Source organism: Vibrio nigripulchritudo ATCC 27043 (genome assembly GCF_000222685.1).
Classification (GTDB): Bacteria; Pseudomonadota; Gammaproteobacteria; order Enterobacterales; family Vibrionaceae; genus Vibrio; species Vibrio nigripulchritudo.
The window spans coordinates 1-57,671 of the sequence record NZ_AFWJ01000068.1 but is presented as its reverse complement, the minus strand read 5'-3'; the positions used below and the strand labels follow the sequence as shown (position 1 = coordinate 57,671).

The 57,671-nt window shown below is 46.9% G+C and carries 54 protein-coding genes and 1 riboswitch (1 of these 55 running past the window's edge); of the genes, 33 read left to right on the top strand and 21 right to left on the bottom strand.

Annotation, left to right across the window (positions count from 1 at the left end):
• The 11 genes from holA to RH89_RS07750 all read left to right on the top strand — a co-directional run.
• Positions 1-641, top strand: partial view of a DNA polymerase III subunit delta gene (gene holA, locus RH89_RS07800; protein ID WP_004400848.1) — the 3' portion only. 382 nt of this gene lie to the left of the window's left edge; only the last 641 of its 1,023 coding nucleotides appear in the window; its start codon lies beyond the left edge, outside the window; its stop codon occupies positions 639-641.
• A gap of 397 nt (positions 642-1,038) precedes the next feature.
• On the top strand, positions 1,039-1,356 hold the full coding sequence (rsfS, locus tag RH89_RS07795) for a ribosome silencing factor (RefSeq protein WP_004400843.1): 318 nt from the start codon (positions 1,039-1,041) through the stop codon (positions 1,354-1,356).
• Positions 1,357-1,359: 3 nt separating this feature from the next.
• Positions 1,360-1,830, top strand: coding sequence for a 23S rRNA (pseudouridine(1915)-N(3))-methyltransferase RlmH (rlmH, locus tag RH89_RS07790; RefSeq protein ID WP_004400840.1), 471 nt, complete (start codon positions 1,360-1,362; stop codon positions 1,828-1,830).
• Between the two features lie 6 nt (positions 1,831-1,836).
• Complete coding sequence (mrdA, locus tag RH89_RS07785; RefSeq protein WP_004400839.1) at positions 1,837-3,717, top strand: penicillin-binding protein 2; 1,881 nt, start codon at positions 1,837-1,839, stop codon at positions 3,715-3,717.
• Positions 3,718-3,722: 5 nt separating this feature from the next.
• Positions 3,723-4,844 (top strand): rod shape-determining protein RodA, encoded by a 1,122-nt coding sequence (rodA, locus tag RH89_RS07780; protein ID WP_004400838.1) that lies wholly within the window; start codon positions 3,723-3,725, stop codon positions 4,842-4,844.
• Positions 4,844-5,638, top strand: a complete 795-nt coding sequence (locus tag RH89_RS07775; RefSeq protein WP_004400837.1) for a septal ring lytic transglycosylase RlpA family protein — start codon at positions 4,844-4,846, stop codon at positions 5,636-5,638. The genes rodA and RH89_RS07775 overlap by 1 nt, the downstream gene beginning before the upstream one ends.
• Before the next feature lie 108 nt (positions 5,639-5,746).
• Entirely contained in the window at positions 5,747-6,931 is a 1,185-nt protein-coding gene (locus tag RH89_RS07770; protein WP_022551421.1) for a serine hydrolase, read from the top strand.
• Positions 6,932-7,105: 174 nt separating this feature from the next.
• The gene (gene ybeD / locus RH89_RS07765; RefSeq protein ID WP_004400833.1) at positions 7,106-7,384 is read left to right on the top strand and encodes a DUF493 family protein YbeD; all 279 of its coding nucleotides are present in this window, start codon (positions 7,106-7,108) and stop codon (positions 7,382-7,384) included.
• A 192-nt stretch (positions 7,385-7,576) separates the two neighbouring features.
• Entirely contained in the window at positions 7,577-8,236 is a 660-nt protein-coding gene (gene lipB, locus RH89_RS07760; RefSeq protein WP_004400831.1) for a lipoyl(octanoyl) transferase LipB, read from the top strand.
• On the top strand, positions 8,233-9,198 hold the full coding sequence (gene lipA, locus RH89_RS07755) for a lipoyl synthase (RefSeq protein ID WP_004400829.1): 966 nt from the start codon (positions 8,233-8,235) through the stop codon (positions 9,196-9,198). Before lipB ends, lipA begins: the two co-directional genes overlap by 4 nt.
• Before the next feature lie 227 nt (positions 9,199-9,425).
• Positions 9,426-9,752, top strand: a complete 327-nt coding sequence (locus RH89_RS07750; RefSeq protein WP_004400827.1) for a hypothetical protein — start codon at positions 9,426-9,428, stop codon at positions 9,750-9,752.
• A gap of 67 nt (positions 9,753-9,819) precedes the next feature.
• Here RH89_RS07750 and dnaJ read toward each other — a convergent pair whose 3' ends face one another.
• From dnaJ to glyA, 4 genes are all read right to left on the bottom strand, one after another.
• Positions 9,820-10,965 (bottom strand): molecular chaperone DnaJ, encoded by a 1,146-nt coding sequence (gene dnaJ / locus RH89_RS07745; RefSeq protein ID WP_004400825.1) that lies wholly within the window; start codon positions 10,963-10,965, stop codon positions 9,820-9,822.
• 281 nt (positions 10,966-11,246) lie between these two features.
• Positions 11,247-13,160 (bottom strand): molecular chaperone DnaK, encoded by a 1,914-nt coding sequence (gene dnaK / locus RH89_RS07740; protein WP_004400822.1) that lies wholly within the window; start codon positions 13,158-13,160, stop codon positions 11,247-11,249.
• 264 nt (positions 13,161-13,424) lie between these two features.
• Positions 13,425-14,690 carry a dicarboxylate/amino acid:cation symporter gene (locus RH89_RS07735; protein ID WP_004400821.1) on the bottom strand — a complete coding sequence of 422 codons (1,266 nt, stop codon included), beginning with the start codon at positions 14,688-14,690 and terminating at the stop codon, positions 13,425-13,427.
• Positions 14,691-15,137: 447 nt separating this feature from the next.
• Positions 15,138-16,388, bottom strand: a complete 1,251-nt coding sequence (gene glyA, locus RH89_RS07730; RefSeq protein ID WP_004400820.1) for a serine hydroxymethyltransferase — start codon at positions 16,386-16,388, stop codon at positions 15,138-15,140.
• A gap of 348 nt (positions 16,389-16,736) precedes the next feature.
• Here glyA and RH89_RS07725 point away from each other — a divergent pair, with 348 nt between their 5' ends.
• Positions 16,737-17,348, top strand: a complete 612-nt coding sequence (locus RH89_RS07725) for a YitT family protein (protein WP_004400819.1) — start codon at positions 16,737-16,739, stop codon at positions 17,346-17,348.
• Positions 17,349-17,400: 52 nt separating this feature from the next.
• Here the strand turns inward: RH89_RS07725 and treC are convergent, their stop codons facing one another.
• From treC to gmhB, 5 genes are all read right to left on the bottom strand, one after another.
• Positions 17,401-19,071 carry an alpha,alpha-phosphotrehalase gene (treC, locus tag RH89_RS07720; protein ID WP_004400817.1) on the bottom strand — a complete coding sequence of 557 codons (1,671 nt, stop codon included), beginning with the start codon at positions 19,069-19,071 and terminating at the stop codon, positions 17,401-17,403.
• A gap of 66 nt (positions 19,072-19,137) precedes the next feature.
• Positions 19,138-20,562: a PTS trehalose transporter subunit IIBC gene (gene treB / locus RH89_RS07715; protein WP_004400815.1), complete on the bottom strand. Its 1,425-nt coding sequence runs from the start codon at positions 20,560-20,562 to the stop codon at positions 19,138-19,140.
• Between the two features lie 196 nt (positions 20,563-20,758).
• Entirely contained in the window at positions 20,759-21,709 is a 951-nt protein-coding gene (treR, locus tag RH89_RS07710; RefSeq protein ID WP_004400814.1) for a trehalose operon repressor TreR, read from the bottom strand.
• A 93-nt stretch (positions 21,710-21,802) separates the two neighbouring features.
• Complete coding sequence (locus tag RH89_RS07705) at positions 21,803-22,141, bottom strand: MliC family protein (RefSeq protein ID WP_004400813.1); 339 nt, start codon at positions 22,139-22,141, stop codon at positions 21,803-21,805.
• A gap of 3 nt (positions 22,142-22,144) precedes the next feature.
• Positions 22,145-22,699: a D-glycero-beta-D-manno-heptose 1,7-bisphosphate 7-phosphatase gene (gene gmhB / locus RH89_RS07700; protein ID WP_004400812.1), complete on the bottom strand. Its 555-nt coding sequence runs from the start codon at positions 22,697-22,699 to the stop codon at positions 22,145-22,147.
• A gap of 336 nt (positions 22,700-23,035) precedes the next feature.
• Here gmhB and metN point away from each other — a divergent pair, with 336 nt between their 5' ends.
• The 4 genes from metN (at position 23,036) to RH89_RS07680 (ending at position 26,179) form a co-directional block, all read left to right on the top strand.
• On the top strand, positions 23,036-24,070 hold the full coding sequence (gene metN, locus RH89_RS07695) for a methionine ABC transporter ATP-binding protein MetN (RefSeq protein WP_004400810.1): 1,035 nt from the start codon (positions 23,036-23,038) through the stop codon (positions 24,068-24,070).
• Positions 24,060-24,737 (top strand): methionine ABC transporter permease, encoded by a 678-nt coding sequence (locus RH89_RS07690; RefSeq protein ID WP_004400809.1) that lies wholly within the window; start codon positions 24,060-24,062, stop codon positions 24,735-24,737. The genes metN and RH89_RS07690 overlap by 11 nt, the downstream gene beginning before the upstream one ends.
• A gap of 63 nt (positions 24,738-24,800) precedes the next feature.
• Positions 24,801-25,610, top strand: a complete 810-nt coding sequence (metQ, locus tag RH89_RS07685; RefSeq protein WP_004400808.1) for a methionine ABC transporter substrate-binding lipoprotein MetQ — start codon at positions 24,801-24,803, stop codon at positions 25,608-25,610.
• 149 nt (positions 25,611-25,759) lie between these two features.
• Entirely contained in the window at positions 25,760-26,179 is a 420-nt protein-coding gene (locus RH89_RS07680; protein ID WP_004400807.1) for a DUF1801 domain-containing protein, read from the top strand.
• Between the two features lies 1 nt (position 26,180).
• Here RH89_RS07680 and RH89_RS07675 read toward each other — a convergent pair whose 3' ends face one another.
• The 6 genes from RH89_RS07675 to RH89_RS07650 form a co-directional block, all read right to left on the bottom strand.
• A complete protein-coding gene (locus tag RH89_RS07675; protein WP_004400806.1) occupies positions 26,181-27,014 on the bottom strand; it encodes a MurR/RpiR family transcriptional regulator in 834 nt (277 codons plus the stop codon).
• 74 nt (positions 27,015-27,088) lie between these two features.
• Entirely contained in the window at positions 27,089-27,961 is an 873-nt protein-coding gene (locus tag RH89_RS07670; protein WP_244410405.1) for an N-acetylneuraminate lyase, read from the bottom strand.
• A 7-nt stretch (positions 27,962-27,968) separates the two neighbouring features.
• The gene (locus tag RH89_RS07665) at positions 27,969-28,871 is read right to left on the bottom strand and encodes a dihydrodipicolinate synthase family protein (RefSeq protein WP_004400804.1); all 903 of its coding nucleotides are present in this window, start codon (positions 28,869-28,871) and stop codon (positions 27,969-27,971) included.
• Between the two features lie 15 nt (positions 28,872-28,886).
• Positions 28,887-30,170 carry a TRAP transporter large permease gene (locus tag RH89_RS07660; RefSeq protein WP_004400798.1) on the bottom strand — a complete coding sequence of 428 codons (1,284 nt, stop codon included), beginning with the start codon at positions 30,168-30,170 and terminating at the stop codon, positions 28,887-28,889.
• A 9-nt stretch (positions 30,171-30,179) separates the two neighbouring features.
• Positions 30,180-30,683: a TRAP transporter small permease gene (locus tag RH89_RS07655; RefSeq protein ID WP_004400797.1), complete on the bottom strand. Its 504-nt coding sequence runs from the start codon at positions 30,681-30,683 to the stop codon at positions 30,180-30,182.
• Between the two features lie 61 nt (positions 30,684-30,744).
• Positions 30,745-31,710: a sialic acid TRAP transporter substrate-binding protein SiaP gene (locus tag RH89_RS07650; RefSeq protein WP_004400796.1), complete on the bottom strand. Its 966-nt coding sequence runs from the start codon at positions 31,708-31,710 to the stop codon at positions 30,745-30,747.
• A gap of 263 nt (positions 31,711-31,973) precedes the next feature.
• On the opposite strand from RH89_RS07650, the gene RH89_RS07645 reads away from it, so the two are divergent.
• The 4 genes from RH89_RS07645 (at position 31,974) to ribB (ending at position 35,776) form a co-directional block, all read left to right on the top strand.
• Positions 31,974-32,654 carry a putative N-acetylmannosamine-6-phosphate 2-epimerase gene (locus tag RH89_RS07645; RefSeq protein WP_004400795.1) on the top strand — a complete coding sequence of 227 codons (681 nt, stop codon included), beginning with the start codon at positions 31,974-31,976 and terminating at the stop codon, positions 32,652-32,654.
• The gene (locus RH89_RS07640) at positions 32,651-33,520 is read left to right on the top strand and encodes an N-acetylmannosamine kinase (RefSeq protein WP_004400794.1); all 870 of its coding nucleotides are present in this window, start codon (positions 32,651-32,653) and stop codon (positions 33,518-33,520) included. The genes RH89_RS07645 and RH89_RS07640 overlap by 4 nt, the downstream gene beginning before the upstream one ends.
• Positions 33,521-33,528: 8 nt before the next feature.
• Positions 33,529-34,665 (top strand): N-acetylglucosamine-6-phosphate deacetylase, encoded by a 1,137-nt coding sequence (gene nagA, locus RH89_RS07635; RefSeq protein WP_004400793.1) that lies wholly within the window; start codon positions 33,529-33,531, stop codon positions 34,663-34,665.
• Positions 34,666-34,815: 150 nt separating this feature from the next.
• Positions 34,816-34,966, top strand: a riboswitch (FMN riboswitch).
• Between the two features lie 147 nt (positions 34,967-35,113).
• A complete protein-coding gene (ribB, locus tag RH89_RS07630) occupies positions 35,114-35,776 on the top strand; it encodes a 3,4-dihydroxy-2-butanone-4-phosphate synthase (protein ID WP_004400792.1) in 663 nt (220 codons plus the stop codon).
• Between the two features lie 67 nt (positions 35,777-35,843).
• On the opposite strand, the gene RH89_RS07625 is transcribed toward ribB, so the two are convergent.
• Entirely contained in the window at positions 35,844-36,254 is a 411-nt protein-coding gene (locus tag RH89_RS07625; protein ID WP_004400791.1) for a hypothetical protein, read from the bottom strand.
• Between the two features lie 324 nt (positions 36,255-36,578).
• On the opposite strand from RH89_RS07625, the gene RH89_RS07620 reads away from it, so the two are divergent.
• The 9 genes from RH89_RS07620 to RH89_RS07580 all read left to right on the top strand — a co-directional run bounded on the left by RH89_RS07620 (position 36,579) and on the right by RH89_RS07580 (position 46,137).
• On the top strand, positions 36,579-37,601 hold the full coding sequence (locus RH89_RS07620; protein WP_004400790.1) for a 4-hydroxythreonine-4-phosphate dehydrogenase PdxA: 1,023 nt from the start codon (positions 36,579-36,581) through the stop codon (positions 37,599-37,601).
• A 14-nt stretch (positions 37,602-37,615) separates the two neighbouring features.
• A complete protein-coding gene (locus tag RH89_RS07615) occupies positions 37,616-38,788 on the top strand; it encodes an L-rhamnonate dehydratase (RefSeq protein ID WP_004400789.1) in 1,173 nt (390 codons plus the stop codon).
• A gap of 8 nt (positions 38,789-38,796) precedes the next feature.
• The gene (gene araD1, locus RH89_RS07610; RefSeq protein WP_004400788.1) at positions 38,797-39,783 is read left to right on the top strand and encodes an AraD1 family protein; all 987 of its coding nucleotides are present in this window, start codon (positions 38,797-38,799) and stop codon (positions 39,781-39,783) included.
• An 11-nt stretch (positions 39,784-39,794) separates the two neighbouring features.
• On the top strand, positions 39,795-41,372 hold the full coding sequence (locus RH89_RS07605) for an aldehyde dehydrogenase (NADP(+)) (RefSeq protein WP_004400787.1): 1,578 nt from the start codon (positions 39,795-39,797) through the stop codon (positions 41,370-41,372).
• A 21-nt stretch (positions 41,373-41,393) separates the two neighbouring features.
• Positions 41,394-42,128: a FadR/GntR family transcriptional regulator gene (locus RH89_RS07600; protein ID WP_004400783.1), complete on the top strand. Its 735-nt coding sequence runs from the start codon at positions 41,394-41,396 to the stop codon at positions 42,126-42,128.
• Positions 42,129-42,257: 129 nt separating this feature from the next.
• On the top strand, positions 42,258-43,253 hold the full coding sequence (locus RH89_RS07595) for a TRAP transporter substrate-binding protein (protein WP_004400782.1): 996 nt from the start codon (positions 42,258-42,260) through the stop codon (positions 43,251-43,253).
• A 49-nt stretch (positions 43,254-43,302) separates the two neighbouring features.
• Positions 43,303-43,896 carry a TRAP transporter small permease gene (locus RH89_RS07590; protein WP_004400781.1) on the top strand — a complete coding sequence of 198 codons (594 nt, stop codon included), beginning with the start codon at positions 43,303-43,305 and terminating at the stop codon, positions 43,894-43,896.
• Positions 43,893-45,176 carry a TRAP transporter large permease gene (locus RH89_RS07585; RefSeq protein ID WP_004400780.1) on the top strand — a complete coding sequence of 428 codons (1,284 nt, stop codon included), beginning with the start codon at positions 43,893-43,895 and terminating at the stop codon, positions 45,174-45,176. Before RH89_RS07590 ends, RH89_RS07585 begins: the two co-directional genes overlap by 4 nt.
• A gap of 232 nt (positions 45,177-45,408) precedes the next feature.
• Positions 45,409-46,137, top strand: a complete 729-nt coding sequence (locus tag RH89_RS07580) for a FadR/GntR family transcriptional regulator (RefSeq protein ID WP_004400778.1) — start codon at positions 45,409-45,411, stop codon at positions 46,135-46,137.
• Here the strand turns inward: RH89_RS07580 and RH89_RS07575 are convergent.
• Positions 46,104-49,115 (bottom strand): 7TM diverse intracellular signaling domain-containing protein, encoded by a 3,012-nt coding sequence (locus tag RH89_RS07575; RefSeq protein ID WP_038145267.1) that lies wholly within the window; start codon positions 49,113-49,115, stop codon positions 46,104-46,106. The genes RH89_RS07580 and RH89_RS07575 overlap by 34 nt on opposite strands.
• A gap of 229 nt (positions 49,116-49,344) precedes the next feature.
• Here RH89_RS07575 and RH89_RS07570 point away from each other — a divergent pair, with 229 nt between their 5' ends.
• Entirely contained in the window at positions 49,345-50,055 is a 711-nt protein-coding gene (locus RH89_RS07570) for a response regulator transcription factor (protein ID WP_004400774.1), read from the top strand.
• 6 nt (positions 50,056-50,061) lie between these two features.
• On the opposite strand, the gene RH89_RS07565 is transcribed toward RH89_RS07570, so the two are convergent.
• Entirely contained in the window at positions 50,062-50,991 is a 930-nt protein-coding gene (locus RH89_RS07565) for an SRPBCC family protein (protein ID WP_004400771.1), read from the bottom strand.
• Positions 50,992-51,358: 367 nt separating this feature from the next.
• On the opposite strand from RH89_RS07565, the gene RH89_RS07560 reads away from it, so the two are divergent.
• Positions 51,359-52,552 (top strand): EAL domain-containing response regulator, encoded by a 1,194-nt coding sequence (locus tag RH89_RS07560; protein ID WP_004400768.1) that lies wholly within the window; start codon positions 51,359-51,361, stop codon positions 52,550-52,552.
• Between the two features lie 6 nt (positions 52,553-52,558).
• On the opposite strand, the gene RH89_RS07555 is transcribed toward RH89_RS07560, so the two are convergent.
• The 3 genes from RH89_RS07555 to RH89_RS07545 form a co-directional block, all read right to left on the bottom strand.
• On the bottom strand, positions 52,559-53,053 hold the full coding sequence (locus RH89_RS07555) for a GNAT family N-acetyltransferase (RefSeq protein WP_004400766.1): 495 nt from the start codon (positions 53,051-53,053) through the stop codon (positions 52,559-52,561).
• Between the two features lie 76 nt (positions 53,054-53,129).
• A complete protein-coding gene (locus tag RH89_RS07550; RefSeq protein ID WP_004400764.1) occupies positions 53,130-54,107 on the bottom strand; it encodes an ion channel in 978 nt (325 codons plus the stop codon).
• A gap of 115 nt (positions 54,108-54,222) precedes the next feature.
• On the bottom strand, positions 54,223-55,122 hold the full coding sequence (locus RH89_RS07545; protein WP_004400763.1) for a LysR family transcriptional regulator: 900 nt from the start codon (positions 55,120-55,122) through the stop codon (positions 54,223-54,225).
• A 133-nt stretch (positions 55,123-55,255) separates the two neighbouring features.
• Here RH89_RS07545 and RH89_RS07540 point away from each other — a divergent pair, with 133 nt between their 5' ends.
• Positions 55,256-56,512 (top strand): D-amino acid dehydrogenase, encoded by a 1,257-nt coding sequence (locus tag RH89_RS07540; RefSeq protein ID WP_004400761.1) that lies wholly within the window; start codon positions 55,256-55,258, stop codon positions 56,510-56,512.
• A 278-nt stretch (positions 56,513-56,790) separates the two neighbouring features.
• A partial coding sequence (locus tag RH89_RS07535; RefSeq protein WP_004400759.1) for an alanine/glycine:cation symporter family protein occupies positions 56,791-57,671 on the top strand: 881 nt, incomplete at its 3' end.

The following is a 57,671-nucleotide window of genomic DNA, read 5'->3' as shown; positions in this document are numbered from 1 at the left end:
CCTTAGCCGCTAACGGTTGTGTCGTAAACTGTTTAACGCCTGACACTCAAAGGCTACCGCAATTTGTTCAGCAACGCTGTCGCAAGCTCAACCTGATGCCAGATACTCAGGCAGTCCAACTTCTCGCCCAATGGCACGAAGGCAACTTACTGGCACTGTCGCAGAGCCTGGAAAAGCTCACTCTGCTTTACCCTGATGGTCAACTCACTCTGCCCCGTGTAGAAGAGGCTCTGAGCCGCCATAACCATTTCACACCATTTCAATGGATGGATGCTCTCTTAGCTGGTAAAGGCAAACGAGCCCAAAGAATTCTCCGTCAGTTAGAAGCAGAAGGCACTGAAGCCATCATCTTGCTAAGAACGGTTCAAAAAGAGTTGTTACTGCTGCTGGAAATGCAAAAAGAGTGTGCCACCCAACCTGTAGGAAGAGTCTTCGATACCCGCCGTGTGTGGCAAAACAAGCGCCCGCTATACTCTGCTGCACTTCAGAGGCTTCAGGCACAAGACATAAACAAACTTTTGTCTTTGACTGCCCAGACAGAGCGCGATGCAAAAACCAGTTATGACAAACCTGTCTGGCTTTCAATGGTACAAATTTCGCTTCAATTTTGTGAGCCAAAAGCGGCGTTTGGAACCGCCTAATACTCATTCTTTCAGACCAGATGCTCCTTTACTAGCCAAAGCGTCACAAGGTGACGAACTAATTCGTGCAGAAGCGAGCATCTTGAATTAACTTGGTTATATACTCAAGCTGCCCCAAGATATTTGTTTCAGAGCTCTATCTTCTTTTTCAGTTCAAGGAAAAGAATGCAGTGGAATGACAAGTCCTTTCCAAGTTCTTTGACGATGAAATGGAACAGAAGATAAGCTCCCTTGGGCGAGTTTGCTTGGCTTTTATACTGCGTTATCACTTTTTGATTTAGAGCCACTAGATCTTCAAAGCGATGCCTTGCCTAAAAGCCAAGCAATTCTCGCTGAACCTAGTATCTTGAGGTAGCTTGAGTATAATACTTTTTAAATTTTTTCGAGGTAAATAACATTGCAAGTTCAAGATCTACGTGATTTTTTAGCCGATAAGGCAGACGACATGAAAGCAGAAGACATCGTAACTCTCGATGTTCAAGGCAAATCCAGCGTTACCGATTACATGGTCATCTGCACGGGTAATTCCAAGCGTCACGTAGCGTCCATCGCCGACCACGTTGCCAGCGAAGCCAAGAAAGCAGGGCTGGAGCCTTTAGGAGTGGATGGCGAACAGGAAGGCGAATGGGTTGTCGTTGATATGGGTTCTACCATGGTTCATGTCATGCAGGAAGAACAGCGCGAACTCTATCAACTTGAAAAACTCTGGAGCTAACTGTTGAAGATTCAGCTGATCGCCGTAGGCACTAAAATGCCGAAATGGGTTGAAGAAGGCTTCCAAGAGTACAAGCGTCGTTTCCCTCATGATATGCCACTGGAGCTGGTGGAAATTCCAGCAGGTAAACGCGGTAAAAATGCAGACATTGCAAGAATTCTGCAAAAAGAAGGCGAAGCCATGCTGGCTGCCGTGCCAAAAGGTAATCGAATTGTTACTCTCGATATTCCGGGTAAACGTTGGGACACCGAACAATTGGCCGGTCAGCTTGAAGCGTGGAAGCTAGATGCGCGTGATGTGTCAATACTGATTGGAGGTCCTGAAGGCTTAGCTCCTGCCTGTAAAGCGGCGGCTGACCAAAGCTGGTCGCTTTCGCCACTTACGCTTCCTCACCCATTGGTTCGGGTTGTTATGGCTGAAAGCCTATACCGAGCCTGGAGTATTACGGCAAACCACCCTTATCATCGAGAATAACGCTAGATGAGACGTCAGCGCACCCAAATCAGAGATTACACCGCCGAGTCCGCCTTATTTTCCCGTCGCGCACTGGTTGCATTTGCAGGCATCGTGATTTTAATGGGTGTGCTACTGGCTAACCTCTACAATATTCAGGTTAACCAGTTTCAGGATTACAAAACCCGCTCCAATGACAATCGCATCAAGGTAGTCCCTATCGCCCCAAACCGTGGGCTTATATACGATAGGAACGGAATTTTGCTGGCTGAAAACCGCCCTATTTTCAGCCTGGAGATCACGCCTGAAAAGATCAAAAACATTGATGAAACAATAGTCCAGTTGCGTACCTTTCTGGATATCAGTGACGAGCGTGTAGAACGCTTCCACAAGGAGCGAAAACGCACCCGACGCTTTAAATCCGTCCCTTTACTGAACCAGCTAACCGAAGAACAGGTCGCACTCTTCTCAGTGAATCAGCATCGTTTTCCCGGCGTTGAAGTAAATGCCACTCTGAAGCGATTCTACCCATATGGAAAAGTATTAACTCATGTGCTTGGCTACGTTTCTCGAATTAACGATCGAGATTTACTGCGCTTAGAACGTGAGGATAAAGCCGCTAACTACCAGGCGACTCGTGATATTGGCAAGCTTGGTATTGAACGCTTTTACGAAGATGTTCTGCACGGTACTGCCGGCTATCAGGAAGTCGAAGTAAACAGCCGTGGACGCATAATCCGAACGCTAAAATACGTGCCGCCTATCCCAGGTAAAGATATCGTTTTAAACCTGGATATCAGACTTCAGCAGTACCTGTACAAACTGCTTGATGGTCGTCGTGGCTCTGCAATTTTGCTCGATCCTAGTGATAATGGGGTTCTGGCAATGTTATCCAGCCCAAGCTACGATCCAAACGCATTTGTGCACGGTATTTCTGGCAAAGATTATCGGGCGCTGCTTAACGACAAAGACCGCCCGCTGGTCAACCGCGCAACGTTGGGGATCTACCCTCCTGCCTCGACGGTTAAGCCTTTTATATCTGTAGCCGCACTGCAAGAAAAAGTCATTACCACCAAAACCACGCGTAATGACCCGGGTTATTGGCGCATTCCTAATTCCAAAACTCGTCCGTTTCGTGACTGGCTGAGATGGGGGCACGGTCGGGTAGACATTCTCAAATCCATTGAAGAATCGGTAGATACCTTCTTCTACCAAATTGCGTATGACATGGGCATCGACCGCATTTCAACCTGGATGATGCTGTTTGGTTTTGGTGACTTTACGGGCATTGATATCCACGAAGAAAGTAAAGCCAACATGCCAACCCGGGAATGGAAAATGGCGAGACACCGCCAACCTTGGTATCAGGGTGACACCATCCCAGTGGGTATTGGTCAGGGCTACTGGACCGCAACACCAATGCAGATTGCTAAAGCCACATCCGTATTAATTAACCGAGGTGAGGTAATTGCCCCTCATTTGCTACGAGCGACCATTGATAAGTCACAAGAACCTCACGTGACAACAGCAGCGCCTATTGAGACGTACCCTCCTATTCAAGGGGTATCTAAACGCTACTGGGATGTAGCACTTGAAGGAATGAGACTCGCGAACCATGGTAAAAAAGGCACCGCAAGGCGTGCATTCACCACAGCGAAATACGTGACGGGTGGCAAGTCAGGAACAGCGCAGGTATTCGGTCTGAAAGAAGACGAAGAATACAACGCAGAGGAACTGGCAGAGCATTTGCGAGATCACGCTCTATATACCGGCTTCGCTCCATTTGAAAATCCAGAAGTGATATTAACCATTGTGCTAGAAAACGCAGGTGGTGGTTCTACACACGGTGCGCCTGTTGCGCGACGCATATTCGATCACGTTTTAATTAAAAGTAAAGAGGGGAACTAAGACCGATGCGATTTGACCCTTCTACTGGTAGGAACCGCTCTTTTTTCGATAAGTTGCACATCGACCTGCCAATGCTTCTTGGTTTGTTGCTGTTGATGTGTTTTGGCTTAGTGGTCATGTACAGCGCCAGCGGTCAAAGCATGGCGATGATGGACAGGCAGGCAATGCGTATGGGCTTGTCTTTGGTGGTCATGCTTTTGCTCGCTCAGATCCCACCAAGAACCTACGAGACCGCCGCACCACTGCTGTTCGTCGTCGGAATATTTTTGCTTTTAGGTGTTCTCTTTTTTGGGGAAGCCTCTAAAGGCGCGCAACGCTGGCTAAACTTAGGTTTTGTACGCTTTCAGCCCTCTGAACTGCTCAAGCTCGCAGTACCTTTGATGGTTGCGAGATACATAGGTAAGCGCTCACTTCCTCCAACATTTAAAACCCTGATTGCCTCGCTTCTGATGGTGTTCATTCCCACCATTCTGATCGCCAAACAGCCCGATTTGGGCACCTCTATTCTTATCGCAGCATCTGGGATATTTGTTATTTTCCTTGCTGGAATCAGTTGGAAAATCATCACGGGTGCTGCGGTCGCACTAGGTGCCTTTATTCCCGTATTGTGGTTTTTCCTGATGCGCGAATACCAGAAGGTGCGAGTGAGAACCCTATTCGATCCTGAATCCGATCCACTAGGCGCGGGCTACCATATTATCCAAAGTAAGATTGCGATTGGCTCTGGAGGCTTATCAGGAAAAGGCTGGCTTCAGGGGACCCAATCTCAGTTGGAATTCTTACCTGAGCGTCATACCGACTTTATCTTTGCCGTCGTTGCCGAAGAATGGGGCATGCTGGGTGTTATTGCCCTACTCAGTATTTACTTATTTATTATCGGTAGAGGCTTGTACCTTGCCAGTCAGGCACAAACGGCGTTTGGTCGTATGATGGCAGGCAGTGTTGTTTTAAGCTTCTTCGTTTACGTATTTGTGAACATCGGGATGGTGAGTGGTATCTTGCCAGTTGTTGGCGTACCTTTACCTCTGATCAGCTATGGTGGGACGTCCATGGTGACACTTATGGCAGGTTTTGGCATCTTAATGTCTATTCACACACACCGGAAAATGCTTTCTAAGGCGACCTAATGGCAGTTCGAATTTACGCACTTATACTAGTACTCATGCTTGGTCTGACGGGGTGTACGACACCAGATCAAGGTCGCTACAGTATTGATGATGACATCGCACCTGAAAAACCACTTTCAGTCGAACATATTGAAGATGCTCACCCTGTTTATGAACCCATAAGTCTGGGTGGGAATCGTGATTATGAGCTGCGAGGAGGCTCCTACAGAATCATCAAAGAGCCCGATGGTTTTACGCAGGAAGGCATTGCATCCTGGTATGGCAAGAAATTTCACGGACACCTCACGTCCAATGGTGAAATTTATGACATGTACTCCATGTCGGCGGCTCATAAAACCCTTCCGCTTCCAAGTTACGTTCGGGTCTTGAACAAAGACAACGGAAGAACGGCAGTGGTACGTGTGAATGACCGTGGACCTTTCCATGAAGGTCGTATTATTGACCTGAGCTACGCCGCAGCCTACAAACTCGGCGTGGTGAATACCGGAACCGCGAACGTTAAGATTGAATACATCACGGTCGACCGAGATGCCACCTCTCCGGTAGCCAATAAAAAGCTCCCCAAGTTTGTGATTCAGGTTGCCGCATCAAAAGACGAAGATAAAGCGAGAACTTTGGCGCAATCTTTAGGTCAAAGCTTATCAGTACGCAGTTACACTGAAGGTACTAAAAAGATTCATCGCATCTTCTTAGGTCCGTTTACTGACCAGGAATTAACGCAAAAAACACTGGCTCAAGTACACTCGCAAGGTTATCCCACAGCATTCATTAAACAAGTGAAACAGAATCCTTAAGGACAAATGGGTTAATTTGTGCAACAGTAAGCTTCTGACTTATCAGATTGATTCTGCTAAGATACGAACGTTTAAGCATTAAAACATTCAGACTAACAACTAATACCAATGAAAAAATCAGTGAAATCTATAAAATCTTTGTTTGTCACTTCTGCTATCGTGTCAGCATCATTCGCTTCTCCAGCATTCTCTGCTCCAATTGTTGTTCCTGACGCTCCTGAAATCGCCGCCAAAGGTTTTGTGCTGATGGATTACCATTCAGGTAAGGTTCTGGCAGAAAAAGAGATGCACACTCAGTTATCACCAGCCAGTCTGACAAAAATGATGACCAGCTATGTCATCGGTCAAGAGCTTGAGCGCGGTAACATTTCGTTGTCTGACAAAGTTGTTATCAGCAAAAATGCCTGGGCGAAAAACTTCCCTGATTCATCAAAAATGTTCATTGAAGTGGGTACTACCGTAACCGTTGATGACCTTAACCGAGGTATCATCATCCAGTCAGGTAATGACGCCTGTGTTGCTATGGCAGAGCATGTTGCAGGTTCTGAAGACGCATTTGTAGACCTTATGAATGCATGGGCGAAGTCGATTGGCATGGACAATACCAACTTTGCCAACGTACACGGTCTGGACAATCCGAACCTTTACTCAACGCCTTACGATATGGCGCTATTGGGTCAGGCTCTTATTCGTGACGTACCAGACGAATACCGCATCTACGCGGAAAAGCAATTTACTTATAACGGCATTACCCAGTACAACCGTAACGGTCTGTTGTGGGACAAGAGCATGAACGTGGACGGCATCAAAACCGGGCATACCAGCAAAGCGGGCTACAGCCTGGTGAGTTCTGCGACCGAAGGTAAGATGCGCTTGGTGGCAGTGGTGATGGGCACCAAAAATGCCAACACTCGTAAAGCAGAAAGCAAAAAACTGTTGAACTACGGATTCCGCTTCTTTGAGACAGTTTCTCCACACAAAGCAGGTGAAACATTCGTAAGTGAGAAGATCTGGATGGGCGACAAAGATGCCGTTGCTCTGGGTGTTGCCGAAGACACCTACGTTACCCTTCCTCGTGGTCAGGCGAAAAACATGACTGCCAACTTTGTTCTGGAAAAGGAACTGCAGGCTCCTATTCGCAAAGGTGATGTCGTAGGTCGTTTGTTCTACCAGATCGAAAACGAAGACATTGCAGAGTACCCACTTCTGGCATTAGAAGATGTTGAAGAAGGTAGTCTGTTCAGCCGTCTGATTGATTACATTGTGCTACTGTTCAAAAGCTGGTTCAGCTAAACCTTTACACATCACTTGATACCTAAAATGCCGCTGTCTTCAGCGGCATTTTTTGTTTCGCCGCCTGACATAAGTTCATACAATTAATGTACGCTTCTATGTGACTTGAGTTCCATCACATTTATCAGTACTATTTCGCACCGCTATATCGAATATAAAAACGGAGTCCTAGCAATGTTGACTATCAACTCAGATGCAAAACTAAAAGACCTGCTGGAGTTCCCTTGTCAGTTTACTTACAAGGTAATGGGCTACGCAAAGCCAGAACTGCCAGAGCTTGTGCTAGAGGTGATTCAGCGTCACGCTCCAGGCGACTACAGCCCATCAGTTAAGCCAAGTGGCAAAGGCACTTATAACTCTGTATCGGTTACCATTACTGCCACTTCTATCGAGCAGGTTGAAACCCTGTACAAAGAGCTGGGCGAAATCGACATCGTACGCATGGTACTTTGATCCACGCGATACCCGATAAAACAAGCAGCGACGTCATGTCGCTGTTTTTGTTAATGACAATGCCTCACCTCGAATCTCAGCACATTATTCTGGCTCAGATGTAAAATCCATGTCGCTTATGTGTAGTTAGATTGGTTAAAGACGTTTATAATCCGTTTACTAAATCGCTCGTACTCCAAAGGAATTCTTACATTGCTCGATGTCCAGGACCAGTTAGTTGTTAAAAAACTAGGTCGACAAGATTACCTACCCGTTTGGCAAGCCATGCATGATTTTACCGACAACCGTGATGAAGATACGGTTGACGAAGTCTGGCTGGTTGAGCACAACCCGGTATTCACTCAAGGACAGGCAGGTAAAACCGAACACCTTTTGAATACAGGCGATATTCCAGTCGTTCAAAGCGATCGCGGAGGGCAAGTGACCTATCATGGTCCGGGTCAAGTCGTGGCGTATTTCCTTTTGAACCTGAGAAGGCGTAAACTGGGTGTACGAGATCTGGTCACTCATATTGAAAATTTAGTTATCAATACGCTTTCCCGTTATGGAATCGACTCCTCAGCCAAGCCGGATGCTCCGGGCGTTTACGTAGAAGACAGGAAAATTTGCTCGTTAGGGCTTAGAATCCGCAAAGGGTGCTCTTTTCATGGGCTAGCCTTAAACGTAAACATGGACCTTACCCCATTTCTTCGTATTAACCCATGTGGTTATCAGGGAATGGAGATGGTGCAGTTAAACGATTTTAATAGAAACACTGAAGTAAGCAGCGTCGAAGATACGCTGGTCGAAGAGCTTGTCACGCTTCTGGGCTACAAGCACGTAGAAATAATTACAGAAAGCAAATCATCATGAGCAAACCAATCCAGATGGAAAAAGGCGTTAAGTATCGCGACGCCGACAAAATGGCACTGATTCCGGTCAAGAATATGCCCGTGGAACAGAAGGAAGTGTTGCGCAAGCCGGAATGGATGAAAATCAAACTGCCTGCTGATAGCCAACGTATTCAGGACATCAAGGCAGCAATGCGTAAGAACAATCTTCACTCGGTATGTGAAGAAGCGTCTTGTCCAAACCTGGCAGAGTGTTTTAACCACGGTACAGCAACCTTCATGATTCTGGGTGCTATCTGTACTCGCCGTTGTCCTTTCTGTGACGTAGCCCATGGTCGTCCTGTTACTCCGGATGCGAATGAACCTCAGCATCTTGCGCAAACGATTAAGGACATGAAACTGAAATACGTGGTTATCACGTCAGTAGACCGAGATGATCTTCGTGATGGTGGTGCTCAGCACTTTGCAGACTGTAACCGCGAGATTCGCGCAATGAATCCGCACATCCGAATTGAGACGCTGGTTCCAGACTTCCGTGGTCGTATGGATACCGCTCTAGAATTGCTAAAAGACAACCCACCAGACGTGTTCAACCACAACCTAGAAACTGCACCTCGCCTGTATCGTAAGGTACGTCCGGGGGCGAACTACAAGTGGTCTTTGGATCTGCTTCGCAAATTTAAAGAACAGCATCCTGATGTACCAACCAAATCCGGTTTGATGATGGGTCTTGGCGAAACCAAAGAAGAGATTGTCGAAGTATTGAAAGATCTTCGCGCTCATGGCGTCACCATGCTGACACTTGGTCAGTACCTAGCTCCAAGCCGTCACCACCTAGCGGTAGAGCGCTACGTTCCGCCTTCTGAGTTTGATGAACTGAAAGATATCGCTCTGGAACTTGGGTTTACGCATGCCGCTTGTGGGCCGTTTGTTCGTTCTTCCTACCATGCAGATCTTCAGGCAAAAGGTGTGGAAGTAAAATAGAGCTTAAGCTTCTATTATTACTACTGTTTTTATAATGCGCCCCGGTTTAATAAAACCGGGGCGTTTTTTATACCAGAATTTTACTCACCTTAGGCTTTGCGCTAAGATGCGTACATACTTAATTTCTGCTGAGTATTGACGAAACACGTAAAGGGATCTTTTTACATTACAATGCTTTCGACTTATAGTTCAGCATCAAACTTACATCAACCAGTTGGAAACTACAGATGAAATTATTTGCAGCAGCAGGTCTAATGGCACTTACGCTGGTAGGTTGTGGTTCAGCACCTACTCAACAAGATAACTACATGGATGCGTCTTTCGAACTATGTAATACCGAAGTTAAAGTCTACTCTGTGAGTGACGACGGTCGTGTTCGTATCGTATGTGCTGATGGCTCTAAATTCGCTCTTCGTTCAGAAGCTACATTAGAGACCATGCGTAATATCAATGCTGACTACTGTAGTGGTGAAGGTCTGTCGAAATTTAACGAAAGCCAGCGTTACTACCAATTCCGTTGTAAGTCTGGTGAAACCATCAGCATCAACAAATAAGTCACTGGCCTATTTCAGATACAAAAAAACGACAGCCAAGGCTGTCGTTTTTTCATTCTATTAATTCTTAACTGGTCAGGTCATCAAAGAACTTCTTAACACCGTTGAAGAAACCTTCAGATTTCGGCTTATGCTTATTTGCCGCTTCTCCACCACAGGTTTCTTCAAATTCACGCAATAGCTCTTTCTGGCGAGAACTTAGCTTAACCGGTGTTTCTACAACCAGCTTAACAATCAAGTCACCGATACCGCCACCGCGAACCCCTTTCACACCTTTACCACGCATACGGAACATACGACCCGTTTGTGTCTCTTCTGGCACTTTCAGGTTTACACGACCGTCAAGAGTTGGAACTTCAACTTCACCACCCAGTGCAGCCATTGCAAAGCTAACTGGCACCTCACAGTAAAGGTTGTTGCCATCACGCTCAAAGATGTTGTGCTCGCGAACGTGTACCTGTACGTACAAGTCACCAGCTGGAGCCCCCATTTCACCCGCTTCACCTTCACCGGAGAGACGAATGCGATCGCCAGTATCTACACCAGCAGGGATCTTAACATTGAGTGTTTTCGTTTTTTGCTTGCGACCTTGTCCATGACATTCAACACAAGGGTCTTTAATGATTTTGCCAGTTCCATGACAGGTTGGACACGTTTGCTGAACCGCAAAGAAACCCTGACGCATCTGAACTTGACCGTGACCATGACAGGTTCCACATGTCTGAGGCTTAGTCCCTCGCTTAGCACCAGAGCCGTCACACGTGTCACACTCAACCAGTGTCGGAACTTCGATTTCTTTTTCAACACCGCGAACCGCTTCTTCTAGCGACAGCTCCATGTTGTAGCGTAAATCCGCACCACGCTGCGCTCGTGCCTGACCGCCACCACGGCGACCGCCGCCAAAGATATCACCAAATACATCACCGAAAATGTCACCAAAATCAGCGCCGCCTCCACCGAAGCCACCGCCTCCGCCCATACCGCCTTGTTCAAAGGCTGCATGACCGTACTGGTCGTATGCGGCTTTCTTTTGAGGATCGAGCAGAATTTCGTACGCTTCTTTTACTTCTTTAAACTTTTCGGCAGCAGATTCATCACCCTGGTTACGGTCTGGGTGAAACTTCATTGCAAGGCGCTTATACGCCTTCTTAATATCACGTTCTGATGCATCACGACCGACGCCTAATACTTCGTAAAAATCACGTTTTGACATGTTCTTCGTCACCAATTTATTACTGCAAACGGAGAGTTCCGCTTGGTGTTTGTATCAATCTAGATAAGAAGGCTGAACCAAAGGTTATGAGAAAAGCATATGTATGAATAGCACAACTGGCTAGTCTTGCGGGACACCTAGGTTTACAGTCTCTTTATCTGGATTGATTCCTTGTTTACAAATTTGCGGGCGTAAGAGATACCTCGAACGCCCGCAGCATAGAAGATTTTCAATACTGAGTCACTGATTATCTGTTGAGCTCAGCGACTCAGGCAGAGAAATTATTTCTTCTCGTCTTTAACTTCTTCGAACTCAGCGTCTACAACATCGTCGTCTTGCTGAGGTTGTTCGCCTGCTTCAGCACCGCCTTGTGCAGCTTGTGCTTTCTGCTGTGCGATTTCCATCAGCTTTTGAGATGCTGCCATCAGAGCCTGAACTTTCGCGTCGATGGCTTCTTTGTCTTCGCCTTTCTTCGCTTCTTCCAGCTCTTTGATTGCTGCTTCGATTTTCTCTTTCTCGTCAGCTGGTAGTGCATCACCTGCTTCTTCTACCTGCTTCTGAGTACCGTGAATCATTTGGTCAGCTTGGTTACGTGCAGATGCTAACTCTTCGAACTTCTTGTCCGCTTCTTTGTTTGCTTCTGCTTCTTGTACCATTTTCTCGATTTCGTCGTCGCTCAGACCGCCAGATGCCTGGATAGTGATCTTCTGCTCTTTACCCGTCGACTTGTCTTTCGCAGATACGTGAAGAATACCATCCGCATCAAGGTCGAAAGTTACTTCGATTTGTGGCATGCCACGCGGTGCAGGCTGGATGCCTTCTAGGTTGAATTGACCTAGAGATTTGTTGTGCATCGCTTGCTTACGTTCACCTTGAAGAACATGGATAGTTACTGCGTTCTGGTTGTCTTCTGCTGTAGAGAATACTTGGTTCGCTTTTGTTGGAACCGTTGTGTTCTTCTCAACTAGAGCAGTCATTACGCCGCCCATTGTTTCGATACCAAGAGACAGAGGTGTAACGTCCAGAAGCAGTACGTCTTTCACGTCACCCGCTAGTACACCACCTTGAACCGCAGCACCCATTGCTACTGCTTCATCAGGGTTTACGTCTTTACGAGCTTCTTTACCGAAGAATTCAGCCACTTTAGCCTGAACCATTGGCATACGAGTCTGACCACCAACAAGAATTACGTCTGTAATTTCGCTTACTGATAGATCTGAGTCTGCAAGAGCAACTTTTAGAGGCTCTAGAGAACGTTGTACTAGGTCTTCAACCAGTGCTTCCAGCTTCGCACGCGTTACTTTAACGTTCATGTGCTTAGGACCAGTTGCGTCAGCTGTTACGTAAGGTAGGTTTACGTCAGTTTGCTGTGCAGAAGACAGTTCGATTTTCGCTTTCTCTGCAGCTTCTTTAACACGCTGCATTGCAAGAGGGTCAGTTTTAAGATCGATGCCCTGCTCTTTCTTGAACTCGTCAACCAAGTAGTTGATTAGACGGTTATCAAAGTCTTCACCACCTAGGTGAGTATCACCGTTAGTCGCTAATACTTCGAAAGTCTGCTCGCCATCAACATTGTCGATTTCGATGATAGAGATATCGAATGTACCACCACCAAGGTCGTATACAGCGATTGTGCGGTCGCCTTCTTGCTTGTCCAGACCGTAAGCCAGAGCAGCAGCAGTTGGTTCGTTGATGATACGCTTAACATCAAGACCAGCGATACGACCAGCATCTTTAGTTGCCTGACGCTGTGCGTCGTTGAAGTATGCAGGAACAGTAACAACAGCACCTGTTACTTCTTCACCCAGGAAGTCTTCTGCAGTCTTCTTCATCTTTTTAAGAACTTCAGCAGAAACCTGAGGAGCAGCCATTTTTTGACCTTTCGCTTCTACCCAAGCATCGCCGTTGTCAGCCTTAACGATTTTGTAAGGCATAATTTCGATGTCGCGCTGAACTTCTTCGTCTTCAAAACGACGACCGATCAAACGCTTGATTGCAAATAGCGTATTTTCAGGGTTTGTAACTGCTTGACGTTTTGCAGGTTGACCTACCAGCGTTTCACCGTCTGTGTATGCGATTACCGATGCTGTTGTACGCTCACCTTCAGCATTTTCAATAACACGTGGCTTGTCGCCGTCCAGTACAGAAACACAAGAGTTAGTAGTACCTAAGTCAATACCAATGATTTTACCCATCAGGCTATCTCCGATTAAATCAATTATCTTTTTGCTATATCCCCTTTAAGTGGGGATGAGGAATGGGGATTCAACCCCTACTCACAAAATATGTGTGCAAATCACTTTGCTTGTCTATGCCCAATAGATAAGGGCATGGAATACCTTTTCAAGGGGACTCGATAAAAAAAGTTACGTTTTTTTTCGATTCAAGCTGAACCCTTGTTATTGCTAACAAAAACGGAGCCCTGAGGCTCCGCTAATTCTATGAGATTTCCGTCGTATTTAGCTCACCTGAGCGGGCTCCGGTTTCTCTTCTACACCAATTTCATTTTCTGACTTGGCGACAATCGTATTTACAGCGGTATCGCCCACTACGTTTGAAGACGTACAGAACATATCATTGATACGGTCAACAGCAGCAATAATAGCCAAACCTTCAGGTGGAAGACCCAGTTGGTGAAGCAACACGCCTACCATTACCACACCGCCACCAGGAACACCACCAGCGCCAATAGAAAGAAGAAGGATTGTCAGACCGAGAGTAAAGATATCGGCTGAATTGATTGGCTGACCGAAAGCGTTCGCCACAAAGATAGTAGCCAGCGCAATATAAATAGACACACCAGACATGTTCATGGTTGCGCCCAGCGGAACACCAAAGCCAGCAACCGATTTGGATACATCCAGCTTTTCAGTCAGGGTACGCATAGTGACAGGAATCGTCGCGTTCGAGCTTGCTGTCGATAGTGAGAACAGAACCTGCTCGCGTGTCGCACGCATGAACTGTTTTGGAGAAATACCTGTCGCCAGACCCACCACAGTTGGGTAGAAGAAAAAGATCCAGAACACCAGCATTGCGACAACCAGCGCAACATAACCCGCCACAGAGGCAAGAGTATTGGCATCCAGTGTTGCACCAAGCTGAATCATAAGAGCAAATACACCATATGGCGCCAGGCTCATCACCAGCCCTACCAGCTTCATCATGATTTCATTCGCCATCTTGAAGGTACGAATCGCAGGACCACCACGTGAATCCAGAGCCTGAATCGCCAGACCTGTCAAAATCGCCATAAAGATGATTTGTAGCATGTCGCCATTCGCAAACGCCTGAACAGGGTTACTTGGGACAATATTTACGACCAGAGAGAAAATGTCTGGGGTATCGGTTGTGGTCAGAGCGATGGTTTCTGACACTGTACCCGCGAGGTTTGCACCAGCACCAGGCTGAACAATCATACCAATGGTAAGCGCCGCAGTAATCGCGATGATGGTATTGAAAATGTATAGGGCAAAAGTTTTACCACCAAGACGACCAAATGCGGTGATGTCTTTCAGTTCTACGATACCGCAAACAATCGATACGTATACCAATGGCACAACCAATAACTTGATCAGTGAAACGAACATTCCACCAGCGCCTTCTGCAGCACCGAGAACGTAGGTATCCATGATGGCAATGCCATTAAACAGGTACTGAATTGCAGTACCAATCATCAGACCAGCAAAGAGGCCTATAAAAATTTTTGTTGAAAGCGATTTATTCATCGTTTCACTCCAGTTGTTTATGCTTGCATATAATGTTTTGATAGTTATTTACTGCATCAATTGAGGCAGAGGGCAGGAATAATACACACTGAATTTACAAATAAAAGGCACTATTAACAAAAATATCACAATGAACTTCACAAAATTTAATCCAATATTTTCCACCTTCCTTGAAACAAAAATCTAAAAACAAATAGGGTCAGTAAGTTAAGTCATTTACTGCTCAGGAAACAAACATCCTAGTTTTCATTAAAAATAAAGTTATTTAGCCTTACAAATTGCATGCTTTAAAGATGAAATTCTAAAAAGCAAAAAAGAGGAATCTGCTTCTGTAGACACAAAAAAACGCAGCCATCAAAGCTGCGTTTTTATATTCTACTGTTACCGCATGAGGAAGCGCCAAAGGTGCGCTTCAATAAGTATACAGTCTAGTGAGTAGTGAAGAAATTAAGCGTAAACAGGTAGACGCTTACAGATCTCAAGCACTTTTGCTTTCGTTGCTTCGATCACTGCTTCATCACCCATGTTGTCAAGGATGTCACACATCCAGCCAGCCAGGTTCTTCGCATCTTCTTCAGTGAAGCCACGACGAGTGATAGAAGGCGTACCTACACGGATACCAGATGTAACAAACGGGCTGCGAGGATCGTTTGGTACAGAGTTCTTGTTTACCGTGATGTTAGCGGCACCCAGTGCTGCATCTGCGTCTTTACCTGTGATGTCTTTGTCGATGAGATCAACTAGGAACAGGTGGTTTTCTGTAGAGCCAGAAACGATGTTGTAACCACGCTCCAGGAATTCCGCAACCATTGCTTTTGCGTTAGCAACAACACGTTGTTGGTATTCTTTGAACTCAGGTTCCAGAGCTTCTTTGAATGCTACCGCTTTACCAGCGATAACGTGCATCAGAGGACCACCCTGACCGCCTGGGAATACTGCTGAGTTTAGCTTCTTGTAGAAATCTTCGCCCGCACTAGACAGGATCAGACCACCACGTGGACCAGCCAGAGTTTTGTGCGTTGTTGTCGTTACGATGTGTGCGTGTGGCACAGGGTTCGGGTATACACCAGCCGCAATCAGACCAGCAACGTGCGCCATATCTACGAAGAAGTAAGCACCTACTTTGTCCGCGATTTCACGCATGCGCGCCCAATCACAAACCTGAGAGTAAGCAGAGAAACCACCGATGATCATCTTAGGCTTGTGCTCTACAGCCAAAGCTTCCATTTCGTCGTAGTTGATCTGACCCGCTTCGTCGATACCGTAAGGAATAACGTTGTAGTGCTTACCAGAGAAGTTTACAGGAGAACCGTGAGTCAGGTGACCACCGTGTGCAAGGCTCATACCCAGAACTGTGTCGCCTGGATTTAGAAGCGCCATGTATACTGCGCTGTTTGCCTGAGAACCAGAGTGTGGCTGAACGTTCGCGTATTCTGCGCCGAACAACTCACAAGCGCGGTCAATGGCCAAAGCTTCTACTTTGTCTACGTACTCACAACCGCCGTAGTAACGCTTGCCTGGGTAGCCTTCAGCGTACTTGTTTGTAAGCTGAGAACCTTGAGCTTCCATTACACGTGGGCTGGTGTAGTTTTCTGAAGCGATAAGCTCAATGTGCTCTTCCTGGCGAAGAGTTTCTTCTTGGATAGCTGCGAACAAGTCCGCATCGTAATCAGCGATATTCATATCACGCTTTAGCATCTGTATCTCCTGACTCAGATTGACTGAAAGTTTCAAAAAAACCACACAACGACCAAAAGCAAACGTTTTCGTCACCGTATTTGATGGGGTGCATTCTACATAATTTGATCTGCGTCATAAAGTGACTTTTGCAACTTTCTTTATGTAGATTCTTCATGATCCATGTGAGCCCGCATCATAGTGGTGGCACATATGATTGAGCTTTACGATATTACTGTCAACTTAAAGGTTTACACCATGTAAATCTAAGGTTACATAAGTTACATACCAAATTAGTAACCAAGCTATCGAAAACAACAGTTTTTCACTAGTATTCGCATCAATTTCGGTAAGTTAACATTCAAATTGATGGAAAAACACACACGCAAAGAAGATTGGATAGCCATTCTCACGGGCACATTTTTGGTCGCTCAGGGCGTATTCTTCTTACAAAACGCAGCCTTACTGACAGGTGGAACCACTGGACTGGCATTGTTAGTCAGCCAATTAGTGCCTGTTAGCTTCGGTATGTTGTATTTTGGTTCAAATATTCCATTCTATATACTGGCCTGGAAGCGTTTTGGATTATCTTTCGCGATAACCAGTACCATTTCGGGTGCACTTGTCGCCATTTTTGCCGACAACCTACAGTGGCTGATTCAGATTGACCACATTAATCCCATCTACTGCGCTATCTCGGGTGGACTGTTAATGGGGTTAGGAATGCTGATTTTGTTCAGACATCACACCAGTCTGGGAGGCTTCAATGTGCTTTGCCTGTTCATTCAGGACAAAACTGGTTTCTCCGTCGGTAAAAGCCAGATGATCATCGACTGCGCTATCCTTATCGCGTCTTTCTTCTTTGTTTCTCTGGAAGTCATTGGCTTGTCTATTTTAGGTGCAGTCGCACTGAACCTGGTGCTTGCCATGAATCACAAGCCGACTCGATACAGCGTGAGCAAACGTTCAATGCAATCTTAAAACGAGAAGCCAGGCATAACGACCCGGCTTCTTATTACTTGTATCTGCTGCGCTAGTGCTCAACCAAAATTGTCCTTGTCTCATAAGGTCTAAGCGGCTGAGATAAAGGCTGTTCTACGTGCCCCTCATAGTTACCAAGAATAACTCTGGCGTTATCTATGTTTACTTCGAATGGCAAATCAAACTCGACGTTTTCACCATAGTAGTTATTAAGGCTAATCAAAGTCTGACTCGCGTTACTTCTCGAATAGGCAAATATCGACGGGTGAGTTGGCATCAGGTCTTTGTAATCCCCATCCGTTATGACCGGAATCGCTTTTCTTAGTTTTATCAAAGACTGATAGAAGTAAAAAACTGAGTTCTTGTCTTCAAAAGCCGCGACAGCGTTAATCTCTGTATAGTTGCTGGCAACATCTATCCAAGGAGTTCCCTGAGTAAATCCAGCATGTAAAGTGTCATCCCATTGCATGGGCGTGCGTGAGTTATCACGGGATTTACTCGACAGAATCTTCATCATGTCATCGTGATCTACATCTTGCTGGTTCACCATGATGTCGTACATATTGGTACTTTCGACATCACGATATTGCCCGAGCGAATCAAAATGAGGATTGGTCATGCCAATCTCTTCCCCTTGATAGATGTATGGCGTGCCCTGCATAAAATGAACAGAGGCAGCCAGCATTTTGGCTGACTCAACTCGAAACTCAGCGTCGTTCCCCAACCGGCTCACGATACGTGGCTGATCGTGGTTACACCAAAACAGTGCTCCCCACCCTTTTCCATTTAATCCTTGTTGCCAGTGATTAAAAATGGATTTGAGTTGCAGAAAGTCGAATGGCGCCAGGCTCCATTTCTCACCATTGGGGTAGTCCACTTTAAGATGATGAAAGTTGAAGACCATGGAGAGCTCTTTGCCATCCAAAGACGAGTACTGCTGACAATGATCCAGCGTTGTGGACGACATTTCCCCCACGGTTACGCTGCCATATTTCTGAAATACCGATTCACTGATTTCCTGTAAATACTTATGCACACGAGGTCCATCAGTATAAAAGCGGCGACCATCTCCCTCCTTATCCGACGGAAAATCCTGCTGCTTCGAAATCAGGTTAATCACGTCAAGTCGGAACCCATCGACCCCTTTTTCAGCCCAAAAGCTGATCACCGACTTCACTTCTTCCCTTACTTTCGGATTCTCCCAATTCAAATCTGCCTGTTCTTTGGCAAACAGGTGCAGATAATACTGCCCTGTAGCTTCATCCATCTCCCACGCTGAACCACCAAACTTGGATTGCCAGTTGTTTGGCACACTTTCATTTACCGGATCACGCCAGATGTAGTAATCACGGTATGGGCTGTTTTTGTCGCCTAGCGCGGACTGAAACCAGTGATGCTCAGTAGAGGTATGGTTGACCACAATATCCATAATAATCCGGATACCTTTGTCATGCGCTTCTTCCAAAAGCTGGTCAAAGTCCGCCATGGTGCCGAAATCTGGATTGATAGCATAGTAGTCCGAAATGTCGTAACCATTGTCTACCATTGGGGAAGCGTAAACAGGCGTCAGCCAAATGGCATCAATACCCAGCGCTTTCAAATACCCTAACTTTGAAATAATTCCCTGAATATCACCCGTGCCAGAACTTCCGCTGTCACAAAAACTTTTTGGATAGATTTGGTAAACCGACGCTTTGCGCCACCAATCTTTATGAATTGTCATTGTTTTGATCTCAGAGTAAAGCGCAGGCAGCCGACAAGGGGGAGAAAGCAGGCTGCCTGCATAATGTTAAGCGGCTGCAGCAACTAGCTCGCCTTTTTGTTGGGCACGCTTGTAGAAGAACAACGTCAGCATGGCTGGAACGAAGATAGCCACCAGCATCGCCACACCAAAAATGGTCCAGTATTGAGGTTGAATAGAAAGAATGCCCGGCAGACCACCGACACCAATGCCGTTTGCCATCACCCCTGCGCTGCCACAGATAGCCGCGGCAATTGCAGACCCAGCCATTGCACTGAGCATTGGGAACTTATACTTCAGGTTGATACCGTACATGGCAGGTTCAGTCACACCCAGATAAGCAGAGATAGCCGCAGGTACGGAGATGTCTCGCTCACCTTCTTTTCGGCTAATAAGAATGATGCCTACAACCGCCGATGCCTGAGCAATGTTAGAAAGCGCAATCAAAGGCCAGATAGGTGTGCCACCTAATTCCTGCATCAGTTGAAGATCCACTGCGTTGGTCGTGTGATGCACGCCAGTAATTACCAGTGGAGCGTAAAGGAAACCGAAGATGGTTGCGCCAACAATGGCAAAGTCACCTGTCATCGCTGCTTTAGCGGCAAATGCCACACCGTCGCCCAGCATGCGACCAAACGGTCCGATCAACGAGTGAGCCAAAATCACAGAAAGCAGGATGGATACAAATGGCACCACCACCAGATATAAGTATCCCGGTACGATGCGTTTCAGGTTCGTTTCAATAAAGGCGAGCGCCATACCTGCTAACATCGCAGGAATCACCTGAGCCTGATAGCCAACCTTTTCAATCACAAACAACCCGAAATCCCACACTTCCGGTACTTCTTTTCCAATCAGATAGGCGTTCATTAACTGAGGAGAAACTAGCGTGACACCCAAGGTGATACCCAAAATAGGTGTACCACCGAGCTTTCGAACTGTTGACCAGCAGACCCCTACTGGCAGGAAGAAGAAGATCGCCTCGCCAATAAGCCAGAGGAAAGAGTGTACTGTTGCCCAGAACTGGCTGATTTGGGTTAATGTCTGACCATCGAACATCTTGATGTCGCCGATGACATTGCGGAAACCAAGAATCAAACCACCTGTAATAATGGCAGGCAAAAGAGGAACAAAAATTTCTGCCAGGTGGGAAATTCCGCGCTCAAGAATATTCATATTCTGGCGCGCAGCCAGTTTGGCTTCGTCTTTACTTGCACTGCTCTTGCCAGACAGCTCAAGCAGGATCTTGTATACCTCGTCGACTTCGTTACCAATCACGACCTGAAATTGCCCGGCATTGGTAAAACAGCCGCGGACGATAGAGATCGACTCTAAACCTTTAACATCCGCTGCCTCAGTATCATTTAGTACAAAGCGTAAGCGCGTCAGACAATGACTTACACTGGCAATATTGTCGCTTCCTCCTACGAGTTCGAGGATTTTAGCGACGTCTTGCTTCGCTACTTTACTCATAACTGTTCATCCTATTTGTATTCACGTTCTGTTATATTTTTGGGATCGTTCCCATTTATTGTTATTTATATTGCCATCAGTAATGTTAGATAAAAATGGGAACAGTCCCACAAATTGAACATGATCACATTTAAAATGTAGTGGAATCCATAAAGACCTTCACTACACATTTAAATACTACATAAGATTCAATAGGTTAATCTGGCAGGCTTGGAGAGAGCGTAATGTGGTTTACATCCGGCTCATTCTGAAGTTGATCAATGAGTAAGCTGGCAGCTTGGTTGCCCGCTTCCACATATCCGGGATCAATGCTCAATGTATTGGGGAACAGGAAAGAAAGGAGTGGATTGCCACCAACACCAAATACCGTCACATCACCTCGCCCCAGTTCCTGAAGCCTTTTGTTGACGCCCAGAGCAATGGAGTCACTGGCGCAAACAATGGCGTCCGTTTCTGGTTTTAGAACATCATCCACCAGCCGGTACCCACTTTCATGATTGAGTTCGCCAGAGCGGTAATTCGGCTTAATGGCATGTGATTCGCACCAGGACAGGTAAGCCTGAGTACGCATTAAACCCGTTGTAACATCGCTGTCGTCTACACCGATGAATGCAATATTGGAATTGTTGGATTCTCTCAGTTGGTTTAACGCCATTTCAATCACGGCTTGATTATCGTAGTTTACCGAAGAGATTTCCGTTGAATCTGCCGCAATCACAACCGCGCGGTGTCCCCAGTTTTCCAGTGCATACATGTCACAGCCGGAGAAACCAAACACAATCACCCCATCCACATTTCGACGTTTAAGCACCGACAGATGCTCATTCGTTTTGTCGCAGTCAAACTGGCTTTCCATGATCACCACGTCGTAGCCTTCTGCATACAAAGCCTTTAATAGTGCGCTAACCACGAGATTTTCAGAAGGTGAATCCAGACGAGAAATGATCACACCAATCACTTTCTGACTTCCACCCCGCATAGACTGGGCAGATTTAGAGGGAACGTAACCGGAGTCCGCTATGATCTGCTCTACTTTCTTCCGGGTATCGGGTTTGACTTTCGGATCTTTAGTCAAGACACGTGATACGGTCGATTTGCCGACACCAGCCAGGCGGGCAATATCCAGAATAGTGAGCTTCTTACTCATAGACGTTCATTTATGTTGAGGAGTTAGTGAAAGAATAGTGCCGAAAACTGTGGGTAAATTGCAACTTTCCCACATCAAAGGGTGATGAGAGAATTAAAACAACGTCTTCTGTGAAGACAGAGACGTCTTATTCGGGTTCATCTGAGTGCACATCTGCAATGGGGAATCGGGCATCGACAAGCTGGCTTCACTCCCTTTGGTCCAGAACACCAGACCGAGATAGCGATTCTCGTACTTCTCACCAGATGCGCTAGGAACACGAGTCATCAGGAAACGTTCGTTATCCAACTCGATCTGCAATTCATACTCATTTATTGGATGCGACCAAATCTCTAACTGCTCTCCGCAAACGTAAGTGTTGGGGGTTGCAACTTGATTGCTGCACCCGACCAGTAATACGAAAAGAGAAATGCTCCAGAACTTTAATGTCATGGCTTAACGGCTTTTCAGAAATTCAGGGACATCTTTAATGCTATCCAGCACCGTGGTCGCCAACGCTTCACCTTTTTCCGTAATGGGTTTGCCGGTGCGAACCAGAATTCGGGTAGCAACTTCTGCGGCTTCAGCGGCCATCATGTCTTCCGCTTTATCGCCCACCATGACTGATTTTTCCATGTCGATTTTCAGAAAGTCACGGGCCGAAATAAGCATACCGGGCTTGGGTTTGCGGCAATCACTGTCTTTCTTGTACTTACCGATACCGTGTTCTTCGTGATACGGGCTGTAATAGAAACCATCGAACTCGACTCCGTTATCAACAAAGTTCCAATCCATCCACTGAGTCAACGACAGGAAGCGATCTTCAGTAAACAAGCCTCGGGCAATACCGGACTGATTGGTCACCAATACCAGCAGATACCCCATGTCTTTTAACGCCTTCGTGGCTTCAAAGACACCATCAATAAACTCGAAGTCATGTTCATCATGGACGTACCCATGGTCTACGTTTATCACGCCATCGCGATCCAGAAATACGGCAGGTTTAGCCAAAATCGATTCCTCAACAATCCTTCCGAGAGCACAGATAACTGGCTATCGAGTTCAATAAGCGCAAATTATTACATGCTTTATACCTGTTCGCACTATTCAATTACTTTTTAGACTCAATAGAGGAATAAACGGTGCAATTTGCCGCCAGCGCATACTTTTCCTTGCTTTGAACAAATATCACAGTCCATCCATAAAGATTTTTAGACGTCTAGACGTAAAAATATCTATTGACTTAAAAATCATAAAGCCATAGCATCGACTGAAAATTGAGACAAAGTTCAAAATATTATTCTGTAAGCTCACTTTATTCTGAGCGAGCTCTGCACGGTTGTTTAGATGATTGAAATTAATCAAGTAAATAAGGTCTTCTATCAAGGCGATAAGGAAATCAACGCTTTAATAGATATCAACCTATCTGTTCCCCAAGGCGCTATATTTGGTGTTATTGGCTCATCCGGTGCAGGGAAAAGCACACTGATTCGTTGCGTTAATATGCTTGAAGCACCTACCTCTGGCGAGGTCATTGTCGACGGTGTTGATTTGACTAAGCTGTCAAAGTCAGAGCTCAGCAAAGCGCGCCGCAACATCGGGATGATCTTTCAGCACTTTAACCTGTTATCTTCCCGTACAGTGTTCGAAAATGTCGCACTCCCTCTGGAATTGGCTGGTGCAGAAAAAGCTCACATCGAATCAAAAGTTACGGAATTACTTGCGCTGGTAGGCTTGGCAGAAAAACGAGAAACCTACCCAGCCAACCTGAGTGGTGGTCAGAAGCAACGTGTCGCCATTGCCCGTGCTCTGGCGTCCGATCCGAAAGTCTTGTTGTGTGACGAGGCAACCAGTGCACTGGATCCTGCAACCACTCAATCGATTCTTGAACTGCTTAAAGAAATTAACCGCAAGCTGAACATCACAATGCTGCTTATTACTCATGAAATGGATGTAGTGAAAAGCATCTGTCATGAAGTCGCCATCATTGGCGGTGGCAAGCTGGTTGAGAAGGGCACGGTTGGTGAAATTTTTGCCCACCCGAAAACGGAACTGGCGCACGAGTTTATTCGTTCTACTTTGGATCTTTCCATTCCTGAAGACTATCAGGCACGTTTGCACCCTACTCGTGTGGAAGGCAGTTACCCGCTTGTGCGCTTAGAGTTCACTGGTGCCAGTGTGGATGCTCCGCTGATGACGCAAATTGCACGTAACTACGGCATTGACGTCAGCATTCTGAGCTCAGATCTGGATTACGCAGGTGGCGTGAAATTCGGAATGATGGTGGCAGAGCTGTTTGGCGATGAAGAAGGCGAGAAAGCCTCCCTGCAATTCATCCGCGATCACAAGGTAAAAGTCGAGGTACTTGGTTATGTCCTTTAAGTCTGTAACGGAATGGTTAAGCCTCAACGGCGATCTTCTGCTGAGTGCTACTTGGGAAACCGTCTACATGGTTGCGGTAGCTGGCATCGTTGGTTTTGCAGTTGGTATTCCTTTGGGCGTGATTCTTCACACCACCAAGAAAGGCGGCTTACTTGAAAACGTGGCACTGAACAATGTGCTGGGTGCGATTGTCAATATCGGTCGCTCGGTGCCTTTCCTAGTCTTGATGGTTGCCATCATCCCAGTAACCAAGCTTCTGGTCGGAACCTTTATCGGTACAACGGCGGCAATCGTTCCTCTGACCATTGGTGCGATTCCATTTGTCGCCCGTCTGATTGAAGGCGCTTTGCTTGAAGTGCCAACTGGTCTTGTTGAAGCAGCTCAGTCTATGGGCGCAACACCGACTCAAATTATTACAAAGGTACTGCTTCCTGAAGCACTACCAACCATTGTGAACTCAGTAACCATCACTTTGGTAACACTAGTGAGCTATTCAGCGATGGCTGGCACCGTGGGCGGCGGCGGTCTTGGCGATGTGGCAATACGTTACGGGTTCCACCGTTACGATGTGGTCATCATGGCAGTGACTGTAGTGATGCTTATCGTGCTGGTACAAATCATTCAGTCAATCGGCGATGCCTTAGTACGCCGTGTTGACCACAGGTAATTTGATTCTCAGGTTATCTGTTAATAAGAACGAATTTTTGGATTTAGAATTAAGGAGAATAAGATGAAATTTAACCTTAAAGGCCTATTGGCTATCGCGGCAGCAGCATCAGCACTTGTACTAACGGGCTGTGGCGAAAAAGAAGCAGACACCAGCAAAATCAAAGTAGGTGTTATGGCAGGCGCTGAAGCGCAGGTTGCAGAAGTGGCAGCTAAAGTTGCGAAAGAGAAATACAACCTGGATGTTGAGCTAGTAACGTTCACCGATTACGTAACACCTAACGCAGCGCTAGACGACAAGTCTATCGACATCAATGCATTCCAGCACAAGCCATACCTTGATCAGCAAGTGACCGATCGTGGCTACAAACTGACCATCGCTGGTAACACCTTTGTTTACCCAATCGCAGGTTACTCTAAGCAAGTAAAATCGGTTGACGAAATTCAGGATGGAGCGCGTATCGCAGTACCAAACGATCCAACAAACCTAGGTCGTTCTCTGCTTCTTCTTGAGCAGCAAGGTCTTCTGACTCTGCGTGAAGGTGTTGGTCTGCTGGCAACGGTACGTGACATCGTGGCAAACCCGAAAAACATCACTATCGTTGAACTGGATGCTGCACAGCTTCCTCGTTCTCTGGATGACGTTGCACTTTCAATCATCAACACAACTTACGCAAGCAGCATCGACCTGACGCCTGAGAAAGACGGTGTATTCGTAGAAGACAAAGAATCTCCATACGTTAACCTGATTGTTGCTCGTGAAGAAAACCTAGCGGCTGAAAACGTACAGAACTTCGTAAAAGCTTACCAGACTGACGAAGTGTACAACGCAGCGATGGACATCTTTAAAGGTGGTGTTGTGAAAGGCTGGTAATCACTGCCATACAGATTCACATCCCCTAAAGAAAGGCTAACTTCGGTTAGCCTTTCTTGCGTTATGGCACCTTTCAATTTGAGTATCTTGATGTTTGAATGCCTTAAACTTATCTTATCTCTATCCTCTTGCCTTTCTAGGGTACTGCCATGTCTGAGATAAAAACCCGTCCAAACCGAAAAAGCGTGACCAAATTTTTGAATGCAGTAGAACACGATAAACGCCGTGAGGACGCATTCGAATTATTGGCAATGTTTGAGAGAGTCACAGAAAGAAAAGCCGTGATGTGGGGAGATTCCATCGTCGGGTTTGGTAGTTACAATTACACCAATACCAAAGGCACCTACTCGTGGATGATCACAGGTTTCTCACCTCGAAAGCAAAATCTGACGGTGTACATCATGCAGGGATTCAGCGATTATGCAGACGACTTAGCCGCCATCGGCAAAGTGAAAACCGCCAAGTCATGCCTTTATCTGACTAACCTGAGCAAAATCAACGTGGAGGCTCTGGAAAACTTACTGGTAAAAGCCGTCAGAGATATGGAAGAAAAATACGATTGCCGCTGACCTAGAGCATCAACGGCATGACAACCTCAGCAGTTTCAACCACTGACTCTTTGTATTCAGGGTACTGCTCAAGAAGCGTATTCACGAGCACATCGACCAATAGCAAGGCCCCAACTTTAGAGGCAAACGCTCCCCCAGTTAACGGACCTTCTGGTCTGGCAGCAATCAGTGATTCCGTTGATATTGAAGACAGTGCGCTGTGAGTGATGTTCGTGATAGAAACAACAGGGACATTGCGCTCATGAGTTTGCCTGATTGCATGAACCACTTCCTTAGTCGACCCGGAACTGGACACGGCAAACCAAAGGTCGCCTTCAGTACTGCGCACGGCGTTCATGGCCGCAAGATGGGTGTCTTCATACATGTTTACTTTCTTTCCGATCCGCAATAGTCGAAAAGTCAGGTAACGCCCCACAATGCTAGATGCCCCGACTCCGACACAGCTGATGTAGCTGGATTGATGAACCAGTTCACACACCCTTTCAAGTGCTTTGCGGTCTATGATCTGAGCGGTATCTTGTAAGCTTGCTACCGCTCTTTGGGCGGACACGTGGCAAATGTCCCCTTCCATCTCTACCTGCTTTTCCCGAGGGTTTTGACTCAGATCGACAGCCAGTGCCATACGGAAATCCGAATAGCCCTTGTAACCCATATCGCGACACAACCGAACTACGGTCGCTTCACTGGTCTGAGAGTTACGCGCCAACTCCGTAATTGTCTGGAATTGGACGTCATGAGCATTATCCAACACATAATCCGCTACTAAACGCAGTTTCTTACTTAAGGGCGTAGTGTTCGCTCTGAGTCGAACCAGTAAATTATTGTGTAAGCTCACAACACTCTCTTTTCTTTAGTGAAGATTTGGACAAAGGTATCAGACTCACCATATCAAATACAGGTCTGTTTACCCTAGAGATAACCGTAACGTTCCAGGCACGTCATAACCCGTACTTTATCTTCCTTCGACAGGGGTAAGAAAGGCTCTCTGCAGTGACCATAATCGATCCCCATTTCACTCATCGCAAATTTGATGCTTTGATATAGCCCAACCTCCAGCAGAACTTCAGTTACACGATTAACCTGATGTTGCAGAGCCATCGCTTTATCAACGTCGCCTTGCTTCATGGCTTCGAAGAGTTTCACGTACTGCGCAGGCATTAAGTTGTAGGTGGTGCCGATACCACCACTCGCCCCCATTTGCAGACCGTTAACCAGCATTGAATCTTCACCATGAAATATCAGGCTGTCTTGCTGCAGATGTCGCAACCTCTCAATAAAGAACATGTCCGGTGTTGTATGCTTGATTCCAATGATGTTGTCCATCATCAGCAGGTTCAGCAAGGTCTCATGGGTAAAGGTAACCCCTGTCGTTCCCGGAATGTTGTAAAGCAGCAGAGGCAGATCGGTGTAATCCAGAATGGACTGGTAATAATACGTCACCTCTTGCTTGGTGAACCCATAGTAAAACGGCGGTATCGCAGAAATAACATCGTAATTTTCGTTCAATGCAGTATCTATCAATAAACGAACATCGGTTAACGCGATGGCTCCTACATGCGCAATAACTGGAACACGTTTTTTTACCACCTGGGCGACGTATTTCAATACCTTCTGGCGCTCAGAAATGTTCATCATAAAACACTCAGAAGAACTGCCACCCACATAAAAACCGTGAACACCTTGTGAGATGTGATACTCGATCATTGCGTCAAATTTGCTGTATTCCAACTCTCCATCGGCACTGAATGGCGTCATCAAAGGAACAAATATGCCTTCCATCATTCCCTCCTTACAAACTTGTTCTGACAAAGCCAGCATCACGCAGCTTAGCCAGCACGTCTCGTTTCTGCCCTTCAGATAACGTTCTGATCGGTGTTCTCGGGTTCCCCACATCAATACCGTGTAGCTGCATAGCTACTTTCCCTGCGGCTACTCCACCGTATTCGACCAGCACACGGATAATGGCAATCACCGAATCCATCAAATTAGCCACTTTCTGGTGATCACCTTGTTGAAATGCACTGATGATCTCCAGATACAAAGGCGCTGCGTAGTTATAGGTGCTGCCCACCGCCCCAACGGCACCGACTGCCAGCCCTGCAGGCAAAAACTCGTCGACACCAAAAGGCACATCAAATTTACCGCCTGCAACCCGTACACAACGCTGGTATTCATAAAGATCGGAATGATTGAATTTTGCTCCGGAAAGATTTGGGATTCGCTCGTTGCCCTGAATAAGAAACTGCTCCAGATCGACATCAACACCGGACATGCCGGAATGGTAGTAATAAAAGCCTTTTGAAGGCGCTGCGCTCGCCACCTGAGCACAGTAATCGACAAGATCTTCTGCACTGCCGGGTTTAAAAAAGCAGGGACCAATCGCAGAGGTCGCAAGGACATCTAACGTTTCCGCATGACGTGTAAGTTCCAGCGTATCCACAATACTGAGCGCTCCGGTGTGGACAATAATGTCCAATCGGTCACGGCTGGCTTTTACCCATCTTTCGGCAATGCGCTTACGTTCTTCAACGGAGCAATGAATCCCCTCGCCTGTCGTACCACATATGTAAATGCCAGAAACACCCTGTGAGATCAGGAGTTCAGCAATTTGGTCAATAACGTCAAGGTTCACCTCGTTATTCTGATCAAAAGGTGTGTGAGGCGCAGCAATCAACCCTGTTAATTTTTTCATTATGAATCGTCCTGTTTATTGCCCGTAGTTGAGGATCAGTTCTGGCAAAAATAGTGTGAATTGAGGAAATACCGCCACCAACATCAATACGATGAACAATGGCACCAACAGGGGAATCACGCCTCGGGTTAAGGTGTGGAACGGAATATCTCCCACTCTTGAAACCACGTAGAGAGCCATCCCCATTGGCGGGGTCAGAATGCCTATCATCAGGTTCAGAATGGCCATGACACCAAAGTGAACGGGGTCTATTCCTACCGCGCTCGCTACAGGGACCAGAAACGGAACAAGCAATAGCAAAAGTGCCAGTGACTCAATGAAGGTTCCGAGGAAAAGGAGCAGCAAGTTAATCAGCAGTAACAGCACCAGAGGGTTATCACTGATTGTCAGAAAGTACTCAGCAAGCATTTGGGGAAGTTGTTCTCTTGCTACGATCCAACCGAACACCGTTACCCCCATAACCATCAACGCCACCACTGCGGTTGTGTTGACAGTATCTTTAAGCACATCAATAAAACCACGAATTGTGAGCTGCTTGTAAACCACAGTACCCAAAAACAGCGCGTACAAAGAAGAAACGACCGCAGCTTCCGTTGGTGTAAATTTGCCAGAGAAAATCCCACCAATAATGATCACCGGAGTCAGCAGAGACAAAAATGCGTCTTTAAATGACGTAAGTTGAGCTCTTCGCGAGGCTTTAGGAAGCGTCATGTATCCTCGTTTCTTGCAGATGAAATAGCTCATGACCATCAGAGCAATGCAGCAAAGAAGACCGGGAATGGCTCCTGCCAGAAACAAGGCACCAATTGAAGTGTTTGAGACAACGCCGTAAATCACCAATGGGATCGAAGGCGGAACCAAAGGACCAATAATGCATGATGCGGCGGTTAATCCTCCCGCAAAGTCATCGTCATACTTGGCATCGCGCATCGATTTGATTTCCAACTGCCCCAGCCCACCAGCATCGGCAAGCGCAGAGCCAGACATCCCGGAAAACAGTAAACTTGCCATAATATTTACGTGCCCGAGGCTGCCAGTTACATGACCCACCATGGCTTTAGCAAAATTGAAAATCCGTTCAGTGATACCCGCGCTGTTCATCAAGTGCCCCGTCAGAACAAAAAAAGGCACCGCAAGAAGTGTAAAGTTGTTAATGCCACCAAGCATCTGCTGAGCAGCGAAATTAATACCCGGGCTACTGGTTAAAACCAGAAAAGCCAGAGCGACAAAAATGAGTGAAAAACCGACAGGCATCCCTGCAAATAACAGAGCTAACCAGCCGAAAATTGAACTTGCCATGCTATTTCCTTACCTACCTTCAATACCTGTTTCATGCTGTTCACAACTTGCCTGGCGGTATTCTGCGAAAACCTTCAACATCTTCTGCAGTTGACGAACAACCATAAATACACCTCCAAGAGGTAAGCTGTAATTCATCCATTTACTTGAAATTTCTAACGTTATCAGTTCAAAGAAAGCAGTACGCTGAACGTGCTGATAACCAAGGTAGATAATGGCAAAGATGGAAACGAGTACCGCTAACTCCAGAGAGAGCACCAGTATTAGCCGGGCTTTCAGGGGTAATTTGTGTGAAAAGAACGTGATATTGACGTGGCTGCTGTTTTTGATCGCAATCGCACACCCTATCAGCGCCATGTACATAAACAGCACTCGCGCCAGTTCTTCACTCCACAGTGAAGGATCATCTAACAGCCAGCGGGTGCCGATTTGCCAGCTCAGTACAACCAGCAAAACAAGCATCAGCGGCACCGTGATGATTTCCTCTATATTTCTCGTAATTTTACGTAGCATTTAGGGCTCCATGGCTGGCAGGTAACACTTTGCCAGCCGGAATATCTATCTGACCGGACACTTACATCGCAGCGAGTTGCTTAACGATAGGCTGTCCAATTTTCTCTTCGAATTCAGCGTACAGAGGTTGCATCGCCTCACGGAATGGAGACAGTTCTGGGTACGTGACGTTAACGCCTTTCGATTCAAAGAATGACACCAGTTCCGCTTCTTGTTTTTTCACGGAGGCGGTATGCGCTTTACCTGCTTTTGCGACTGCCTGATTGACCATCTCTTTCTGTTCTGAAGACAGTTTCTTCCAGGTGTTTTCTGAAATGATGACCATCTGGTCGTTCACGATATGGTTGGTTAGCGCCAGATTGCTCTGAACCTCGTAAAACTTCATCGTCTTGATGGTTGGCAATGGGTTTTCCTGCCCGTCTACCGCGTTGGTTTGCAGTGCCAGATAGACTTCAGAAAATGCCATCGGCGTTGGAGATGCGCCGGAAAGTTTGGCGTAATTTAGATTAGGTTTCGCATTTGGAACCCGCAGCTTCAACCCTTTGAAATCACTTATCGACTTGAGCGCACGGTTAGATGTGGTTTGTCGGGTACCGTTATACCAGGTATCCAGTGCACGCCAGTTAAACTTAGATAGCATTTCCTGGCGCACACCCTGACCAAATTCAGAGTCAAACATACGGCGTAAATGTTCGTAGTCTTTGGCGACATACGGAAGTGTTACCGCCTCTGCGCGAGGGATCCAAAGCCCCATGCGTCCAAACTCCGCATAAGTGATGTCCAGATCGCCCAGTGACAACTGCTGAAGCATGGCGCGGTCATCCCCTAACTGAGCACTTGGGTACAGGGTGATTTTTAATTCCCCTTTACTCAGCTCCTCAACGGTATCAGCCAGAAGCTTTGCAGAAGTGTATTCAACAGACCCAACCGAAGCCTGCATACCCATTTTCAAAGTAGTGGCAGCTTGAACAGACATGGCACATCCCATTGCCAATACTGCCAACGTCAATTTATTGATGGCTTTCATCGCTATTCCCTTTTGTTTTTGCCGTCAGATTTTCATACTTACGACATTTTGAAAAAAATCTCTTTTTTTATTGAAAAAAATATTCACCAAGAATTATTATGACAATGAAGATTATTTTCAAAGCGGTATTTAACAAAATGTGAGCGCGGGCAAAAAACCATCAAAACTGCCACTTTCTAAACAGACTTGATGACTATCGGAAGTGAACAGACGGGTTCCGCAGCAACCTTTAATTCGGGGCAATTGTGAAAAACACGAAAAAAATGAATCAAATAAGAGCGTTACTGCAAGGTCAGACGGTGGTATCAATTCAACCAGTCATTGGCAGCCCAATGGAAAAAACCAGCATCATTGTCGCAATGGCAATGGCTGCGCAGCAGGCGGGGGCGAAGGCACTTAGAATAGAAGGGATAGAGAACGTTGCCGCCGTTTCATCCGTGGTAGACATTCCGATAATAGGCATAGTGAAAAGAGACTTAACCGACAGCCCAGTTCGTATCACGCCGTTTGTATCGGACGTTGAATCTCTGGCAAAAGCCGGAGCTGCGATCATTGCTTTTGATTGCACACCCCGACCCCGCCCCGAAAGTAGAGAGGCGCTTATCGACTCAATTCATAAAGCAGGATGCGTCGCCATGGCTGACTGCTCCTGCTTTGATGACGGGCTTTGGGCACATAACCACGAGGTCGACATCATAGGTTCTACTTTGTCAGGGTATACAGAAGGCGAAGTACCCAGTGAGCCAGATTTGCAACTCGTCAGACAGTTTTCCGAGGCTGGATTCTTTACGATGGCAGAAGGTCGTTATCACACCCCAGAACTGGCAGCAAAAGCGATTGAATGTGGTGCGGTCGCCGTAACGGTAGGATCTGCGTTAACTCGTTTAGAGGTGATGACAGACTGGTTTATTTCCGCAACCCAAGCAGCAGGAGTACAAAGATGAAAATACTGGCTATTGATATTGGAGGAACAAAAATTGCCATCGGGCTGGTTGATCTTTCCACTCAAACTCTGATGGAGCGTAAGCAAATCCCAACACCTGACGCTCAATCTGCGGATCAATTTGTCCATCACATCATCCAGCATTGTCAGGAGTGGCTACCGAAAGCAGAAAAAATTGGCATTTCCACCACAGGTTGGGTAAGCCATGCAGGTGTCACATCAACAAACCCTGATACTCTGGCTTTTCCGACCCCATTCCCGTTACGTCAGGCAATGGAAGCATTAACTAACAAGCCCACCTCTATGCTCAACGACGCTCAGGCTGCGGCTTGGTATGAATACCTTCAGCTGGACCAACCGCTTTCTAATATTGCTTACATCACCATTTCAACGGGTGTCGGAGGCGGTCTGATTCTGGATGGAAAACTTCATAAAGGCGCTACTAATTTTGCCGGGCACATCGGGCATACGGTGGTCAACATTGACGGTCATCCTTGCGGCTGCGGTCAAAATGGTTGTGTGGAAGCAATAGCATCAGGCAATGCTATTCAGCGCCAGGTCAAAGAGAAAATTGGCAATGAAATCAGCAATATCAAACTCTTCGATCTTGCGCCTGAAAACCCACAGGCTCAGGAAATCATAAACAACAGCGCAAAAGCCATTGCGACTCTGTGTCAAAACTTAAAAGCCAGTCTGGATTTAGACGCCATCGTCATTGGCGGGGGCATCGGGCTGGCAAATGGCTATCTGGAAACTGTTCGCCATTACGTTCAAAAGTCACCTCCTCCATTTCACATTCCTCTTTTTAGTGCTCAAGGCGACTACGACGCCTGCTTACTGGGTGCTGCCTTTCAATTTATCGAGTAAGGAAATCTATGTCTCTACAAGCCATTTCAGCGAAGCGAATCTTTGACGGTGAACAGTTTCACCAACACTCCGCCATTCTTTGGCAAGATAACGAAATCGTAAGTATCGTTGCGCAAGATAACATCCCCGACACAGCGACAATTCATGAATATAACCAATGCACCATCGCCCCGGGTTTCATTGATATTCAAGTGAATGGCGGAGGCGGTGTCATGTTTAATCAGGACACCGACCTGGAAGGAATTCAGACTATTTGTCGTGCGCACCGAAAACACGGCACGGCGTACCTGCTTCCAACTTTAATTAGTGATACTAAAGAGAAAATAGAGCGTGCCCTAGCCGCGACGCAATCGGCAATAAACGACAGAATCACAGGTGTACTGGGCGTACACTTAGAAGGTCCCTGGCTCAACCCTGATAAAAAAGGGGCACATGATTCAAAACATTTTTACACCCCATCCATCTCCGAACTCGAAAAATTGCCGTGGCTGACCTCCGGTTCAACGCTGGTTACGCTCGCACCGGAAATGATCCCCGCTGAAGTTCTAAGCTGGTTGTCAGAGAAAAACATCATCGTTTCATGCGGACACAGCAACGCCAGTCAGGCACAGCTCAGTGCCGAAAAAATTCGCCACATAGATGGGTTTACTCATTTATATAACGCCATGTCCCCACTAGAAGGTAGAGAACCGGGAGTCGTAGGCACTGCTCTTCTCAGCGACAATACATGGTGTTCCATCATCACAGACGGCATTCACGTATCGAAAGAAAGCACACTTTTGGCACACCGCAGTAAACCTGCTGGCAAGCTGTTTGTCGTTACGGATGCAATGGCGACCGTTGGCAGCCAAAGCGATACGTTTACCCTGAACAATGAGACCGTACAAGTGGTCAACGGTAAGCTGGTCAATGCTCAGGGTAGCCTTGCTGGTGCACATATTGGCATGGACCAGTCGGTGGCTAAACTCATTGAATGGGGTATTCCGGAAGAGGAAGCGCTGAAAATGGCATCCACCTACCCGGCAAAAGCAATGCACCAAGATAAGCTGGGCTACCTCAAAAGAGGGTTTCTGGCTGCCATGACCATTTTGGATGGGAACCATAACAGCCAGGCAGTGGTTGTAGATGGGCAACTTTATTTCTAATGGTTTCTTCCTCTAAAATCTAATCAGGCGCAAAAATTGTATTTTTCGCGCCTTTTGTATTCGAAATTACGCCATTTCATCACTTAGTGATTACCTTCTAAATAAAAAAACGATATCATCTCTTCCGCGTTCTACATGAACGTGAAACAACATTATTCTCAGGGCGGGGTGCAATTCCCCACCGGCGGTATGCCAGTTTTCTGGTGAGCCCGCGAGCGCTTAAAACCCTAACGTTTTAAGGTCAGCAGATCTGGTGAGAAGCCAGAGCCGACGGTAATAGTCCGGATGGGAGAGGATGATAAAAACACAGCAGAAATTCGCTTTGCGACATGCTGTGGGTTTTACTTTGGTTTGCATTTGGTCACCGGGAAGCTTTTCGCTACCCATGATCCGCAAGCCCCCTTCACGTATGCCCTGATTCTGGTAAATTTTTTACGGAGTCACTACCATGAATCAGAACCAAACTTCCTTACTAGAAGAATTTGGCACACCTTTCGAACGTGTTGAAAAAGCACTTCAGGCACTGCAACAAGGTCGCGGCGTTTTGCTGCTGGATGATGAAGATCGAGAGAACGAAGGCGATCTTATCTATTCTGTTGACCACCTTACCAATGAACAAATGGCGCTTATGATTCGCGAATGCAGCGGTATTGTTTGCCTGTGTCTGAGCGATGAGCACGCAAATCAGCTAGAGTTACCACCCATGGTGGAGAATAACGACAGCAAAAACCAAACGGCTTTCACCGTGTCTATTGAAGCCAGAGAAGGTGTGACTACAGGCGTTTCCGCCGCTGACCGAGTTACCACCATTAAAACTGCATCTCGCTTCAATGCTAAAGCCAGCGATCTGGCGCGACCGGGGCACGTTTTTCCGCTTCGCGCACGCAAAGGTGGAATCATGACGCGCCGAGGTCATACCGAAGGAACAATAGACCTGATGGAAATGGCTGGGCTATCTCCTTTCGGCATTCTGTGTGAAGTGGCTAACCCAGATGGCAGCATGGCAAAAACGCCAGAAATTGTGGCATTTGGGAAACTCCACAACATGCCTATACTGACCATTGAAGATATGGTTCGCTACCGTATCGAGATGGAAGAAAAATCGGCATAGCGGTTACCCAACAACGACAAAAGGAGCCTAGGCTCCTTTTTTGTTAGTAAAACGGCTAACAGAAGGTTCAGCTTTCTTCTGTGCTCTCGCCTTTTAATTCAGCAAGCTGTTTTTCAAGTTCCAGAATACGCAGCTCAGCCTCCAGCTCCGCCGCTCGCTTTTCAGCGTCAGACCGAGTGTCCTGAGAAACACCATCCGCCATTACCTGATTTCTGTCTGCACTTCGTGAATCGTCCAAATCTTTCATCGAACCATTCACTCCACCGGCTACACCACCAGCAATGGCACCTTTTGCCGCCAATTCTGGAGAACCTAGCAACAAGCCAGCCGTCGCACCGAGCAATGCACCACCTGCGGCACCTCGATTTCGCGCGGCATTTTCATTATCTGAATCAAATTCAGGAGAAGCGCATCCAGCGAGACTGATCAGTGTTAATCCAATTAACGCTGATTTAATCAATGTACGTGATTTTTTCATAAGTTTGCTCGGCAACTGGGTTTGAGATCATCTTGCGCCATCGATAACGAATGATCTAATAGGAGAAACTTATTTTGTTTATAAGCATTAGTTATGAACAAAGTGAGATTAAAAATTGAACAAGATCACAAATATTAACCATTTCTAAACATAGTCAATTTCAACAAAGCTCCTTTAATTACAAGAGATAGAAGCCGATACGCGCTCTATCCTTAATTCATTATGTTTCTTTATTGTTAATTTTACTCTTGTCAATTACTGGTCTAGTGGTATTGTTTCCGAACCAGTAGACCAAAAAGCATACAAACAGAATAAGGACATCCTATGCCCAGCACTTTGCCCACTGTTGCCGTCACTCTTGGCGATCCTTCCGGGATCGGCGCAGAGCTTATTGCCAAGCTACTCAGCCAACCTGATGTCACCTCAAAAGCCAACATCGTACTTATTGGCGACAACTGGCTTTGGGAGCAGGGACAGCGCATAGCCAACACCGACATTGATGTAAAAGAAATCGAAAGCCTCAGTGCGGCACGCCAACACACAGGCAGTGGCAATATTTTGTATGTCCCTGTCGATTCCGTGAATTTAGATGAAGTGGAAATGGGTGTAGCCAATGCAGCTGGAGGGCGCTCGGTGCTGACGGTACTGGATTTGTGCCTCGATGCTGTTGTGGCGAATCACATTGATGCCATTTGCTTCGCTCCTTTAAACAAGCAGGCCATGATTCGCTCGGGGATGCCATTTGAAGACGAATTGCATTACTTTGCCGACAAGCTGAATGTTGACTCTTTTTTCTGTGAGTTCAACACATTAGGTACGCTTTGGACATCCCGAATCTCTTCGCATATTCCTCTGAAAAATGTGGTCAGCCTTCTCACTGAAGAACGAATCATCGAAGCCAGCAAACTGATTTATCAGGCGCTCAAATCCGCGGACTTTGACGCTCCGCGCGTTGCGGTTGCGGCGCTCAATCCACATGGCGGAGACGGCGGAGTCTGTGGTCGTGAAGAAATAGAGATCATCGAGCCTGCCGTGAAAAAACTGAACGAGATGGGTTACCCAATTCTGGGACCTTTCCCTGCTGACACCATTTTCCTAAAAGCACGTGATGGAGAAGTCGATGCGATCGTCACCATGTATCACGACCAGGGTCAAATCGCCATCAAGCTGATGGGATTCGAAAAAGGCGTCACGGTTCAGGGTGGCTTACCCGTTCCCATTACCACGCCAGCACATGGCACCGCTTACGACATCGCCGGGAAAAATCAGGCCAATGTCAGTGCCACCATTCAAGCATTCAATATTGCCTGCCGCATGGGCACCAACTATCGCAAGCAAGCTCAATAACAGGAGACGTTTCAATGAAGATAACCCAAGTTCAAGCCCGTGTATTTGAGTGGAATGGACACACCGTAGAGCCTCAGAACAACTTTTGTTCCAATGCGATGGATCTGCTTTGGGACAGAGGCGACTCCATGGGCACCTTCCGATTCCACGGCTGGACTGTTGTTGAAGTGTATACCGACGACGGTTTAGTGGGCATTGGCAACGTGGCACTTGCGCCCCGTATTGCCAAGCAGATCATTGATCAATATCTGGCGCCGCTGGTTATTGGTCAGGATCCTTTTGACTACGAATACCTATGGCAGCGCATGTACCGCTCTACCCTCGCCTGGGGTCGTAAGGGTGTGGGAATGGCGGCGATTTCTGCCATCGACATCGCCCTTTGGGATTTGATGGGCAAAGCGACCAATAAACCCGTGTTCAAACTCCTTGGTGGACGCACGAAAGAAACGATCCCTTGCTACGCTTCTAAGCTTTATCGCACGGATCTGGATGAGATGCAGCGCGAAGCTCAATCCTATCTGGACCAGGGATTTTCAGCGATGAAAATGCGATTTGGTTATGGTCCAAAGGATGGACCGCAGGGGGTCAGAAAGAATCTCGACAGTGTAGCCGCCGTTCGTGAAGTGATCGGTGAAGATGTTGACCTGATGCTGGAATGTTACATGGGTTGGAATCTCGAATACACCAAACGAATTCTGCCTAAACTGGAACAGTTTCAGCCTCGATGGCTTGAAGAGCCTGTAATTGCAGACGACATCGACGGCTACGCAGAACTCAACCAACTGACCAGCATTCCTATTTCCGGAGGTGAGCACGAGTTCACCAGCTATGGTTTCCGTCAACTGCTAGAAAAGCGTGCAGTTTCGGTTATCCAGTATGACACCAACCGCGTCGGCGGCATCACCGCAGCCCACAAAATTAATGCCATTGCTGAATCATTTGGCGTTCCGGTAATTCCGCACGCAGGTCAGATGCACAACTACCATCTAACAATGTCGACGCTTGCCTCTCCTATGTCGGAATACTTCCCTGTGCATGACGTGGAAATCGGAAACGAGCTGTTCTACTACATCTTCGAAGGCGATCCAACTCCGGTTAACGGAACAATCGACCTAGACGAAAACACACCAGGGCTTGGGCTGAGTATCAGCGACAAGTATCTGGATCAGTTCAATGTGATTGAGTGAGGCACGTCATGAGAGTCATACAATTCACTCAGAACAACACCCTGAAAGCCGCTGTGGTTGAGTCCCTTGATCAGGTACGGGTTATTAACACCACCGGAGGCACTTATCAACTGGCGATGGAAGCCATTGAGTCGGGGAAACCTTTAGCGGCGGTGATCGATACCAGATTGAGTGACGAAACACTGAGTTACCAGTCTCTTGTTGATAGTCAGGCACTGCTGCCGCCCATCTCTCATGAAGATCCATCCCGCTGGCTGGTCACCGGAACGGGGCTAACCCATCTGGGCAGTGCGGACGCTCGTGCAGAAATGCACGCCAAACTTTCAGGCGATGAAGAGCTTTCCGATTCAATGAAAATGTTCCAGTTGGGTGTGGAAGGCGGAAAACCCAATGCGGGGGAAACCGGAGCTCAGCCTGAGTGGTTTTATAAAGGAGACGGTCAATGCGTTGTTGCACCGGAAAAGCCAATCACCATGCCAGATTTCGCCAAAGATGGCGGAGAAGAGCCTGAACTGACTGCACTCTATGTGATAGGCAACGATGGTCAGCCTTACCGAATTGGTTTCGCCATAGGTAATGAATTTTCCGACCATGTAACCGAGCACTTTAACTACTTGTGGCTGGCACATTCCAAACTCCGCTCTTGCAGCTACGGACCAGAACTTTTGATTGGTGACCTTCCGGAAAACCTCGAAGGCATCAGTACCATTCATCGCAACGGCGAACGCCTGTGGAGCAAAACCTTTTTAACCGGTGAAGCCAATATGGCGCACACCATCGCCAATCTGGAACACCACCACTTTAAGTACGAACAGTTCCGTCGCCCCGGAGATTTGCACGTCCACTACATGGGCACAGCCACACTCAGCTTTGCCGACAAAGTGCAGACCCAGGTTGGTGATCAGTTTGAAATTTCCATTCCAGCGTTTGGTCGTTCGCTGCGTAACACGTTAGCCAAAGCGCCAGAGCAATCCATTACGGTCAAGGCGCTATAGGAGCATTTACCATGACACTCACAGGAAAAATGACCATTGGTAGTAAAAAGATCATGGGTGACCAAAAAGTCGTTCATGCTATCAATCCGCACACCAATGAAGTGCTCGACCCACCCTACGCGGGAGCCAATCAAGAACAATTGGAAGAAGCTTGTGCTCTCGCCCATCAGGCTTTTGCGCGCTATCGGAAAACCTCTTCAAACCAGAGAGCGGACTTTCTTCAGGCTATCGGGGAAGAGATCATGGCGCTCGGTGATGCTCTCGTTGAAAGAGCTATGCAAGAGACCGGGCTGCCTCAAATGCGCATTGAAGGTGAACGCGGGAGAACTGTTGGGCAACTCAACCTTTTTGCTTCCAACTTACGTGACGGGCTGACTGAGCTACCTAAGATTGATACCGCCTTACCAGAACGTACACCGCTGCCACGACCAGATTTGCGTTTGTCTTATCTGCCTCTTGGTCCGGTGGCTGTTTTCGGAGCCAGTAACTTCCCATTGGCTTTTTCAGTAGCAGGTGGTGACACCGCCTCTGCCCTCGCAGCAGGCTGCCCGGTGATCGTTAAAGCACACTCTGCTCATCCAGGTACTGCGGAACTGGTTGCAAGCGCCATCATCACTGCAGCCAAGCGCTGTGATATGCCGGAAGGCGTGTTTTCACTTCTGTTTGGTTCCGGCAGTCTTGTTGGTCAGGGGCTAGTTGCTCATCCCAATATTAAAGCCGTTGGATTTACCGGTTCGAGAGCTGGCGGGCTGGCTCTGATGTCTACCGCTCAAAATCGCCCAGAGCCGATTCCGGTCTATGCCGAAATGAGCAGTATTAACCCTGTGGTGATCATGCCGGGTGCGCTTGGCAGCGACATTGGTACGCTGGCTGCCGGGTTCTGCACCTCTCTTCAAATGGGTGCCGGGCAGTTTTGCACAAACCCCGGTTTGGTATTGGCTGTCGACTCTTCAAAACTGGATGAGTTTGTTAATCAGTGCGCTGAGATCATCAATTCAGCCACCAGCCAGACCATGCTGACACCAGGCATTCACGCTGCCTATCAAAATGGCGTTGGCGCACTGGTGGAAAATCCGGACATTGCCATGGTGAGTGAAGGCGAAATATCTGGGGATCACAACCAATGTACGCCTTATCTGTTCAGCACCAGCGCTGAGGTGTTCCTGCAGGAAAAGCAGGCTCGTGAGGAAATATTCGGCAGCAGTTCTTTAGTCGTGCGTTGCAAAGATTCCGCACAGCTACTGGAAGTGATTGATTCGCTCGAAGGACAGCTTACCGGAACCATTCACATGGGCAGTGACGACACCACGCAGGATGCTCAGCAAATTCTGGATCATCTGGAACTGAGAGTGGGTCGGGTTCTGTTTAATGGCTACCCAACTGGTGTTGAAGTATCCCACGCCATGGTGCATGGCGGTCCTTTTCCGGCTACCTCTGATTCCAGAACAACGTCTGTAGGTTCCAATGCGATTGAACGCTTTTTGCGCCCAGTCTGTTATCAAAACACACCCGCTTCACTGCTTCCTCAATCGCTCAGGGACGAGCATTCAGGCATGCAGTTGGTGAACGGGAAGTATCAGCAGAGCTGAAAATCAAGGTGAGGGAATACCATGGCAGCCAATGTATTTGCGTTTGAAAAGCAACTTAAAAACCAAACCAAGAAAGACATTCTTGCCAGCAAACTGTTGGAGATGATTTTCTCTGGTTTGTTGAGAGACGGAGACACATTACCCAGCGAAAGGGAACTGTGTGCCATGTTTGGCGTAAGCCGGGAAACGGTTCGAGGTGCGATCGGGATGATCGCCGCCTATGGGCTGATCAGCGTGTCGCACGGTGCTAAAAGCCGCGTCAACCGCAATGATGAACTGCTCAAACGCTGCATTGAACTGCTGCCACAGCTTTCAAACCTCACCATTAACAACTACGACATTGAAGCCGTTTATCAGAGCCGCAAGGTCGTCGAATCTGCCATTGCGCGGGGTGTGGCTATTCACATCGATCAAGCGGGTTTGGACGAACTTAAGTATTTACTGGATCAGCAGGCATCCCTGTTTGATAAACCGGCTCACTTTCAAATTTCCGATCAGCGTTTCCATAAGCTGATTTCAGATTACAGCGACAACGACATTCTGGCAGGTTACGCCGACGAGCTTTACACCTACGGGTTGAATTTCAGACGAAGTGTTCTGGAACAAGAAGGAGCGATAGAAAAAAGCTTCAGAGAACACGGGGAGATATACAGGGCGCTGGAAGAGGGCAATCCGGAGCTGGCAGAAAAAGCCATGATGGATCACCTCAACAGTGTCTACTGCACCACCGCCTCAGCGATGAGGAAAATTCGCTGAGTGATCAGCGTTAATAAGACTACCCCACAAGTGCTCACCAACCAGTCTTTTGATTTGAGATGGTAAGCATGATTTTAAGGACTATAGACGGTCAATGACGACCATTGAAATTAACGGAGAAACGCAGAAATGAACATCAAAACTATGCGGAAAATGTTAATTAGTACAACCGTAGCTTCACTGGCTTTTGCCGCCCCACACACCATTGCGAAAGAACTGATTTTCGCCATTGGCGCTGCACAGGGGTCATTGCAGTACAAAACGGCAGAGAAGTTTGCCAACGAAGCGAATGCGGCTCTTAAATCGGCAGGCTCGGATTATTCCATCAGCCTGTTTGGTGACGGGCAGCTGGGTAAAGACAAAGAACTGATGCAAAAACTCAAGCTAGGCACGGTTCACTTTAGTCAGCCTTCTTCCATCATGGCAAAAGTGACACCGCAATTCGCGCTGTTCGACATGCCCTTCCTTGTTAAAGACCGTGCGCATCTGGCAAAAATTGAATCCGAAGTATTCTGGCCAAGCATTGCACCGACAGCCGATAAAAAAGGCTACAAGGTATTGAGTATGTGGGAGAACGGTTTCCGCCACATCACGAACAATGTCAAACCGATCACGACACCAAAGGACCTAAAAGGGATCAAGCTTCGTACGCCTAACAGTACATGGCGCGTCAGTATGTTCCGTAACTGGGGCGGTAACCCTACCCCAATGTCTTTCTCTGAAGTTTTCGTTGCGCTTCAAACTGGCGTTATTGATGGTCAGGAAAACCCACTGACCAACATTTATGCCGCTAAATTTAATGAAGTACAAAAGTACCTGTCTTTGACCAATCACGTGTATAGCCCGTCGTATCTGGTGGCAGGTAAACGCACCTGGGATAAATTGCCAGCCGATGTTCAGACCATCATCAAGGACTCTGCTAATGCGATCAAACCTTGGATGTATGACTTGTCTGACAGTCAGGAGCAGGAATTGCTAAACAAACTGAAAGCCGGCGGTATGCAAGTAAACAAAGCCAGCTATCAGGACTTTGTGGACGCCAGTAAACCCATTTATGAGCAGTTCGCCAGCAAAGTGGATGGCGGTAAAGACATGTTAGACAAAGCGTTGTCATTGGCTAACTAGCGTGTAGTGAAGGGAGAGGGCAGAAATGCCCTCACTCAGGAGGAGTATCATGATTACAAAATGGGCAAACTGGCTGGAAAAGCTGTTGGAAGGAATCTCTGTATTCCTGGTGTTGTCGATGACTTTTGTCATTGTATTCGGCGTCATCATGCGCAAAACGGGTTCATCCTTAATTTGGTATGACGAAGTCGCTTCCCTCTTGCTGGTTTGGGTTACCTACTACGGTGCCGCAACGGCAGCAATCAAACGTAGCCACCTCGGTTTCAGTGGTTTGCTATACAGCCTAAAGGGATCGCTTCAAACCGCCTTATTCTGGCTTTCAGAAGTCATAGTGATTGGCTTTTTTATTCTGGTCGCTTACTACGGCTGGATCGTGCTGGAGTATTTTGAAGGCGAAACGCTAATCAGCCTGCCTTGGGTGCCCGTGCCTTTTGTTCAATCTGTTATTCCTTTTGGTTCCCTGCTGTTCATTCTGGCGGAGCTTTTATCCATCCCTCAGGCATTGAGTGATATGCGAGAAGGGCGCGATCACGACAGAGCCGAGCTGGAAGAATACGCCGAAGAATGCGGCATCGATACCGACGAACTCTACCCTGTTGGTCAGAAATCAAATTCGAATAAAAGCATGGAGGCAAACTCATGATTTACCTGTTGTTATTTGGTGGTTTGCTCGCGCTGGTGATGATAAACGTCCCTATTGCTGTTTCCATTGGTGTGGTAGCAGTTGGCGGGATGGTTCTGACCTCCGGTAGCGATGCCATGCTCAACGTGCCTCTTACTCTGTACGAAGGGGCAACCAAATTCCCATTACTCGCCATTCCTCTGTTTGTTCTGGCGGGTGAGCTCATGAATACCTCGAGCATTTCCAAGCGCCTGATCGATTTGGTTTCAGCCATGATTGGATTCGTGCGTGGTGGTCTTGCTATGGTCAACATTGGGGTGTCCATGTTCTTTGCTGAGATTTCAGGCTCGGCGGTTGCCGATGTAGCGGCAACAGGCAGCGTACTGATGCCAGCCATGAAAAAACGCGGCTATAAACCGACCTTTGTGGCGGCTATTACGTCTTCCTCAGCTTCCCTTGCGATCATCATTCCACCCTCAATTTCTATGATTTTGTACGGTGCCATTGCGGACACCTCAATCGTAAAACTGTTCCTTGCGGGCGTCGTACCGGGCGTACTCGGCGGTGCGATGATGATGGCGCTCTCTTATTACTTTGCCATTCGCTACAACCTTCCACGTGAAGAAGCGTTTAGCTGGAAGAACCTGAAGCAGAAATTCAAAGACGCGATTTGGGCACTTTTCTTACCTGTTATCATCTTGGGCGGTATCTTCGGTGGCATTGTGACCGCAACCGAAGGGGCAGGCTTGGCGGTGATTGCAGCTCTGGTGATAGGTTTTGTGATTTATCAGGAACTGACTCTGGCACACCTTTACAAGTGTATGGTGCGTGCCAGCGTTCAGACTGCTGCGGTTATGCTGCTGGTTGCTACCTCTGCGCTACTTGGGCTGTTCCTTACCGAAGTCAGACTGCCACAGCAAATGGCGCAAGCCATCCTCAACTTTACTGAGAGTAAAATTGTGGTGCTGATGCTGCTGAATGTGCTGTTTTTTGTATTAGGTATGTTCCTTCATGGCGCTGCCGCCATCATATTAGTGGTACCTATGGTGTTGCCACTGGTACTTCAGTTTGGCATTAACCCAATCCATTTCGGGCTGATAGTGACACTGAACCTTGCCATTGGTCAGCAAACTCCTCCAGTGGCGAGTGTGCTTGCCACTGCCTGTTCCATTGCCAAGGTGGATATTTGGTCAACAACGCGGGCGAACCTGCCATTTATTGGTGTACTGATCGCACTGCTCTTGTTGGTGACTTATGTTCCGTTTATCACGCTAGGGCTGGTGGACTGGGTTTACGGCTAACGTATCCATGATTTAGGGAAGTGGTGGAGCTATCCCTCCACCCTCTGATGTGCAGGCAGCGTTTGTCTGCCCGTCAAACCCACAAGTGCTCGCTTAGGTTAGCTAAGTCCATTGCTTCCATGAGTATTTGTGCTTTCTCCCCACTTCCCATTTTTAAGAATTTTGCCGTACTTGTAACCATTCTGCTCAGTCCGCATAATTGTTAACAGAATTCACTGAAATGGGAGCGCCTATGACTCGCGCTGCTTTTGCCTTTGAGCAAACCCTCAAAAACAAAACCAAAAAAGACATTCTTGCGGAAAAAATACTGGAGATGATCGTCACCGGGCTACTCAGAGACGGGGATGAACTGCCCAGTGAACGCGAGCTCAGTAGCATGTTTGGCGTCAGCCGGGAAACGGTGCGAGGTGCATTGGGGATTGTTCAGGCATACGGCATGATCCATGTTTCTCACGGGTCAAAGACTCGGGTCAACCGCGACGAAGCGATTCTGAAACGCAACGACTGGCTACCAGAATCCTCCAGCCTCGAAATCAACAATCATTCCATTGATACCGTTTTTGAAAGTCGAAAAATCATTGAGTCGGCCATTGCGCGGCAAGCCGCTTTAAACATTAACGACAAACAACTGGAAGAACTGGACGCTCTGCTGAAGCAACAGGCAACCATGTTTTCAGATCCGGTGCGTTTTCAGCTCTCTGATCATCAGTTTCACCTCAAAATTGCAGAAATAGCCGCGAATCCGATAATGCTCAACTACTCAGACGAACTGTATGCTTTTGGCTTGAAGTTCCGACGCCAGGTGATGAGCAAGAAAGGCTCCATTGAGCAAAGCTACATGGAGCATCTGGACATTTTTAATGCCTTAAATCAAAGGGACGCAGACGCTGCCGAGCAAGCCATGCTGCGCCACATTGTGAGTGTTCATCAGACCACAGTAGAAGAGATGGGCACAGCGTGAATACGGTCTAACAAAGCCCGAGTTTTTTCTTCCAGTTCAGCAGCCACAGACTCGTTGGGCTGCTCATTCTGCCATGCCAGATCCAGCTCTAACGCCAGTTCCTGAATGTCTTTCGCTCCAATGGCTCCCGCTGTTCCTGCGAAGTCATGATACAGCCTTTGCTTTTCACGATAATCCGACTCCGATGTCTGATTCAGTGCAGTGAGAAACTCTTCTGTCATGGCAACAAATGCATCCAGTTTTCCCTCTACTTTGGTCTCAGAGTAAGCACACTGTTCATAAAGGAACGACATATTAATGCCCTCTATCTCAGGCAACGATTTATCCGCTAACCAGCGAATCTGTCCCTTCTTTGGCAAAGCGTGTGGCGAGAGCTCTTGCGTGGCAAGGGGCGTCAGTAGCTTAAGCAGTCGGCTGGCGATGATTGGCTTAGCAATACAGTCATCAAACACATCCATATGCTGAGAAACAATGCCCGGGCTGGCGCTGGTACAAAAAATCGGAATTTGTTGGAGCTCAGGAGTCTGGCGAATAGTCATGGCGCATTCAATACCGTCGACTTCAGGCATGTGTAAGTCCAATAGCAGCACATCGTAATTGTGTTTTTTCATGGCTTCTAATGCCTGACGCCCGTTTTCCACTATGTCGGTGTCTGCACCAAACATCGTCAGCATGTCACTGATGAATTCCTGATTGAGTTTGTTGTCATCTGCCACCAGCACTTTTAAACCACTCAGCGCGTAGTCAGCAAAAGAGGACGTTTCCGGCTCAGACACTTCTTTACCGTGCACTTTATTGACCAGATGGAATACATCCCCTACCCGAATCGGTTTACTCAGGTGCTCCACCTGACTCTCAGATCCTTCGATATCGTCGATATCACAGAGCATGGCAACCGGAATATGAGAAAAGTCGGTCGCACGTAAAATATCGATAAAGGTTTCACCAGAAATGCCCTTCAACGCATGATCCACCAAAATGAGATCGTAATTACAGGTCATCTCCAATGCTTGAGATGCGGTAACCAAATCGCATTCCATGCCAAGCCAGCGCAGTGTTAGCTTTGCACTTTCTCCAAAGGTTTCATCCTCACAAACCAGCAGAATATGAGCACCGTCCGAGTTATTCGCTGGCTGTGATACTAAAGGAAATGCAAGATCAAAAGAGAAAAGCGAGCCACGCCCCACTTCACTGACGCACTCGATATTGCCCCCCATCAGATGCACAATTTTCTGACTGATGGAAAGCCCTAGCCCGGTCCCTTTATGATGATCTTCGAGCTGCGAATAAGGTTTGAAGAGTTTGTCCTGATATTGCTGCGAAATACCACTTCCTGAATCAGAAATGTTAAATGCCAGTACCACTTCATGCCCAGCCTGTCGGATGACGGATATCGCCAGCCCTACATATCCGGTTTCCGTGTGCTTAATGGCGTTGTTGGTCAGGTTGATGATGACTTGCTCCAAGCGCACCCTGTCTCCCCGAATATGAGAAGGCACATCCGGGGCGACCTGAATATACATTTGAACTGGCTTACCTGCGAGTGCAGGTGTGGAGACAGAAGCCACATGATCTACTACATCAACCAGGCTGAAAGTTTCGCTTTTCAGACTCAGCTTTTTCTGTTCCAGCTTAGAAAAATCCAGACTGTCATTAATCAACTGCACTAAATTTGAGGATGCCTGCTCTATCTTGGTCAGGTAATCCATGGTACTGAGCTGCCCTTTACCTTGTTTCGCGAGGTAAACAAACCCCAGCACTGCGTTCATAGGAGTTCGTAATTCGTGGCTGATCACCGCTAATGTGTTGGCTTTGTCCTGTGCCATCTGCCGCTCGACAGACATTCGGGTTTCGGCATCCAGCTTTGCCTGCTTAAGCAACTTGATCCGGTTAGCCAGAGCCACAGAAAACAGACACACTTCCACCACACCACCAACGTGAATCAAATGGCTGGTAAACATATTGCTGTGAAGAATGCCAATGTTCGCAGCGGTATTGCTTATCACCCCAACAAAGAGCAGCGACCAGGCAAACAAATAGAGACCAGAGCCTTCTACTTTGCGATGCATCGAGGCGACCCCAATCACTAACCCTATGATTCCGTAACCATAAGCTATGAAAATACTCATTTTTCCTACAGTGGAATAAGGCACGAGGTAAGTCAGGACAATCAAAGACAATGCGGCGACTTTCATCAGCTCAATGATCGCATTTATCCACGGAAGGTTCTTTCTGGTTTGAAGTAATTCCTGGCTAAACAACAAAGTACAGAAGGTCAGTAACCCTGTCGAAATAGGGATGGACTTACTTGCCCAAAGGGGGGAGTTAGGCCAGAGGTAGTGAAACGCCAGACCATCCCAGCAGGCGGCACTGTGCGCGGCACTGATAACAAAGAACAGGTAGTAAGCGTACACCTTATCTCGCAATCGAAAGAAAACAAAGGCGTTGTAAGCTGCAATCAGCAGCAACCCACCATAAAACAAGCCAATAAAGAAATTTTCCTGCCCGAGAGTCTGAGCAAATTCAATATCGCTATACAGCTCTAACGGCAACTTCAGAACACTTTCACTTTGTGCCCGAAGATAAAACACCGTCGGTCTGTCTGGGTTTAACACAACGCGAAACGTGTTATTTCTATCATGAAAAGGTCGAACACTAAACGGATATCGATCACCGGATTGCTGATGTTCCAGTCGCGCGTCATCAATCAATTGGTAGAAATCGAGATAATCCAGAGGCGTGTACGCCACCGTCAGAATACAGCAGTCATTCTTAGGTTGGTCGATCACCACTTTTAACCAGTAAGTGGAGTCACTATACCCCATATTGATGTTCTCCAGAGACGGCGCTAAGGCTTGCCACTGCGAATTTTCCGCCTGAAGTACATCTGCAATATTCAATGTGCCATTTTGATCTTCCAGCACACTCACTTCGCTGATTGGAATGTTCGTTTTCTTTAGATGTGCGAAACCATCCAAGCTCCAGAGTGAGCTAATTAGAAAAACAAATGTAACACAGCAGAACTTTAGCAAAATTGAATAAAAGTGCGACATGGAACTTTACAATTGATAGTTTTTAATTCGAGCGAATTATTATAAACTATTTAAATATTTGATGGGTTGTTTCATTTTTTTAGGAAATACTCCTTATAAATATTTAACAAATAGGAACTAAACTGCATATCAACCTAGGGTTAAATTCGCTCTCATGCCTCATCGCCGTATTTTAGTTGTCGAAGATCACGCTCCAACTCGTGAATCTCTGGTTAAAGCATTACAATCTCAAGGCTACGATGTCCTCGTAAATATCACGGGAGAAGACGTCTGCCAGCAAGTGACCAATAGCCATCCACCAATCGACCTGGTTTTGTGTGATGTCGTTTTACCTCAAGCAGATGGAACGGAAATTGCCCATACGCTTTCCCGAGAAAAATTATGCAAAGTGATTTTGGTATCCAGTAGAAAGTCTGACGAGGATCGCATTAAGGGACTTGCTCGTGGCGCAGACGACTACGTTGTTAAACCGTTGAATATGGTAGAAGTATTGCTGAGAGTGCAGGCAGTTTTACGTCGAAACGATATACCGTCCCATGAGCATGATCAGGAATCCATTTACATTCATGTGTATCCGGGGATCCGATTACACAAGGAAAATAAACTGCTGCTTCACAAAGACGGACGTGAGTTCCGCCTGACGGATGCCGAAAATCAGGCGCTGCTTTTTCTGATAGGAAATGCCGGAAAAGTGTGTACCCGCCAGCAACTGGTCAAGATAACAAAAAGCCAGAACTGGTCACCAACAGACCGCTCTATTGATATGCTCATTAGCCGCCTCAGAAAGAAGCTGGAAGCCAACAGTTCTCATGCCGAACTTCTTGTCACGATTCGTGGTAAGGGCTACATGCTGGCAACCCAATAACCTTCCCTATTTTTTAAACAGCAGTATCTGAGTGCGTAGCTGAGTAATTTCTACGTCGTTAGGGTTGTCGACATAAAGCTCGATCCCTAGCGGCTTACGTTTTACTGGCACTTTATTGTGCCTGGCTGCCATATTCGCCATTGACCAGGCGTTACCAAGAAAGTGGTAAGCACCGATATGCTCGACGACGTACGTGTCGCTGGCTTTTAAATGCCCACAAATAAACGGCTCGGGCACGTCAATCGGCTCGCAAATCGGGTAACAGGTATGAAAATCGAAATGCATGGTTGCCATATCCATGGAGTCATAAAGCGCAAACATAGCGCCCGATGGTTCAATGCCCCGCTCGGTCATAAACTCATCCAGCTTAACGATATCATCTTGCATGGTCGGTCCCATGTCCTGCATTCCGGCATCATTTTTCAAAGCAATGTAATGAGTTTCGGATAGGTTGCTCTCCCCTACCAGTTTCAGCTCGGAATGGACCTCTCCTGTTTCAATCTGGCTTTTTAACATCAATAAACCGCGATCGTAGTCCATCCCAATCATCGACTTAAACATGTTCTTTAAGAAAAACAAAAACCACGGGACTTTGCTTTCCATAATCCAGCTTAACTTTGCCCCGGTTTCCGTCTTTTCAGCGTTAAATTTTACCGTTGCTGTGGATTTAAAAGGGCGGAAGAAACTCAACGCCATAACCAGACTGGTCGGCGATTTTTCGGTTAACACCATGCCACCAGCGCCGACCAGATTACCACTCCATTCATAGCCTGAATCAACTTGACCGGCTTCACCGCTGTATATCAGAGGGCAGCCTCGTTCCATGATTAACCACGGAGACCATTCTGGCCAGTTTTTAAAGTCACTGATGAATTCAATGAGTGATTCTGGTGTGGTGTCGATTTCGATGTCTCGACAAACTTGGTAGCTAAGCATTGTTTTCCTCATCCTTCCCTGAATGTTGTCTGATCGCATCCTAAGATCTTTGACCCTAGTTAATCTTGAACAATAAACCGTATGACTGCAACGTTACCACTCCGCAACTTGCTGACAGTTTTACATCTAATACGCCTTCGCGTGCCGTTTTCAGATTTTTGTTTTTCCAGCAGCCCTAAATACTCTATCGATTGAATAAAAAAAGAGCTCAAAAAGGAAGCCTCTCCTTGATAATTCCCTTAGTTCTACTAGGTTTTTAAAATAAGGAGAATAGACTCTGAGCTATTTGACCGCACAACTTATCATTGGCACCAAAAAACATAATTCAAGCCAATGAATACCTAACTCGTTGGCTAAAGGTATGTGAATGAAAGAGAAACAAATTGTCGTGATCGACGATTCCCAAGCCATTCTTATGGTCATGAAAACCATGCTGCTGGAACTGGGATTCGCAAATGTAGTCACGTCTTCTAACCCACGAAAAGCACTTGATTTAATCCGTAACCATCCCGAAAAATACAGTGCCGTTTTCACCGATCTCAATATGCCGGATATCGACGGAATGGAAGTAATCCGCCAGTTAGGAGAAAGCCGGTTTTCCGGGGGGGTGTGCATCATTTCGGATATGGAGAAGCGCATCATTCAACTGGCGGCAGACATTGCCAGACAGCATGAAGTCTGCCTGCTCGGCAATATCTCAAAGCCTATTGATCTCAACAGCTTAAAACGTGCTTTAGATAAGCTTCAGCAAATGGAAGAGCGTAATTTCGTCCATTACAAGAAGATGTCCAGAGAGGAGTTGCGTGCCTGTCTCGATGCCCGTTTCATCACACCTTACTACCAGCCAAAAGTGAACATCTACAAACACAAAGTCGATGGGGTCGAAGTGCTAGCAAGAATCTGCAAACCAGGAGTGCCTAAAGCCATTCTTCCGGGGCAGTTTATTCCTACTGCAATGCGCTACAACATGCTCGATGAGATAACTCTCCAGATACTGGAAAAGGCGCTAGATGATTTGCCCATGTTGTGTAAAGAGTTTGGTAACAACGTACGAGTGAGTGTGAACCTTTCTCCCAACCAACTGATTGACCCTAAGTACCCTGATACACTGAATGATATGGTCACGACGCGTGGTGTTGAGAAATCTCAGATTATTCTGGAAATCACTGAAGAATTTGCCTTGAAAAGCACTGAGCAGTTGGAGTCCCTAAATCGCTTCCGGATTCGTGGGTTTGGTTTGTCTCTGGATGATTTTGGAACGGGTTTTACCAACCTTCAGCAACTGCGAAACCTGCCTTTCACCGAAGTTAAAATCGACCGCAGTCTGATTACCGACATCCACTGCGATCAATTTAATCAGGTGGTGGTGAATTCTCTTGCTGACATTTCCAAAAAGCTGAACGTAACCTTGATTGCTGAAGGAATGGAGACCATCGAGGACTTGCATTATCTCGAACACAACTACCGAGACATGCACATTCAGGGATTTTTAATATGTACGCCGAAACCGGTAGACAGTTTGCTACGTTGGTACCACAGCTGGGCAAATGCCGAGCATTGATACCCCTTAAACCACCAGTGATTCGGAGCGCATTCCCCTCATATCGCATCCGTCTTCGCTGTAAGCTGGTGTGAACACAGTAAAGCCATGCTGCTGGTAATAATCGGTGAGATAAGACTGTGCAGAAATAAACACTGGTGTAGAAAAACCATTTTCTTTCATCGCGTTCAGTGAAACACGCATCAGTTCATGTCCAACACCTGTTCCTCGGTGTGAGGCTTTCACAACCACACGACCAATCGCGGTTTCTTTCTCACTGCCATCTAAAAAAGGAAGTACTTCAACTGGGTATCCCAACCCTTCTGGCAGCAGTCGCGCATAGGCAACCACTTCGTCTCCTTCAATACCTAAAACGTGTAACACGCCTTCCGCATGATCTTTGCCGTCTAGATCGGAATACGGTGCATTTTGCTCAACAATAAAAATGTCTACACGAAGCTTAAGCAGTTGATAGAGTTCAATATTAGTAATTTGTTCGAATGAACAGACTTTCCAGCGCATGGTGCCTCCTTATAAAAACCAGAAGGACTATAGAGGGCGCTGGGTTACGACTCATTAACTATTGTTAATATGCGTTTTAACGGGTCATCTTTTTAACAAATACCACCACAAACAGTGCCATGGTAAAGCTTCCTAAGAAAGCCTCGAAGGCAGCAATAAACCTTGCGAGTCCTATGGGGGAAATGTCGCCGTACCCTAATGTTGTGAACGTCACCACGCTGAAGTAAAGCGCATTAAGGAACTCTAGAAACGTTGCTTTATAACCATGAACATCTGGGTAAATTGGGTTTGAAGCCGTCGTGCCTAAAAAGAAGTAGGCTAAGGCACACATAAAAATCAGGCAAACCGAAAACATCACCACACGTATGGGTGATTCTCCATACCCACAAAACAAATCTACGCCTTTGGAAATGATACGTTTAGAGCTGTATAGCGGCATTTGATAGCGCCTGAAGATCATCTCTTTTTTGAAGAAGTGACCTGCAATTTCAAACAACCCCTCTTTTTCACACTGTTTGCGGATACAGCGGGCGACCTCTTCTGCTTCCTGGCACAATTCAACCGCTTTCTTGGTGTCTTTGACACTGATCGCATCCATGGCTTTGCGCTCTTGTTGCAATTGCTCGCCCCACTCCACGTTCTCTAACCGCGCACGGCTGAGATCAGCACCGAGCAAATTACAGTTTTCCAGTTTGGCACAGTGCAGGTTTGCGCCTGCCAACGTGCTTTTCATCAGAGATGAACCTCGAAGATCGAGTCCAAAGAAATGCGCATTACGAAGATCGGCACGATAAAAGTCGACATCCCGACACTTATACCCTTCCCTGCAGCCTCGATTGACCAGATTGATGTCTTCCAGTTTGGCTCGTGACAACTGAAACCCGTCCAGAGGTTTGCCATCTTTTGCCCACTGCTCAACCCGATCTTTAACGTCTTCATCTTTACTTTTATCAATGTCTGGATCATGCCAATAGCACAGACCCGACTCGCCAGCAGGTTCGTCACACTGCCACCCGTCTGGACTGCAATACTTACATGTTCTTTTTTTTGTCATTGAGATACGCCTTAAAAAAGCGAGGAACCCCTGCCTCGCAAAAGAAACGAGATATGCATCACCTTTTTTAAGTGTAGGAGGGGATTTCTGAGGTCACAAAATGTAGCTGGTTAATTTATTGGGTTTCCGCCTCCTGTCTTAACCAGTGAACAAATTTATCGATAATCTCACTCTTATGATGCTGGATAAGAAAATAGCCCGCATCCACAGGCGTTTCAGTGAAAGGGCTGCACAACCTTTGGTGCTTAAAGTCTTCATCCACCAGTGAGCGTCGCCCCATAGCAACCCCGACTCCTGCTTCTGCCGCTGCCATGGCCATATCTGCACGGCTAAAAAAGTGCCCTTTAAGCTCAGAGGTCTTTATCCCATTGTGTTTTAACCACATTTGCCACTCCACGTCTTTGCCAGCATCTCGCCAAGCCATTGCATCGTGAAGCAACATGACCTTCTTCCAGACATCAGGATCATTCCCCCAGTCATACTGACGCATTAATGCCGGAGACATTACTGGCAATAGCGCTTCTCTCATCAATAATTTGGCTTTGCTATCGCTGTAAGGAATGGTTCCGTAGTCAATGACCAGATCAAAATCCCCACTGTAGGCGTCAACAATGGCAGCCTCGGCATAACTCTGAATTTGAATCTCAGGATACTCGCTATAGAATTTCTGCAATCTGGGAATCAGCCATTTGTAGGCGAAAGAAGGGGTAAGCTTAAGACGAATTTCCTGTTCTAGATTGAGCTCAGTTTGAATACTTATTATGGCGTGACGAATGTGGCTTAATCCCTGTTGAACGGCTTCAAACAGAACCTGTCCATTCTCATTGAGCTCAATACCTCGCGAGTGCCTTTTAAATAAAGGTGTTCCCAAAGCATTTTCTAACAAGGAGATCTGCTGACTGACGGCTCCCGTGGTCTTGTGGAGAGCTCTGGCAGTGCGAGTAAAACTGCCCTCTCTTGCGGCAACTTCAAATGTTGATAAATGGTTTAGCACATTACTTTTCACAAGTTCCATTAGCTTTTCTCTATAAATTGCTTTTAGTTTTTCTAAAGGCTAGCTGTAATATTTATCGATTGTTAATCAGATGTAAAGAAAAGACACTATCCACCGATTCTTTGAAATGAAAACTGTGGCGGTGCAGAAGACAATGAAAGCGCTTGTGATTGGTAGTGGTGTAATTGGGTTAACCAGTGCTTGGTATTTAAGACAAGCAGGGTTTGATGTGACTGTAATAGACAGACAGGCTCAAGCAGCATTAGAAACCAGTTATGCCAATGCAGGGCAGTTGTCTTATGGGTACTCAGCGCCCTGGGCAGCGCCCGGTGTGCCCCAAAAAGCGTTGAAGTGGCTGGTTCAGACACATGCTCCTCTCAAGATTTCTCCCCCTTTGAATACTGAAATGGTTGGCTGGAGCCTGAAAATGCTGGCTAACTGTAATACTGAAAAGTACCAGCAAAACAAATCCCGAATGCTTCGGCTGGCGAATTACAGCAAAAGTTGCCTCAGCGAGTTAAAAGATCGTCTCCCTCTGAATTTTGAAGGCAAAGAACTGGGTACGCTTCAGGTATTTCGCCACGCTTCTCAACTTGATTCCATTGGCAAAGACATGCACCTTCTGGCGCAAAGTGGTGTTGAGCATCATCTACTCAATGTGGAGCAGTGTATTCAGAAAGAACCGGGGCTCGCGGCTGTAAAAGAAAAGCTGACCGGGGGGCTGTATCTCCCCAACGATGAAACTGGTGACTGCTATCTTTTTTGCCAGCAGTTGGAACAAGAATGTCGCAAAGCGGGCATTGAATTTCACTACCTCCATCAGGTTAAAAAGATAGAGCACCAAAGCGGAAAGGTCACAAAAGTGGTCACGGATAAGCAGACGTTTGTTGCCGACAAATACGTTTTTGCAATGGGAAGCCACTCCGCCACTTGGTTAAAAACCCTTGGCATTAATTTGCCGGTTTACCCTGTGAAAGGCTACTCACTCACAGTACCTATTGAAGACAGTAATAATGCGCCAACATCAACGGTGATGGACGAGACATACAAGGTCGCGATTACACGGTTTGAAAATCGGATTCGCGTCGCCGGTACAGCTGAACTCGCAGGCTTTAGTCAGGATCTGCCACACAAACGAACCAGAACCATAAGCAAGGTACTGACCGATCTGTTCCCAAAGGCCAGTAATGTTTCAAAAGCAGAATACTGGACAGGGCTAAGGCCCATGACCCCAGATGGCACGCCAGTTATCGGTAAAACACCGTTAAGTAATGCATACACCAATACGGGACATGGCACTTTAGGATGGACACTAGCGTGTGGGTCAGGAAAGTTACTCGCAGATATCGTGGCAGAGAAAAAAGCGGATATTCAGCATGATGATCTCTCTTACTTCAGATATGTTCAATAATTCCGCCAAATGCGATCAAATCAGCATAAAGTCGAACAATCTTTCTTCGCCAATTACAAGATCATTATCGGTAACTTTATTTATATTAAAAATTAATTAACATCACACTCTAATTTCGCGCAATTTTTAGCCAAAAAAACTCAAATTCCTAGCGGTACGTGCTCTACTTCACGGTAAAAACACGAACAAATCAAAAATATTAACAATCGGATTACATACGGGATTAATATGTTGTTCGCTTTTTACACAAACACAACATCAAAAATAGGGAAAGAGTCATGCAGTCACTCGTCGACTTTCTTAACGGAATAATATGGAGCCCGGCACTGATTTATTTGTGTCTGGGTGCAGGTCTGTTCTATTCCATCACAACACGCTTCGTGCAAGTGCGTCATTTCGCTGAAATGTGGCGTCTTCTGTTATCAGGGAAAAGCTCTTCCAAGGGTATCTCCTCCTTCCAGGCTTTGGCCGTATCACTGTCTGGTCGTGTGGGTACTGGTAACATTGCGGGTGTTGCCGCAGCGATCGGTTTTGGTGGACCAGGTGCCGTATTCTGGATGTGGGTTGTAGCGTTCCTAGGCGCGGCAACTGCTTACGCAGAATCCACTCTGGCACAAATATACAAAGAAGAAGATGAAGGTGAGTTCCGTGGCGGACCAGCTTACTACATCGAAAAAGCGATGGGTCAGAAGTGGTACGCGTGGATTTTCGCTATCGCTACCATCTTTGCTTGTGGTGTTCTGCTTCCGGGTGTTCAGTCGAACAGTATCGGTAATGCAGTTGAAGCCGCATTTGGCAGTGGAATGATGATTGATACAGGTCTGGGCACTTACAGTTTTGCTAAAATCTTTACCGGTACCTTCATTTCTATCATTCTGGCTTTCATCATCTTCGGTGGTGTAAAGCGTATCGCCAACTTCACGCAGGTTGTCGTGCCTTTCATGGCCTTGGCATACATCATCATTGCGTTTGTCATCATCCTTCTGAACATTGGCGAGGTACCTCGTATCTTCGCAATGATCGTAGGTGACGCATTTACTCCTATGGCTGGCTTTGGTGCCGCTATCGGTTGGGGTGTAAAACGTGGTGTGTACTCGAATGAAGCAGGTCAGGGAACAGGTCCACATGCAGCGGCAGCAGCAAGTGTCGACCACCCAGC

Bases quoted from the DNA above. Each gene is read 5' to 3' on its own strand.
- ribB (WP_004400792.1), top strand. From the start codon at position 35,114: ATGAATCAGAACCAAACTTCCTTACTAGAAGAATTTGGCACACCTTTC.
- RH89_RS07705 (WP_004400813.1), bottom strand. From the start codon at position 22,141: ATGACATTAAAGTTCTGGAGCATTTCTCTTTTCGTATTACTGGTCGGG.
- RH89_RS07775 (WP_004400837.1), top strand. From the start codon at position 4,844: ATGGCAGTTCGAATTTACGCACTTATACTAGTACTCATGCTTGGTCTG.
- RH89_RS07620 (WP_004400790.1), top strand. From the start codon at position 36,579: ATGCCCAGCACTTTGCCCACTGTTGCCGTCACTCTTGGCGATCCTTCC.
- RH89_RS07670 (WP_244410405.1), bottom strand. From the start codon at position 27,961: ATGATGGAAGGCATATTTGTTCCTTTGATGACGCCATTCAGTGCCGAT.
- treC (WP_004400817.1), bottom strand. From the start codon at position 19,071: ATGACAATTCATAAAGATTGGTGGCGCAAAGCGTCGGTTTACCAAATC.
- glyA (WP_004400820.1), bottom strand. From the start codon at position 16,388: ATGCTAAAGCGTGATATGAATATCGCTGATTACGATGCGGACTTGTTC.
- RH89_RS07570 (WP_004400774.1), top strand. From the start codon at position 49,345: ATGCCTCATCGCCGTATTTTAGTTGTCGAAGATCACGCTCCAACTCGT.
- RH89_RS07640 (WP_004400794.1), top strand. From the start codon at position 32,651: ATGAAAATACTGGCTATTGATATTGGAGGAACAAAAATTGCCATCGGG.
- RH89_RS07540 (WP_004400761.1), top strand. From the start codon at position 55,256: ATGAAAGCGCTTGTGATTGGTAGTGGTGTAATTGGGTTAACCAGTGCT.
- RH89_RS07585 (WP_004400780.1), top strand. From the start codon at position 43,893: ATGATTTACCTGTTGTTATTTGGTGGTTTGCTCGCGCTGGTGATGATA.
- treB (WP_004400815.1), bottom strand. From the start codon at position 20,562: ATGAGTAAAGTAGCGAAGCAAGACGTCGCTAAAATCCTCGAACTCGTA.
- RH89_RS07550 (WP_004400764.1), bottom strand. From the start codon at position 54,107: ATGACAAAAAAAAGAACATGTAAGTATTGCAGTCCAGACGGGTGGCAG.
- RH89_RS07770 (WP_022551421.1), top strand. From the start codon at position 5,747: ATGAAAAAATCAGTGAAATCTATAAAATCTTTGTTTGTCACTTCTGCT.
- RH89_RS07750 (WP_004400827.1), top strand. From the start codon at position 9,426: ATGAAATTATTTGCAGCAGCAGGTCTAATGGCACTTACGCTGGTAGGT.
- RH89_RS07735 (WP_004400821.1), bottom strand. From the start codon at position 14,690: ATGAATAAATCGCTTTCAACAAAAATTTTTATAGGCCTCTTTGCTGGT.
- ybeD (WP_004400833.1), top strand. From the start codon at position 7,106: ATGTTGACTATCAACTCAGATGCAAAACTAAAAGACCTGCTGGAGTTC.
- RH89_RS07650 (WP_004400796.1), bottom strand. From the start codon at position 31,710: ATGAAAGCCATCAATAAATTGACGTTGGCAGTATTGGCAATGGGATGT.
- RH89_RS07560 (WP_004400768.1), top strand. From the start codon at position 51,359: ATGAAAGAGAAACAAATTGTCGTGATCGACGATTCCCAAGCCATTCTT.
- dnaK (WP_004400822.1), bottom strand. From the start codon at position 13,160: ATGGGTAAAATCATTGGTATTGACTTAGGTACTACTAACTCTTGTGTT.
- metQ (WP_004400808.1), top strand. From the start codon at position 24,801: ATGAAATTTAACCTTAAAGGCCTATTGGCTATCGCGGCAGCAGCATCA.
- RH89_RS07680 (WP_004400807.1), top strand. From the start codon at position 25,760: ATGTCTGAGATAAAAACCCGTCCAAACCGAAAAAGCGTGACCAAATTT.
- dnaJ (WP_004400825.1), bottom strand. From the start codon at position 10,965: ATGTCAAAACGTGATTTTTACGAAGTATTAGGCGTCGGTCGTGATGCA.
- RH89_RS07600 (WP_004400783.1), top strand. From the start codon at position 41,394: ATGGCAGCCAATGTATTTGCGTTTGAAAAGCAACTTAAAAACCAAACC.
- RH89_RS07605 (WP_004400787.1), top strand. From the start codon at position 39,795: ATGACACTCACAGGAAAAATGACCATTGGTAGTAAAAAGATCATGGGT.
- metN (WP_004400810.1), top strand. From the start codon at position 23,036: ATGATTGAAATTAATCAAGTAAATAAGGTCTTCTATCAAGGCGATAAG.
- rodA (WP_004400838.1), top strand. From the start codon at position 3,723: ATGCGATTTGACCCTTCTACTGGTAGGAACCGCTCTTTTTTCGATAAG.
- nagA (WP_004400793.1), top strand. From the start codon at position 33,529: ATGTCTCTACAAGCCATTTCAGCGAAGCGAATCTTTGACGGTGAACAG.
- RH89_RS07565 (WP_004400771.1), bottom strand. From the start codon at position 50,991: ATGCTTAGCTACCAAGTTTGTCGAGACATCGAAATCGACACCACACCA.
- RH89_RS07595 (WP_004400782.1), top strand. From the start codon at position 42,258: ATGAACATCAAAACTATGCGGAAAATGTTAATTAGTACAACCGTAGCT.
- RH89_RS07615 (WP_004400789.1), top strand. From the start codon at position 37,616: ATGAAGATAACCCAAGTTCAAGCCCGTGTATTTGAGTGGAATGGACAC.
- mrdA (WP_004400839.1), top strand. From the start codon at position 1,837: ATGAGACGTCAGCGCACCCAAATCAGAGATTACACCGCCGAGTCCGCC.
- RH89_RS07655 (WP_004400797.1), bottom strand. From the start codon at position 30,683: ATGCTACGTAAAATTACGAGAAATATAGAGGAAATCATCACGGTGCCG.
- RH89_RS07555 (WP_004400766.1), bottom strand. From the start codon at position 53,053: ATGCGCTGGAAAGTCTGTTCATTCGAACAAATTACTAATATTGAACTC.
- RH89_RS07690 (WP_004400809.1), top strand. From the start codon at position 24,060: ATGTCCTTTAAGTCTGTAACGGAATGGTTAAGCCTCAACGGCGATCTT.
- RH89_RS07590 (WP_004400781.1), top strand. From the start codon at position 43,303: ATGATTACAAAATGGGCAAACTGGCTGGAAAAGCTGTTGGAAGGAATC.
- RH89_RS07665 (WP_004400804.1), bottom strand. From the start codon at position 28,871: ATGAAAAAATTAACAGGGTTGATTGCTGCGCCTCACACACCTTTTGAT.
- RH89_RS07645 (WP_004400795.1), top strand. From the start codon at position 31,974: ATGAATCAAATAAGAGCGTTACTGCAAGGTCAGACGGTGGTATCAATT.
- lipA (WP_004400829.1), top strand. From the start codon at position 8,233: ATGAGCAAACCAATCCAGATGGAAAAAGGCGTTAAGTATCGCGACGCC.
- RH89_RS07580 (WP_004400778.1), top strand. From the start codon at position 45,409: ATGACTCGCGCTGCTTTTGCCTTTGAGCAAACCCTCAAAAACAAAACC.
- RH89_RS07660 (WP_004400798.1), bottom strand. From the start codon at position 30,170: ATGGCAAGTTCAATTTTCGGCTGGTTAGCTCTGTTATTTGCAGGGATG.
- RH89_RS07725 (WP_004400819.1), top strand. From the start codon at position 16,737: ATGGAAAAACACACACGCAAAGAAGATTGGATAGCCATTCTCACGGGC.
- araD1 (WP_004400788.1), top strand. From the start codon at position 38,797: ATGAGAGTCATACAATTCACTCAGAACAACACCCTGAAAGCCGCTGTG.
- RH89_RS07545 (WP_004400763.1), bottom strand. From the start codon at position 55,122: ATGGAACTTGTGAAAAGTAATGTGCTAAACCATTTATCAACATTTGAA.
- treR (WP_004400814.1), bottom strand. From the start codon at position 21,709: ATGAGTAAGAAGCTCACTATTCTGGATATTGCCCGCCTGGCTGGTGTC.
- RH89_RS07625 (WP_004400791.1), bottom strand. From the start codon at position 36,254: ATGAAAAAATCACGTACATTGATTAAATCAGCGTTAATTGGATTAACA.